Origin of the sequence: Xanthomonas sp. WHRI 10204 (assembly GCF_040202875.1) — a bacterium.
In the GTDB taxonomy this organism is placed as follows: Bacteria; Pseudomonadota; Gammaproteobacteria; order Xanthomonadales; family Xanthomonadaceae; genus Xanthomonas.
On sequence record NZ_JBEGDW010000005.1, the window covers coordinates 288358 to 332808 of the forward strand.

At 65.8% G+C, this 44451-nt stretch carries 35 protein-coding genes, 1 other RNA gene and 1 pseudogene (1 of these 37 only partly in view); 21 read left to right on the forward strand and 16 right to left on the reverse strand.

Annotated features, from left to right (window positions below):
• Positions 1-431 carry the 5' portion of a restriction endonuclease gene (locus ABQZ00_RS23510; protein WP_323539092.1) on the reverse strand. The gene continues 406 nt to the left of window position 1, outside the view, so 431 of the gene's 837 nt are visible here — the first part of the coding sequence; it begins with the start codon at positions 429-431; the stop codon falls past the left edge of the window.
• Between the two features lie 835 nt (positions 432-1266).
• On the opposite strand from ABQZ00_RS23510, the gene ABQZ00_RS23515 reads away from it, so the two are divergent.
• The 3 genes from ABQZ00_RS23515 to ABQZ00_RS23525 all read left to right on the forward strand — a co-directional run bounded on the left by ABQZ00_RS23515 (position 1267) and on the right by ABQZ00_RS23525 (position 3930).
• On the forward strand, positions 1267-2337 hold the full coding sequence (locus tag ABQZ00_RS23515; RefSeq protein WP_323539091.1) for a pectate lyase family protein: 1071 nt from the start codon (positions 1267-1269) through the stop codon (positions 2335-2337).
• A 243-nt stretch (positions 2338-2580) separates the two neighbouring features.
• A complete protein-coding gene (locus tag ABQZ00_RS23520) occupies positions 2581-3477 on the forward strand; it encodes a pseudouridine synthase (RefSeq protein ID WP_323539090.1) in 897 nt (298 codons plus the stop codon).
• Between the two features lie 126 nt (positions 3478-3603).
• Positions 3604-3930 carry a hypothetical protein gene (locus ABQZ00_RS23525; RefSeq protein WP_323539089.1) on the forward strand — a complete coding sequence of 109 codons (327 nt, stop codon included), beginning with the start codon at positions 3604-3606 and terminating at the stop codon, positions 3928-3930.
• Between the two features lie 106 nt (positions 3931-4036).
• Here ABQZ00_RS23525 and ABQZ00_RS23530 read toward each other — a convergent pair whose 3' ends face one another.
• Positions 4037-4468 (reverse strand): hypothetical protein, encoded by a 432-nt coding sequence (locus ABQZ00_RS23530; RefSeq protein ID WP_193552864.1) that lies wholly within the window; start codon positions 4466-4468, stop codon positions 4037-4039.
• 231 nt (positions 4469-4699) lie between these two features.
• Here ABQZ00_RS23530 and ABQZ00_RS23535 point away from each other — a divergent pair, with 231 nt between their 5' ends.
• Complete coding sequence (locus tag ABQZ00_RS23535) at positions 4700-5101, forward strand: antitoxin Xre/MbcA/ParS toxin-binding domain-containing protein (RefSeq protein WP_055852415.1); 402 nt, start codon at positions 4700-4702, stop codon at positions 5099-5101.
• Between the two features lie 389 nt (positions 5102-5490).
• Here ABQZ00_RS23535 and ABQZ00_RS23540 read toward each other — a convergent pair whose 3' ends face one another.
• From ABQZ00_RS23540 to ABQZ00_RS23550, 3 genes are all read right to left on the reverse strand, one after another.
• On the reverse strand, positions 5491-7095 hold the full coding sequence (locus ABQZ00_RS23540) for an alpha/beta hydrolase (protein ID WP_323539088.1): 1605 nt from the start codon (positions 7093-7095) through the stop codon (positions 5491-5493).
• A gap of 333 nt (positions 7096-7428) precedes the next feature.
• Positions 7429-7785, reverse strand: coding sequence for an XVIPCD domain-containing protein (locus ABQZ00_RS23545; RefSeq protein WP_323539087.1), 357 nt, complete (start codon positions 7783-7785; stop codon positions 7429-7431).
• Positions 7786-8377: 592 nt separating this feature from the next.
• Positions 8378-8812 (reverse strand): DUF6393 family protein, encoded by a 435-nt coding sequence (locus ABQZ00_RS23550; protein ID WP_323539086.1) that lies wholly within the window; start codon positions 8810-8812, stop codon positions 8378-8380.
• Positions 8813-9510: 698 nt separating this feature from the next.
• Here ABQZ00_RS23550 and ABQZ00_RS23555 point away from each other — a divergent pair.
• Both ABQZ00_RS23555 and ABQZ00_RS23560 read left to right on the forward strand, forming a co-directional pair.
• Positions 9511-9999, forward strand: a complete 489-nt coding sequence (locus ABQZ00_RS23555; protein ID WP_323539243.1) for a hypothetical protein — start codon at positions 9511-9513, stop codon at positions 9997-9999.
• A gap of 101 nt (positions 10000-10100) precedes the next feature.
• Positions 10101-10176, forward strand: a non-coding RNA gene (locus tag ABQZ00_RS23560) — sX9 sRNA.
• Positions 10177-10305: 129 nt separating this feature from the next.
• On the opposite strand, the gene ABQZ00_RS23565 is transcribed toward ABQZ00_RS23560, so the two are convergent.
• Positions 10306-11418: a type II toxin-antitoxin system RelE/ParE family toxin gene (locus ABQZ00_RS23565; protein ID WP_323526711.1), complete on the reverse strand. Its 1113-nt coding sequence runs from the start codon at positions 11416-11418 to the stop codon at positions 10306-10308.
• Complete coding sequence (locus ABQZ00_RS23570; protein ID WP_055852407.1) at positions 11405-11611, reverse strand: hypothetical protein; 207 nt, start codon at positions 11609-11611, stop codon at positions 11405-11407. Before ABQZ00_RS23570 ends, ABQZ00_RS23565 begins: the two co-directional genes overlap by 14 nt.
• Positions 11612-11860: 249 nt before the next feature.
• Here ABQZ00_RS23570 and ABQZ00_RS23575 point away from each other — a divergent pair, with 249 nt between their 5' ends.
• A complete protein-coding gene (locus ABQZ00_RS23575) occupies positions 11861-12385 on the forward strand; it encodes a CcdC protein domain-containing protein (RefSeq protein ID WP_323539085.1) in 525 nt (174 codons plus the stop codon).
• A gap of 33 nt (positions 12386-12418) precedes the next feature.
• Here the strand turns inward: ABQZ00_RS23575 and ABQZ00_RS23580 are convergent, their stop codons facing one another.
• Positions 12419-13684: a phospholipase D-like domain-containing protein gene (locus ABQZ00_RS23580; protein WP_323539084.1), complete on the reverse strand. Its 1266-nt coding sequence runs from the start codon at positions 13682-13684 to the stop codon at positions 12419-12421.
• 168 nt (positions 13685-13852) lie between these two features.
• Positions 13853-14401: an RNA 2'-phosphotransferase gene (locus tag ABQZ00_RS23585; protein WP_323539083.1), complete on the reverse strand. Its 549-nt coding sequence runs from the start codon at positions 14399-14401 to the stop codon at positions 13853-13855.
• A 333-nt stretch (positions 14402-14734) separates the two neighbouring features.
• Between ABQZ00_RS23585 and ABQZ00_RS23590 the strand changes: the two genes are divergently transcribed.
• The gene (locus tag ABQZ00_RS23590) at positions 14735-15286 is read left to right on the forward strand and encodes a YdeI/OmpD-associated family protein (protein WP_323539082.1); all 552 of its coding nucleotides are present in this window, start codon (positions 14735-14737) and stop codon (positions 15284-15286) included.
• Between the two features lie 113 nt (positions 15287-15399).
• Positions 15400-16761, forward strand: a complete 1362-nt coding sequence (locus ABQZ00_RS23595; RefSeq protein ID WP_055852391.1) for an MFS transporter — start codon at positions 15400-15402, stop codon at positions 16759-16761.
• Between the two features lie 252 nt (positions 16762-17013).
• On the opposite strand, the gene ABQZ00_RS23600 is transcribed toward ABQZ00_RS23595, so the two are convergent.
• The 5 genes from ABQZ00_RS23600 to ABQZ00_RS23620 form a co-directional block, all read right to left on the reverse strand.
• On the reverse strand, positions 17014-19185 hold the full coding sequence (locus ABQZ00_RS23600) for an FUSC family protein (protein WP_323539081.1): 2172 nt from the start codon (positions 19183-19185) through the stop codon (positions 17014-17016).
• On the reverse strand, positions 19182-20642 hold the full coding sequence (locus ABQZ00_RS23605; protein ID WP_115552338.1) for an efflux transporter outer membrane subunit: 1461 nt from the start codon (positions 20640-20642) through the stop codon (positions 19182-19184). The genes ABQZ00_RS23600 and ABQZ00_RS23605 overlap by 4 nt, the downstream gene beginning before the upstream one ends.
• Positions 20639-21562 (reverse strand): efflux RND transporter periplasmic adaptor subunit, encoded by a 924-nt coding sequence (locus tag ABQZ00_RS23610; protein WP_323539080.1) that lies wholly within the window; start codon positions 21560-21562, stop codon positions 20639-20641. Before ABQZ00_RS23610 ends, ABQZ00_RS23605 begins: the two co-directional genes overlap by 4 nt.
• Positions 21559-21777 carry a DUF1656 domain-containing protein gene (locus ABQZ00_RS23615; protein ID WP_074052590.1) on the reverse strand — a complete coding sequence of 73 codons (219 nt, stop codon included), beginning with the start codon at positions 21775-21777 and terminating at the stop codon, positions 21559-21561. Before ABQZ00_RS23615 ends, ABQZ00_RS23610 begins: the two co-directional genes overlap by 4 nt.
• A 101-nt stretch (positions 21778-21878) precedes the next feature.
• Positions 21879-22334: a MarR family winged helix-turn-helix transcriptional regulator gene (locus tag ABQZ00_RS23620; protein WP_055852379.1), complete on the reverse strand. Its 456-nt coding sequence runs from the start codon at positions 22332-22334 to the stop codon at positions 21879-21881.
• Between the two features lie 130 nt (positions 22335-22464).
• On the opposite strand from ABQZ00_RS23620, the gene folE reads away from it, so the two are divergent.
• The 6 genes and pseudogenes from folE to ABQZ00_RS23650 all read left to right on the forward strand — a co-directional run bounded on the left by folE (position 22465) and on the right by ABQZ00_RS23650 (position 33097).
• Positions 22465-23067, forward strand: coding sequence for a GTP cyclohydrolase I FolE (gene folE, locus ABQZ00_RS23625; protein WP_055852376.1), 603 nt, complete (start codon positions 22465-22467; stop codon positions 23065-23067).
• A 19-nt stretch (positions 23068-23086) separates the two neighbouring features.
• The gene (locus tag ABQZ00_RS23630) at positions 23087-24556 is read left to right on the forward strand and encodes a DUF3375 domain-containing protein (RefSeq protein WP_323539079.1); all 1470 of its coding nucleotides are present in this window, start codon (positions 23087-23089) and stop codon (positions 24554-24556) included.
• Positions 24543-25247, forward strand: a complete 705-nt coding sequence (locus tag ABQZ00_RS23635) for a DUF4194 domain-containing protein (protein WP_115559364.1) — start codon at positions 24543-24545, stop codon at positions 25245-25247. Before ABQZ00_RS23630 ends, ABQZ00_RS23635 begins: the two co-directional genes overlap by 14 nt.
• Before the next feature lie 555 nt (positions 25248-25802).
• Complete coding sequence (locus tag ABQZ00_RS23640) at positions 25803-26177, forward strand: hypothetical protein (protein ID WP_323539242.1); 375 nt, start codon at positions 25803-25805, stop codon at positions 26175-26177.
• A gap of 249 nt (positions 26178-26426) precedes the next feature.
• Positions 26427-29888, forward strand: a pseudogene (locus ABQZ00_RS23645) (ATP-binding protein); the annotation flags it as partial.
• Between the two features lie 1148 nt (positions 29889-31036).
• A complete protein-coding gene (locus tag ABQZ00_RS23650) occupies positions 31037-33097 on the forward strand; it encodes a TonB-dependent siderophore receptor (RefSeq protein ID WP_323539077.1) in 2061 nt (686 codons plus the stop codon).
• A gap of 25 nt (positions 33098-33122) precedes the next feature.
• Here ABQZ00_RS23650 and ABQZ00_RS23655 read toward each other — a convergent pair whose 3' ends face one another.
• Complete coding sequence (locus ABQZ00_RS23655) at positions 33123-33896, reverse strand: sulfite exporter TauE/SafE family protein (RefSeq protein ID WP_323539076.1); 774 nt, start codon at positions 33894-33896, stop codon at positions 33123-33125.
• A 254-nt stretch (positions 33897-34150) separates the two neighbouring features.
• Between ABQZ00_RS23655 and ABQZ00_RS23660 the strand changes: the two genes are divergently transcribed.
• From ABQZ00_RS23660 to bphP, 6 genes are all read left to right on the forward strand, one after another.
• The gene (locus ABQZ00_RS23660; protein WP_115560721.1) at positions 34151-34540 is read left to right on the forward strand and encodes a YchJ family protein; all 390 of its coding nucleotides are present in this window, start codon (positions 34151-34153) and stop codon (positions 34538-34540) included.
• Positions 34541-35353: 813 nt separating this feature from the next.
• Positions 35354-35560, forward strand: a complete 207-nt coding sequence (locus tag ABQZ00_RS23665; protein WP_115526474.1) for a hypothetical protein — start codon at positions 35354-35356, stop codon at positions 35558-35560.
• A gap of 335 nt (positions 35561-35895) precedes the next feature.
• The gene (locus tag ABQZ00_RS23670; RefSeq protein WP_323539075.1) at positions 35896-38058 is read left to right on the forward strand and encodes a lytic murein transglycosylase; all 2163 of its coding nucleotides are present in this window, start codon (positions 35896-35898) and stop codon (positions 38056-38058) included.
• Between the two features lie 734 nt (positions 38059-38792).
• Positions 38793-40058, forward strand: coding sequence for a TCR/Tet family MFS transporter (locus ABQZ00_RS23675; RefSeq protein WP_055852348.1), 1266 nt, complete (start codon positions 38793-38795; stop codon positions 40056-40058).
• A gap of 99 nt (positions 40059-40157) precedes the next feature.
• A complete protein-coding gene (locus ABQZ00_RS23680) occupies positions 40158-40751 on the forward strand; it encodes a biliverdin-producing heme oxygenase (protein ID WP_055852343.1) in 594 nt (197 codons plus the stop codon).
• Entirely contained in the window at positions 40748-42652 is a 1905-nt protein-coding gene (gene bphP / locus ABQZ00_RS23685; RefSeq protein ID WP_055852340.1) for a bacteriophytochrome BphP, read from the forward strand. Before ABQZ00_RS23680 ends, bphP begins: the two co-directional genes overlap by 4 nt.
• Before the next feature lie 223 nt (positions 42653-42875).
• Here bphP and ABQZ00_RS23690 read toward each other — a convergent pair whose 3' ends face one another.
• Positions 42876-44051 (reverse strand): benzoate/H(+) symporter BenE family transporter, encoded by a 1176-nt coding sequence (locus tag ABQZ00_RS23690; protein WP_323539074.1) that lies wholly within the window; start codon positions 44049-44051, stop codon positions 42876-42878.
• Positions 44052-44451 lie beyond the last annotated feature (400 nt).

Consider the following 44451-nt stretch of genomic DNA (forward strand, 5'->3'; position numbering starts at 1 on the left):
AATGTGCGGCGGCCGTCCTTGCGCAGGATCAGGTCGATGCCGCCGTCGGGGCCGCCCAGGCCGGTTTCCTCGACGCTATAGCCTTGTCGGCGAAAGGCCTCGCCCACCAGTTGTTCGAACTGGCGCCACCCGCCGGCCGCCAAGCTCTCCAGCGTGGTGCGTGTTTCCAGAAAGCGTCGCCGGCTGCGTGTGCCGAGGTAGGAGAACAACGCGGCGAGCCAGCAGATGCCGAGCAGCATCCACGCCAAGGGCGCGAACATGCCATTCGATTGCTGGGCGATGCCTTGCGACAGCATCCCGCCGTGCTGAGAGAACCACCAGCCGATGCCGTAGCGCACTGCGAGATACGCGGCGATTCCCGCAACGAAGGCGGCTGGCCACGGCAATGCGGCCAACGCTTCAAACCCGCTCTGTTTCTTTCTGCGTCCCATGCAAGAACCCCCGTTCCAAGTTCGACCATAGCTGCTGAGACGTGTTTTGTCAGCAGAGCGCTCCTGCCGATGCGAACAACGTCCCATCAACGATCTGCGCGATGCACGCGGTCGAAGAAACACTAAATTTGTCACTAGAAGCTTGAGCTCGCTTGTGCGTCTGGCCGCGCTCTTGCGCGTGTAGGTATGGGATGCGACCAATCCGGTGCAGTCGATCTTGGTGTGAGCGTTGTCTGCCAACGCATCGTATGGGTATGGCTCGAACCTCTTCCTCCGCGATCGGAGAAAGAGACATCCTGCAGAGAGAATCGGTACGGCAAAGCGCGATCCCATTGCATGAAGCGGCTGTCGACGCCACGGCCAAAGCCAGCGTCGGCAAGTTGTAAGCAGACGGTCTTCGACGTGTCTTTTTTTGACGCCGTACACGTCCAACCAGCGCGCGTTGCGATGCAGGCGCTGTGCGTTTTGCGCAATGTCTTCAACGTTGTCCCAATGGCTCGCGTGACATGCGTCGGCGCATTGTGGATTTGTGTGCATGCCATCACCCGCGATGGGTTCGCTGCGCAGCAAAACGCAACACACGCGCAATTTATAAGTGAATAGTCGTTTGCGGTTGAGTCTGTTTTGCTAGATTTCGCCCGCCATCGCGGCACCCTGCAATAACAGCGGTGTTGCCGATGGCCAGCATGCCTGCCGCCTTCGTCTTGCGACGTGCGTGCGGCAGGCAATCTCTTGCATGCGTCATGGGGACAACATGAAGATCGAATCGAGCAAGACTCTTGCGCGAAGTGGGATGCTGCGCGCCGTTTGTGGTGCGTGCCTGTCTGTGGCGAGCATGGCGGCGTTGGCCGATCCTGCACGTGAGGTGGCCAGCACCGGGTGGGCAACGCAAAATGGTGGGACACGTGGCGGCAGCGCAGCGGCGCTGGCAGATACGTTCGTGGTCGCCGATGCCGATGCGCTCAGGACGGCGTTGCGCGCATCGGTCGGTGCGGGCGGACGCCTGATCTATGTGCAAGGCGTCATCGACGTCAGTGGCGGTGTGGCCTATGCCACCAAGGCCGAAATGAAGCAGCGCGCGCGCCTGGAGATTCCTGCCAAAACTACGCTGATCGGGGTGGGAGCCGATGCCTGGATCATCGAAGGCTATCTGCTGGTCAAGAGCAACGATGTCATCCTGCGCAACCTCAACATCGAAAACCCCTGGGACCCGGAGCCGTTGTGGGACCCGACCGACGGCAAGCTGGGCAACTGGAATTCAGAGTTCGATGGCCTGACCATCGACGGTGCCAGTAATGTATGGATCGACCACATGGTGTTCACCGATGGACGCCGGCTGGATGATCGCAACGAAGTCGCCAATGGCCGTCATGTGCAACATCACGATGGCGCGCTGGACGTCAAGAATGGCGCCAACTACGTGACCATCTCGCACACGTTCTTCGATCACCACGAGAAGAACACGCTGATTGGCTCCACCGACAAGACTGACCGTGGCGATGTGGGCAAGTTGAAGGTCACCATCCACGATTCGCTGTTCAACGCGGTGGCATCACGCGGCCCGCGTGGGCGTTACGGCCAGATCCACCTGTTCAACAATCTCCACCTGGGCGACAAGGCCGATCCGGACTATCCGTTCAACTATGCGCATGGTGTGGCGATCCAGTCGGCGATTCTGTCGGAGAACAACACCTTCCTGGTGGGCGGCGCCAGTGGCTGCAAGGATGTGGTGCAGGACATCGGTGGCGGCAGGTATGTCGATCGTGGTTCGCAGGTCAACGGCGTGCCCATGGTCTGCACACTCAACACGGCGATAGGCTGGAAGCCGCCGTATGCGTACGCGCTGCTGCCGACGTCGGAGGTGCCAGCCGCAGTGCTGGCAGACGTAGGAACCGGGCTGCTGTAGCGGCATGCGGCGCAGGCACGGGTCTGCGCCGCATGCATGGTGTTGATGCATGCGTCGGGATGAGCGCGCGCCACATGCAGGCCAGCAAGCCAGGCGGCAGGGGATGCGTTGTCCACCAACGCGCCGCTTGGAGATCGCTTGGGAATCGCATTCCTCGATCAGCGAGGCAGGTACGTTGCAGTGATAGTCGGTGCGGCAAGGTACGATCCCATTCAATTGTTTGAGTGCGCTGCCGCCGTCGCCATGTCCGCTCCCCGCCCGACCCTCGATGGCATTCCTGCCAGCCAGTTCCAGCTGCCGTCCGGCCCGTGGCACACGGTGTTGGAGGCGCTATGTGCGTGCTTTCCTGGCGTGGCGGCTGAGACGTGGCGCGATCGCTTCGCGCGTGGACGCCTGCTGGATGACCAGCAGCAGGCGTTGGATGTCGCCACGCCGTATCGGCTTGGCGCGGAGATCTATTATTTTCGCGAAGTCGCGGACGAGCCGATCATCACGGCAACGGAAACGGTGGTGCATGCCGACGCACACGTGGTCGTTGCCTGCAAGCCGCATTTCCTGCCCGTGGTGCCGGCCGGTGCGTACGTGCGCCAGACGCTATTGACGCGGTTGGTGCAGCGCCTGGATAACCCTGCGCTGGTGCCGCTGCACCGCATCGACCGCGATACTGCCGGGCTGGTGTTGTTCTCGGCCAACCCGGCGACACGTGGGATCTACCAGGCGTTGTTTCGCGAGCGACGCATTCGCAAGCACTATCTGGCGGTGGCACCGCCGCTGCCGGGACTGACGTTTCCGTATGTGCATCGCAGCCGGCTTGAGCCGGGCGAGCCGTTCTTTCGCATGCGCGAGTGCGTGGGCGAACCGAATAGCGAGACGGTGATCGATGTGGTCGCACGTGGCGCCGCCACGTGGACATACCGGCTGGAGCCGGTCACCGGGCGCAAGCATCAGTTACGCGTGCATATGGCCGCGCTGGGCGCACCGATCCTGCATGACCGCTTCTATCCCGATCTGGAAGACCAGCGGCCAGATGATCCAGAACGGCCGTTGCAGCTGTTCGCGCAGACGCTGGCATTCGATGATCCGATTACGGGGGAGCCGCGGCACTTCACCGCGACAGTCGGGCCAATACATCCCGCTTGAAACGATGGCACTACACCGACACGCGCTGCTAAAACATGCCCGCATTATCTGATTTTCAGATATCCGGGATAACACGCTAGCGTGAGCTCGCGGGCATCCCACCCGCACACGTCGAGCGCGAGTGCCATGACGACATTGAAACACCGCAAGACCGCCAAGCGGCCAGATGCCGTGCGAGCGAATAACCGACCGATGCAGGAGGACTTCACCTTCGGCGTCACCGTCGCGCAAATCGACCAGTTCTACACGCTGCTGCGCACGATCACTGCGCAGAGCGACATGGTAGCGGTGTGCAGCGGTAGGTCATTGGATGCCACCAGTCTGTCGGTGCTGGGCGAGAACATTTTCAATGCCGCACGCGCGGTGCGCGTGGTCGTCGACCAGATCCACGCGCAGCGGCTTAGCGATGATTGCGCAGTGCGGGTATCGCTAGCGCGCGGTAGCAAGCGGTAGTGCAGATACCAGATGCCGGGGCGCGCGCGTGCATGCGGCCCCGGCGGGTGCCGGCATCGCTCGGGATGCCGGCTGAAACGGTTCCGGCGCGTAGCGCCGGATGGCTTCAACGCACCTTGTACAACACCGCCGCACCCGGCCTGGGCTCGAACATCGGCACGGTCTGCTGCTTGAGTGCGGTGCCCTTGGCGTCCCACACCAGCGTTTCGACCGGGTAGTCGTCCTTGCGGGTCATCGTGTCGATCTGCTTGACGATCACGGTCTTGCCGGCGGGTACTTCCGGGTTCCAGGCGAACACGCCCAGGCGCCCGTAGAACACGGCCGGGGCGGTGGCATCCAGGCGACGGTCGGGGCACATCACCAGGCCACGCTCCAGCATCACGCGCAGCGCGCCGACGGGCACGGCCTTGACGGTGGGGCTGGTGCGCTCGGTGCTGTGGCCGGGGCAGACATTGGCCGAGCGGGTGATCATGTCTTCGGCGACTTGCCGGTCGGATTGGGCCAGCGCCGGCACGGCGGTGGCGGACAGGGCAAGCAGGGCAACGGCGGACTTCCAGTTCATCGGCGACTCCTCATGAGATGACACTCCAGAAACGGCGGCCCGGGTCACCCGGCGCCACCAGCAACGCGTCCAGATGCTAGCAAGGCGGTTGTTAAAGACTGCCGATGGCAATGCCGGCTGACTGACGCAGCGGCTGTCGGGAGACTCCTGATTGAGCGCGGTCAGCCGCACCGTTAGCGTGCGCGCTAGACACTGCCGGACTGCACCGTGGAACGCGCCGACCTGATTGACTCACTGCTCATTGGCATGCGCCGGGCCGAAGCCCTGCGCGCGCAGCCGTCCAGCTACAGCACCGCGCATAGCGCGCAGATGGCGGTCGATCACGGCAAGGCCGCCGACGCCGAGCTGGTGCTGTCGCTGTTCAAATTCAGCCCGGAGCATCTCAAGTTGCTGGGCGGTGCCGGGATCGAGGCGCTGGGCGAGATCGTGTGCCACGCCTGGGCACTGCACGGTGGAAATAACGAGGCGCTGATCCGCTGGTTTCGCGAGCCGATGAATGCGCTGGATGGCCAGACCCCCGCCGCATTGGTCCGCTCCGGCAGCCTCAAGGTGTTGCTGCTGGTATTGCGCCAGCAGATGGAGTGGGAGCTGCCCAAGCGCTCGGCGTAAGCAGCTGAGAAACCGACTGTACTCACCGCCTGGCGTGCGTGGCCGGTGCTCGGTGCACGCGTGCACACCGGTGATGGGCGCGTCGTCCAGAGCCACCTGACGACTGCTCGCGACGTGTTTTTAGCTGCTCTCAGTGGCGAGAGCGAAGATGCGCGCGGTGTGGTCAATGCCAGGCATCTTGCGCGTCGTGCGCAGCACGTTGGCGCACTGCATCGCGATGCGCAGCTGCGTTGCTGCATGCAGCAGCCCTGCATGCAGTTGCACGAGCGCGCTGCTGCGCCGTGCGGTATTGCAGCGCAGGCGCAGATATCGCGTTAATTAGCCGCGCGAAACCCCTCACGCACACCGCCGGGACGCCACACGGCGGCGCCGGCGGTGCGGAGGCGCAGTTACTGCTTCGGTCGCGCCACTGCGTACATTTCCGCGGCGATCTTCTTCATCAGGGCGTTGCCGTCGTCGCCTTCCTTGTACAGGTCGAAGTGGCTACGGCCTTCCAGATAGCGGAAGTCGCTCTTGGCGCCCAGGCCGTCCAGCACCGACTGGAATTTATGCGCCGCGCCGTCCAGGTAGAACGTGTCGGCGGTGCCGACAATCAGGTGAATCTTGCCGTCCAGGTCCGGCTTGAGCGTGGGCCACTGCGCGGCCACGCGGGCGGCGATGTCGTAATGCGTGCGCCAGTAGGCCGCTACGGCCGGGTCGACCTTGCCGGTGTCGCGGTCGAACATCGGCACCGGGCGGCCGTCGGCACCGCGCGGGGAGAACACCCACTCGAACGAGGTGAGCTGGCCGCCGTACGGGCCGAGCACGCGTTCGAGCTTGGCGAAGGTTTCCAGCTCGGCCACCACCTTGCCCCCATCGCGGACCAGCGGGAACTGGCTGCCGTCGGGGCGCCGGTAGACGTTGGCATTGGGCGCGTACAGATCCGGGCCGGTGAAGTCGCGGAAGTCGCTGGGATCGGGCGAGGTGGACCAGGTGCCGCCGAACAGTTTGGGGTAGCGCGTCTGCAGCCACAGCGTGGCCCAGCCGCCGGAGGAGTGCCCGGTCAAAAACCGGCCGCTGGCCTTGCCATCCATCTTGTACTGGCGCTCCAGCGCCGGGATCAGCTCTTCGGTCAGCGCGGTGCCCCAGGGGCCGTTGTTGACCGAGTCGGCGAACTCGTGAGTTCCGGTGGGCGTGGCCTGATCCAGGAACACCCAGATCATCGGCGGCATCTGCTTGGCCGCCATCGCGCTCCAGGTGGCGGCGATGCTGCCGGCAAAGCGGTTGTAGTTGCCGCCGAAGCCGTGGGTGACATACACGGTTGGGTAGCGCGTGCGGGCTTTGGCGTCATAGCCGGGTGGGGTGAGCACGCGTGCGCGCAGCGAGACCGGCCGGCCCCAGAACGCACTCAGCGACGGGCTGACCATCGAGGCATCGGTGGTGTGCAGCTTGGCCTCGGGCACGGCATCGCGCACAGCCTGCGGTGCGCGTGGCGAGACCTGCCACGGGTCGTCGGAGACGGGTAGCTGTGTGCTCAGCGTCAATGCGGGCAGCGCGCTTTTGCCCAGGGTGACCGGCGTCACCGCGCTCAGCAGGTCGCCGCCATCGCGGCCGCTGTAGCCATAGCTGTGGTCCGGGTCCAGCACGGCCTGGAACAGATAGGCACCGGCCGGCAGCGCAGAGAACCCGTTCGGGTAGGCGATGTTGTCCAGGTCGATCTGCACGCTGGCCCCCGGTGCAAGCCCGGCAACCTCCTGCGCGGCCACCGTCGTGGCGCTAGGACGGAACGGGTTGGTATCCACCGCCTCCACCTTGCCGTCCTTGGCCTGCGCCTGCGCGTCCTTGGCCAGGGTGGCAAACACCAACAGCCGCCCGGAGACGGGCTGGTCGGTGGCGCCACCCAGGGTGACGCGCAGCAGGCGATGCGCGGCCACCGGCTCGGCGGCGTGCGCGGCGCAGGCGCACAGCAGGCCAACGGCCAGCCCAAGGCGAGGTGCAAGACGATGCAGGGACATGCGGATCCTTTGAGACGCAGATGGATGGAGTGGGCGGGGCGGCCCTGGGCGGACTGTAGCCAGTTTGCAGCGTGGCGCGTGCTGCAATCGCGAGATCTAGTCACCGTATCCGATCTGACTAACGTGAAACTTACTCCGGCGGCGCGAGCGACGGGAGTAATTGCGCCTGAGGAAGTCCAATGCACTGGGGGCATCTAGAGTTGCCGACTCCGGTCGCCAAGCAGCTCAAATGAGCAACGCCGACGCGCCAGGCAGCCTGGAACCGTGGCTGTAAGCGTGCTGCGTCGGTGAGCTAAGGGAGCAGCGCAATACAATCGCATTTCCAGCTGCTGCTCACCGCATTCCAAGCGCACCATGACTTGGTTGTTCCACTGCGCGTGATGTCTCTTGCGTAGATGTCTGCACGGTCTGCTGATTTGCAACTTCGAGTTTCTGCAGATTCTCGGCCAAGGGCTGATTGACGGCTTCGGCTTTGTCCACATGCGTGCGCAACACATCCATGTCGTTCCCAGGATTCTTGTACGTTGCGAAAACATTGCCGTTCGTTTGACTAGGAATGACGTCCTGGATCTCGGGTAGAGGCGGGCGATTGAGCTTGGCCTGGACCGCAAGTGCACCCGCAATGCGTTCCTTGTCTTGCTGATTGGTATAGATGCCGGCATCCGGGCCGAGCTTATCGAGCCCGGCCAAGGCTTGCTTGAACAATGGGTCATCACGCAGCCGTGCTTCTTGCTGCGGATCGAGAGGTGCTCCACCTGCGCTGAAGGTGCGTCCCGAGTTGCCTAGTCCTGGCACCGAGGGCTGGATCGATTCGTCGAGCTGTCGTCCCGATGCAGGCGCCCAATGGCCGAAAACGCCGTCGTTCTTCGGTTCCGGAAGTCGCACATCCCGCAGCACGCTATCGGCCAGTGTGTTGGAGTTTTGCAACTGGGGATCGTAGGGGTAGTTGTCATCCTTGCTCTTGGCATTGGCGACCATGCTTACCCACGTTGCTGACAAGTCCGCACCGTGTGCGATCTCTTCGCGGTATTGCTTTTGTCCAACCGCATTCGGGTTGTCCGGATGATCGGGGTTGGCCCGGTCATAGGGCAGGTTAGCCTCGACGTGCATCCGCCCATACGGCAGTCCAGGGTGCTCATCGCCGGTCCAGCCGCTGATGGTGTGCTGGTTGCCTTCCTTATCGGTGTAGAGAAGGAATTTGTGGTGGTATTCCTTACCCAGCGCAGCCCCGATGTTGCGGTATCCAACTTCGATCTTCTCGTCCATGACGTTCTCCGTTGGCTTACTGATTCTTGATGTGGACGGCGTCGATGTGTGTCACCTTGCCGGCGGTATCCAAAGAAAACGTCATCACGATGGAACGTGCATCTGGATCAAGCATTGCCTGCCCCCTGTTGTCCCTGATGACCACCTTGTCTGCAGTGTCTTCAACAATCTTTGACGTTGGAGCTTTGCCGAATGTCTCCAGCACCACCAACTTCGTCGCCCCCAAAGGGATGTACTTGGCAACGGTGCTGCTTACGTCGACCTGTTCGAATCGGACGGGCTTTTTGGATGCATAAATCTCGTCAAGCATCGGGCTGGCTCCTGATTTCATCGTGTCTTCCTGTGTCGAAGCGGTGCGTGCGGTATCTGTATTGGCGCAGGACGAAAGCGGGAGCGCAAGCCAGATAAGTGCGAGCGTTGCAGCCCAACCGTTTAACATGATGCGTGGCATGGCGACTCCTGATGCAACTAATCACTAGAATAAAATGCCCGAGAGGTCTTGGGCTTTCCCCAGGTAGTCTAGGACATCAACCCTCCTTAAAAACGGATGAGGCTAGCGTACTACACGCTCTTGGCCTTTGACGCATGGGTGAGCTGGGTCGTTAGGGTTAACTTGGAAAGAGCGCAATCTTGGCGCATCCAAATGTGTGGATTGGACATTCCTGTAATCCATATCTCGTCAAATAGGTGGCCAAACTTCGGTAGCACGACTAGAAATGGTAGACCCCTAAATGCTCCATATAGTCGTTCGTCTCGACTGATGCCTGAAGTGAACAGTGTAAGTCGCCGCGTTTGCTTCCTAATTCCCAACTGCATCACGCAACGAAATTGTTGAGACGATTTGCCGGGTTTGCCGCGTGCCGGTCTCCAAAGATTGACATGCCAGGGGCGCAGCCAGCTGGATGCGGTAGATGTGGTGCTTCCCACGCATACGCAAGAGGTCATCGAACGCAATCGATCATCTGCCGCTTGGCGTTATGCACAGGTGCCGTTGCGAATATTCATTCAAGGGGCAAGTGGCGGCAGCGCTAACAGCCTCTGCCGAAGCCTTGCATCACACACCAAGGAGTGATCGAAATGAAAAGTAAATCCAGCTATCGCTGTGCGCTTGCGACAGGTGGCCTCACACTGGCCGTGGCCGCATTGTGCATGGACGCTGCCGTTGCAGCACCAGTCACCGGGACGGACAAGGTCACACTGACCCATGTCTTCGCCACGCTGCAGAGCGGGCAGGAAGACAAGAAGCCGGAAGACATTGCCGCATGTCGCAAGCAGGTTGCGGCGCCGAGTTCCAAGTATCTGGGAATGGTGGTCACCACCACATATTCCATCGATGCGCAGTCCCTGATCATGACCGCCTCGTCGTCGCTTCCCTCGCCCGTCGTGACACAGCCGCTGATGCTGACGGTGCCGCTGTCCCCGTTGGGGTTGTCTGGCGAGTATGCCTTCGGTGCGTTTCGCCCGAGCGCGTTGCCCAATACCTATGTGCTGTTTTCGACCGGGCTGAATTTCAAGAGCGCCAAGTCATCGGTACTCGTCCTCAACAGCGACAAGCCCTATAACTGCCTGGTCACCAGCGATCCGGCGCTGTTCAATGGAAAACTGGGCACCCAGCTGGGCAAAGACCAGGGGCGCTGATCTGTGCGACGTACGAATTGCCGCCGAACGCGCTGACTAAGAGCGGCTAACAAACCGACTGTGCTCACCGCCAGGTGGGCGCGGCTGGTGGTCGGTGCGACATGTACCACGCGTACACTCCGGCTCCTCCGCGCCGTCCACACCCACCTGACGACTGCTCGCTACGTTGTGTTAGCCGCTCTAAATGGTCGGCGCGTTCGGTTGCGGTGTGCTGGCGATGGGCAACGCTGCCGCGGTTTTTGGTGAGCGTTTCTGGAGCACAGCGGAATTGCCTGCCGACGTGTGCGGCAGACACAGATCCACGCATTACCGATACGGCCCCGGCCCGCGCCAGACTGGCTCGCCCTGGCGGTAGACCTCCATCATGTTGATGACCTCGCGGGCGTCGCCGATGTTCTTCAGTTCCGGCGAATCCGGTGGCAGCAGGCGGCATTTGCTGGAGCCGCGTTTGAGCGCGACATCCAGCGGGCAGACCATGCGTTGCTGGGTGCCGGGCAGGATGATGGCGATCTCCTGCATGCCCTGTTCCTTCCACGCGCGCAGCTGGGTTTCGCTGCGCACGTCGTAATAGACCTGGAAGCCGCCGATATCCATGCTGGGCTGGGCGTTGCTGCGGTCGCGGCGGCGGCCTTCGCTGATGGTGGGCGTGTTGGCGCTGCCGTCTTCGGCGGCATCGGCCGGTTCGTCGAGCATGCCCGGTGGGCGGCCGGTCCAGGTTTCGGGGCGGCGCTGCGGCGGCGATGACGGTTCGGCCGGCGGTTGCGGCGGGGTGGGGCGTTGTACCGGTTGTGCACGGCGCTGCTCGGCCAGGCTGCCGCGGCGGGTGTTGCCCTGCGGCGGCACCGGGTTCTTGGCGTTCTGGACCAGCGTGGATTGCAGCGGTGAGGCGGCCGGCGGCGGCTGCACCGGCGCAGGCGTCTGCGAGGGCGGTGTGGGCGTCGGGGAGGGCGTGGGTTGCTGCGGCTGATCGGTGTCGCCGACAAAATCCACCTTGGTGCGGCCACCGCTGGCCGAGCCTTGCGGCGGGGTCATGCTGGGGGTGGAGGCGGACAGCAGGATCAGCAGCATCAGCACATGCAGCAGCGCGCTGATCAGCGCGGCGATCCACGGCTCGATGCGTTCGATCAGCGGTTCGCTGCGGGGCAGCCAGTCGCTGGGGTCCAGATGGACGTGCAGCAGTTGCAGCGCGTCGTCGCGCACGCGGTAAACCAGCACGTAGGGCGTGTGCTTGACCACCCACTCGCGGGTACCGGGCACGCGGCCGGCGTGGCCACGCCCGGGCTGCTCGGCCAGGGTGCGGGTGGCGTCCAGCACATGCCGCGCCATCGCCGCGGCAATGGTCGGGTTGAGCGCGTGGTAATGATCCTGGGCGTGGGCGAGCTGCTTGGCGGCCGGGACGGTCCAGTCACGCCGCAACATCAACGCCCCATCTGGCGAACAGTGCGGTGACCTGGGCCGGTGCGGTGATGGCGCCCTGGTCGGCTGCGGCAATCCCGTCCAGCACCGCGGCCTGGAAGCTGGCTGCCCCCACGACGCGCACCACGTCCTGCCAGTCTGCCGTGTCGGGCAGCGTATCGATCAGCGTCTGGGCGTGGTGCTTGATGGCGGACATGGCACTGCGGTGGGGGAGTACTGCCGGCAAGTCTACCGCCGCGGCCTTGATCCGCGTGTGGCAATGGCTGGCGTGCGCGTGTGCGGCGTTCACCGGAGGCGGTGGCACCGGCGATCGGGAGAGCGACGCACCCAGGAGCCGGCCGCCGTGAGGTATGCCGCCGGCCGCAGAAAGTGACACTTGGCACCTTGTTCGCGGTACCGGCGGGTTTCATCCTGCAGCCGTCACTTCACCCACACAGGATTGGTCATGCCCGCTGCTGCCATCGCACCGTTTACCCCGTACCTGTCGATGGCGGCCATCGCCTTCATTTACTACCGGCGCATCCGCCGCAGCTTCGGTCGCCAGCAGTGGAAGCCGGTGGGCACTGCGGTGCGTGCGGTCGTGCTGGTCATCGCCGCCGCCGCACTGGCGTTTGCGGTCTACGGATTACCGCAGGTGCGGCTGGGCGTTGCGCTGGGAACGGCGGCCGGCATCGGGCTGGGCGCAGTGTCGCTGCGTTACACGCACGCCGAATGGGTGGACGGCCGCGGCTGGTACACGCCCAATCCATGGATCGGCGGCGCGTTGATGCTGGTGCTGTTGGGCCGGTTGGCCTGGCGCTGGGGTTCCGGTGCTTTCAGCGAGGGTGCGGCCGCTGCCGGGTCGCAGGCCAGCCCGCTGACCTTGGGCATTGCCGCCGCACTGGTGCTGTATTCGCTGGTGCATGTGGGTGGGGTGTGGTGGCGCCTGCGCCAGCTGCAGTTGCAGGCCGCGGCTTCCGCAGTGGTGTGAGCGGGTGCGGTGCGCGGCGTCAGTGGCGTCGCATCACACCTGCGAACGGAACGGGAACACCAGTTTTTCGCCCAGCTTCTGCCGCAGCGGCCGCGCCCGCCAGCGTTCCAGCGTGTACTGCTCGGCGCGTTGCAGGTCGCGATCGAAGACCTCGGTCATGCGCGCGGCCAGCGTGGCGTCGTAGACATTCAGGCTGGCCTCGTCGTTGAGGCGGAACGAGCGGATGTCGAAGTTGGTCGAGCCCACCGACACCAGCAAGGTGTCGATGATCAGCAGTTTGGTGTGCAGCATGGTGGGCCGGTACTCGTGGATCTCGATGCCGGCCTGCAGCAGCGGCTCCCAGCTGGCCTTGGACGCCAGCCGCACCGACACCGCATCGATATGTTTGCCCGGCAGCAACACGCGGATCTTGACGCCACGGCTGCGCGCCTCCAGCAGCGAGCGGGTGATCAGCGCATCCGGCACGAAGTACGCCGCGGCCAGATCGATGGACGTGCGTGCTGCGGCAATGGCGATCAGATACATCAGGTGCATGCTCTCGCTGCCGCCGGCCGGCGAGGCCACGAACAGCTGCGCATCGCTGTCGCCGGCTGTCGCCAGCTGCGGGTAGTACTCGGCGCCGTTGAGCACGCGGCCGGTGGTCTTGATCCAGTTGTCGTTGAAGGCGGCCTGCACCTGCGCCACCACCGGGCCTTCGATGCGGTAATGCGAGTCGCGCCAATGCTCCGGGTCCTGCGCATCGCCCATCCATTGATCGGCCACGCCCACACCGCCGGTAAAGCCGATGCGGCCATCGATCACCAGTAATTTGCGATGGGTGCGGTTGTTGACGCGGTGCAGGTTGTACCAGGTGAGGGGACGGTAACGGTGCACTTCCACGCCGGCATCGGTCATCTCTTCGACCAACGACGGGTCCATCTTCAGACTGCCGCCCCAATCGATGGTCACGCGCACCTTGACGCCGGCCCGCGCGCGCTCGGACAGCGCCTCGCTGAACTCGCGGCCGATCTCGCCCGACCAGTAGATATAGGTTTCGAAGGTGATGGTGTGCTGCGCTGCGCGGATGGCGGCCAGCATCGCCGGAAAGATCTCGTGCCCGTTCTGTAGCACCTCGATCTTGTTGCCGGGCAGGATCGCCGGCCCCAGCAACACCGACATCTCACGTTTGAACTGCGGGTCCGAAACGTCGTAGCAATGGCTCGGAATATGCTCGAGCTTCTTCTCAGGTGTGGCGAAGTTGAGCAGCAGCAGCCCCACCAGCAAGGTGATGACGACGGTGGCCACGATGATCCATGTCATGCATCCAACTCCGATTCCCCTGCCACTGCGGCCACAAGCGGCCGGCATTCTGCCAAGGCGCGCGGCATGGGGGTTGTGAAGGCAGGCGCGTGCGCTGCGGTGCGAGGCACTGCCGTGGTGCCGTGCCACATGCCGCTGCGCGTGGCGGCAGTTGCCGGCCTGCGCGGGTCAGGTGGCCTGGGTCAGAAACGCCACCGGTACCGCGTCGATGAGCCACACGCCATTGTCGGCTTCAAAAAACCGCAGGCCCTGGTCATGCATCTGCCCGGCCTGGACGATCAGCAAGACCGGCGTGCCATAGCGGGCGCCCACGTGCATGGCGGTCTGCGGATCGGCGGACAGATGCACATGGTGGCGTTGGCCCGGGCGCAGGCCTTCGCGCAGGATCGCGTCGAGAAACCGCGTTGCTGTGCCGTGGTATAGCAGCGTCGGCGGTGTCTTTGCCACGTGCGCAAGCGCCACGCTCGCCGTCGAATGACCCTGCACTGCACGGATGCGCAGGCCGTCGGCAGACAGCGCAAAGCGCTGCTTGTCGCTGCTGGAGACCACCGCGCCGATCAGCTCCGCATCCAGCGCTTTGCCGTGGACATTGGCTGCCGCGATCAACGCGTCGATGTCTGCCCAGCCGTCGCGATCCAGCGCCAGCCCGATGGATTCCGGTGCATGCCGCAAGACGTAGCTGAGGAATTTACTGGTCTCAGTGTGATGCTTGCTCATGGTGATTGCGCTGGACGATCCGTGTGCCCTGGACGCTTGAGTTTACAGGTGGGGATAGAGGCGGCTGCCTGAGCGCCGGGCAGGTGCGTCTGGTGCGGCGGTTATGCAGTGCGTCCGTTTCTCGTGCGGCGTCCGCGCGTCTTCTGGCCAGTCGCTGCGTGTCATGAAGTGCTCGCCGCTTTGCGACGAAGCTGCAGACGCATCGATCGCGAGCTACAGCTTGCACCGCCATCTATCTGCGTCGCAGTGTGGGCGATCGGCCTCTACAGGCGCCCGCAACGCGCGCACTGCGCGGCAGCGAACGCGATCCCATGCAGTGCTATCGTCCGCGCCATGGTCAAGCCAGCCGCCACCATCCGCTTCAAGGCGGCGCTGCTGCAACCGGCAGCGCCGGCCGATGCCACATGGCTGTTTCTGCAGCTGCCCGCGACGGCAAGCAACAAGCTGCCGTCGCGCAGCATGGTGACCATTGCGGGCACGTTTGCCGGGCATCCAGTGCAGGCGACGTTGCAGCCGGACGGGCAGGGTGGGCATTGGCTCAAGGTGGATCGCGCGCTGCAGCGCGCTGCCGGGGTTGCCGCTGGCGAGACGGTGGCGCTGGACATCGCGCCGGTTGCCGAAGAACCCGAGCCGGTGCTGCCGGACGATCTGCATACCGCGTTGGCCGCGCAGCCAAACGCGCGGGCCACCTGGGACGCCATCACGGCAGTGGCGCGGCGCGACTGGATCTTCTGGGTCACTTCGGGCAAGAAGGCCGACACGCGGATCAAGCGCATTGCTACTGCCTGCGACATGCTCGCCTCCGGCAAGCGGCGTGCGTGCTGTTTCGACCGGTCGGGGATGTACGGCAAATCGCTTGCGGCGCCAACGCCCAAAGCGGGCTGAAGCGGGCGCGCGGCAGCCGGGTCTGCGGGTGTATATGCGCCGAAATGCTTACATGCGTCACACAAGTGCGCACCTATACTCCCAGGCTGCCCCACCGAAGAGGTTCTGACCGCATGAGCGCACCCCCCTCGTCTCCGATCGCCGCCGGTTCTGGCGCAGCACCCGGTAGCCTTCGCCGCTCGGTGTCCAATACGCTCAAGGGATCGGCCGGCAACCTGGTCGAGTGGTACGACGTCTACGTCTACTCGGTATTTGCCACCTATTTCGAATCGCAGTTCTTTTCCAAGGAAGACAAGAACGCCACGATGTTTGTGTGGGCGATCTTTGCGATGACCTTTTTGATGCGGCCGATCGGTGCGTGGTACTTCGGTCGCTTTGCCGACCGCTACGGCCGGCGGTTGGCGTTGACGATCTCGGTGTCGATGATGGCGCTGTGCTCGTTCGTGATCGCGGTGACGCCAACGGTGGCCACCATCGGTATTGCCGCGCCGATCATCCTGCTGCTGGCGCGCCTGGTGCAGGGCTTTGCGACCGGTGGCGAATACGGCACCAGCGCGACCTACATGTCCGAGGCGGCGATTCCAGGCCGACGCGGGTTCTTGTCGTCGTTCCATTACGTCACCCTGGTGGGCGGGCACGTGCTGGCGCAGACCACCTTGCTGGTGATGCTGCACTTCTTCGATGCTTCGCAAGTGTCCGAATGGGGCTGGCGTGTGGCGTTCGGCCTGGGCGGTATCGGTGCGCTGGTGGTGTTCTGGCTGCGTCAGACCATGGACGAATCGCTGAGCTCTGAATCCATCGCCGATTCGCGCACCGGCAAGGCCAAGGCGTCCGGCTCGATGCGCGAGCTGTTCGTCAATCAGTGGCGTCCGCTGTTGCTGTGCTTCTTGATCACTGCAGGCGGCACCATCGCGTTCTACACCTATTCGGTGACCGGCCCGAAGATGATCCAGACCGCGTTCGCCGGTGGCGACGTGATGGCCGGCACCATCATCAACCTGGTTGCGTTGACGGTGCTGATGCTGATGCAGCCGGTGGGCGGTTGGCTGTCGGATATCGTGGGGCGCAAGACCTTGCTGGTGTTCTTCGGCATCGGCGGCGTGCTGTACACCTGGTTCCTCGTGACCGAGCTACCCAAGCAGACCGACTGGTTGACCGCGTTTGCGATCCTCACCGTGGGCTTTGTGATCCTGACCGGCTACACCTCGATCAATGCGGTGGTGAAGGCGGAATTGTTCCCCACCCATGTGCGCGCGCTGGGCGTTGGCCTGGGCTATGCACTGGCGAACTCCGCGTTTGGTGGCACCGCGCCGTTGCTGTATCAAGCCTCGTTGAAGACCGGTCACGTGAGCGAGTTTGTGATCTACGCAACCGCGGTGATTGCGGTGTCGTTGGTGGTGTACATGTTCTTCCTGACCAACAAGGGCAGCAACTGGCTGGATGACGAAGCGGCGATGCGTCAGCGCAAACGCTGAGGTGTTGATGCAACCGCAAGCTTGATAGCTAGCTCCCTTCTCCCTTCGGGAGAAGGTGCCCGAAGGGCGGATGAGGGGCGCCTCAGGCGACTAGCATGCCAGCCATGGTGAACGCGTCGCCACGCGTCGCCAAGGTGAAGCATCGATATTGCGGTCGTGCATTGGGACACCCCAACCCCAACCCGCGCTCCGGCACGCGCCAGCTGCGCGGGCGCTCCAAGGCACGCGCGCCAGTGGCGCACAGGCAGTGCCTTATCGCCCCGCAGGGAGAGGGGCTAAATCAGGCTTCTGGTGTCTGGCATTTGCGTCCTTCTGTGCCATCTCGGCAAACACGCTGTAACGCAGCCCGATCAACCCCAGCAACGCGTCATCGCGATGCGTTCCCGCCGGCACCTTGCCCACGCGCGCCAGCGAGGCATCCAGCCGCGCACGTAGGGCATCCGGTGCAGGCAACGGACGCTTGTGCGCGATCTGTTGCCGGTAGTGCGCGGCGACGTCGGCCAGGATGGTGTCCACCGCGTCCACGCTCGATGGCGGCAAGCCGTGCCGTGCGCTGCGCAGCTGCAGGATGTTCAAGCCCACGCGGACTTCGCTGAGCATATCCATCGATGCCAGGTCGCTGCCTTCCGGCGCCAACGCCAACCTGGGCGCGAGCAAGCCGAGCAGATCCAGCATACGCGCGGCGAACTGGTGGCGGTCCTGCGCGCCATGGCCATCGGCGGCATCGGCCAGCGTGCGCCACGCCTGGCGGACCAGGCGACGCGCGCTCCATTCGGCGCCGACCGAGCGGAACACCTTTGTGAGCACCACCGCGAATCCGATCCCCAGCACCATCGCCACGGCGGCGTTGACGAAGCTCTGGATGTTGGCGTTGTAGGTGTTCTGCAGGCTGAGCAGGGCGGTGAGATTCACCACCAGCGGAAGCGCGATCAACATGCTCTTGGGCCGATGCAGCAAGGCGCCGATGGGCAGAAACACCGCCGCCAACAGCAGCACCAACATCGGGAAGTCGTGGATCGCAGGGAAGATGCCGAACAGGTAAATGCCTGCGACCACACTGGCAACCACCGCCCAGGTCAGAAACGACACCATGCTGGGTGCGGGGTCGTCCTGCGCGGCAAAGAACGCGGCTGTGACCGCAGCCATCATCGCGCCGTTGCCACCGCCCTCCCAACCGATGCCGATCCACAACACGCAGTACGCCAGCAGCGCAAAGCCAGCGCTGAGCGCGGAAAACGCCGCCATGCCGAAGTCGATGTGGCGCGCGCTGCTGGCAGGGACGCCTGCATCGGCGGTCTGGGGCCGCGATATGCCGAGGCGTTGCAGCAGCGAGGGTCGCAGGCGCGAACGCACACCGGCATCGCCTTGCGCAGCGTCCATCGATTCGGCTGTTGCAGGCTGTCTTGCCGCCGGCAGCGCGGTGCCCCGCAGCAACGTCTGTTCCAGCGCGCGGCAGTCTTGCCAAAGGTTGAGCAATTCTTCCAGACGCAGCAGCAAGCTGGCCAGCAGCAGATGCTCGATGTCCTGATCGACTACCGGGCGCAGCGCGGCGATGCGTGCGCGCAACGCGTCGACATTGGCATCGCTGCCTGCGTCCTCGCGCTGATCCACCCAACCGGCGACGTCGTCCAGCAGCGCCTTGAGTGCGGGCGGCTGTGCAGACCCATCGCGCCGCAATGCATCCAGCCGATCGGCGATCGACGACAGCACCGGCAGCAGCATCAGCATGCGCGCGCGCAATTGCTCCATCGCCGGCGCCGCACTGGCATGCCGCGGGTCGTCGTGACGGACGAAGGCGATCAAGGCCTCGAACTGCACCAGGTCTGCCGCCAGCCGGTTGCGCGGCGTGTGCGAGGGGCCACGCTGCAGCACCTGCCGGCACCATTGCGCAGCGTCCTGCATCCAGCCGCCGATGCGTGCGGTGACCATCGGCCGCACCGAAGCGGGGAACACCAGCGAGGCAAAAAGCACCGCCATCACCGTGCCCAATACGATCTCTTCGCTGCGCGCCACCACGGTGTCGAAGATGCCTTCCGGCGCAGTCACCGCAGGAAAGCCGATAAACGCGGTGGTGTAGCCGGCCAGCAAAAACGCATAGCCGCGCGGGCCGCGATTGAGCAGCGCCAGAAACAGGCAGGCCGACAACCACAACGCCATCGCCGCGCTTAGCAGCAGCGGCGTTTCGACCAGATTCGGCAGCATCACCAAGGTGGCCGCGCCGGCCAGCACGGTACCGAGCACGCGGTACACGCCCTTGGCGCGGGTGGGGCCGAGCAGCGGTTGCGAGACGATATAGACGGTGGCCATCGCCCAGTACGGCCGTGACAGATTGCCGGCCAGCGCCACGTACAGCGCGGCGATCGAGGCGGCAAAGGTCTTGACCGAAAACAGCCAGGCTTGGCGATCGCGCAGCAGTGCATTCATGGCGCGGCAGTGGCAGCGGTGGCGTCGCTACGGGCGTCGGTATTCCAACCGCCGCCCAGCGCCAGAAACAGCTGGAGTTGATCCTGCGACACCTGCGCCTGCGCAGTGGCCAGGGTCATGTCGGCAGTTGCCAGGGTGCGCTCGGCATCCAGGCTGGACAGATACGGGGTGCGCCCGCCCTGATACAGCCGGCGGTTTTGCGCCGACGCCAGTTCGGCCTGTTGCTGCGCCTGTTCCAACAGATGCAGGCGGTCCAGATCCTGCGCGTAGCGCGAGAGTGTGGTCTGCACCTCGCGCAGCGCCTGCAACACGGTGTTGTCGAACTGCGCCAGCGCGGCATCGGCGCCGGCTTCGGTGGCGCGCACGCGGGCACGCGCACCGCTGGACGGCAGCGTCCAGGAAATCAGCGGGCCGAACGACCAGGCATGCGTGGCCGGCTCACCGAAGTCCGCCAGCAGGCCGGTGGCGCCGATCGAACCGCCCAGGCGGATATCCGGATACAGCTCGGCGGTGGCCACGCCGATACGCGCGGTGGCCGCGGCCAGCCGCCGCTCGGCCTGGCGCACGTCCGGGCGACGGGCGAGCAGGCTGCGGCCATCGCCAATCGGGATGGGTTGCTGCAAGGCCGGCGCATGCGCGCAGCGGTCGACACCGGCAGGCACTTCGCCGGGCGTTTTGCCGAGTAAAGCGGCCAGTTGATAGCCGGCTGCCTGGCGGCGCGCGCGCAGCGGCGGCAGGGCGGCTTGCAGCATCGCCACCTGCGCGGTGGCGCGGGCCAGATCCGGTGGCGTGCCGCGTCCGGCGGCGATCAAACGTTGGGTGATCTCGCGGCTGCGCTGCTGCAATTGCAGCGAATGCTCGGCCACATGCAGTTCGTGGTTGGCGTGGCAGATCTCCACATAACTGCCGGCGACCTGCGCGGCCACGTTGACACGGGCCAGATCGATCGCGGCCTGCGCCACCTGCGTATCGGCGTGCGCAGCCTCGGCGCCGCGTTGCAGCTTGCCGAACAGGTCGAACTGGTACGACACGCCAAACTTGCCATCGGCAAGGTTGAACACCGGCAGTTTTTCTTCCTGCAAGAAGGCTTCGGCCGACACCTGCGCGCGGCTGACGCCGGCTTCCACCTCGTAATCGAAGCCGCCGGCATCCATGGCCTGTTCGTAGACCGCTGCGGCACGGCGCAGGTTGGCGCTGGCGACCTTCAACGCGACGTTGTCGTGCAGCGCCTGTTCGACCAGGCCATCGAGCATCGGGTCCTGATATAGCGCCCACCAGCGTGCCGGCAGCGGCGCGCCGGGCTGCACCTGGTCGTTGCCGGTGTCCAGAAACGCCGCGTTGGCGGCCGGCCGCTGGTAGGCGGACTGGTCGGGCAGCGCGTAATTGGGGCCGACCGTGCTGCACGCGGCCAGCACGGTGACGGCTGCGCTCAGAGCGAGCAGACGCAGGCGCTTCATGGCGCGGCCTTTGCCTGCACATGAGCAGGCGAGCCAGCAGACGGCGCCGGTGCGGCATCGGGCAGGATCGTCACCGTGGCGGTGCGCCCGGCAATCAGCTGCACGTGCGTGGGCACCTGATCCAGCGCAATGCGCACCGGGATGCGCTGCGCCAGCCGCACCCAGTCGAACGCCGGGGTGACATTGGGCAGCGCGCCGGCGCTACCGCTGCGGTAGCGGTCTTCGATGCCGGCAGCGATGCTCTGCACATGCCCGTGCAGGGTCACCGGCTCGCCCATCAGGCGCACGTCCACGCGCTGGCCGGCATGCACGCCATGCAGGCGGGTTTCTTCGAAATAGCCATCGACGCGGAACGAGCCGGTATCCAGCACCGCCACCACCGGACGCCCGGCGCTGACGTAATCGCCCACGCGCACGGTGCGGTCGCTGACATGGCCATCGGCCGGGCTGCGCACTTGCGTGCGGTCCAGATTGAGCTGGGCCAGATCCACCGCCAACTGCGCGGTGGCCATCGCAGCCTGCGCCTTTTGCACGTTCGAGCGGCGCACCTCGGCATCTTCGGCCGCCACCAGGTCTTGCAGGCTGCGGTCGCGCGCAATCTCGCGGCGCAACTGGGTCAGCGTGGCCTGCCGCTCGGCCAGCGCGGCTTGCGCCTGTTCCAGCGCAATCGCATAGCGCGCGCGGTCCACCACAAACAGCAGCTGGCCGCGCTTGACCGCCTGGTTGTCGTCCACCGCCACCGATTCCACCAGCCCGGACACATCCGGCGCCACCTGCACCACATCGGCGCCCACGTGCGCATCGCGCGTCCACGGCGCGTCCATGTAGTACCGCCACAACTGCTGCAGCACCAGCGCGGCCACCACCACCATTGCCAGGGTCAGCAGCGCCGGCCCCGCGGTCTTGATCAACTTTTTCACGATTGCATCCAACGGGTAAGGAAAAACAGGCCGCCCAACAGCGCGATGTACAGCGCCAGGTTGAACAGCGCCGGATGCCAGACATGGCGATACGCACCGGCGCGGGTCAGCAGCGCGCCGATGGCGCTGTTGAGCAGGTAGGCCAGCGTCATCAACGCCAGCAAGGTGGGAACGAACACACCGTAGAGACTGAATTCGCCGTACATCGGGCACATCCTGGGAAAGGGAAACAACCACGCCCGGCGCAGCGCAGCACGCGCGCCAGGGCCTTCGGAACGTCACAACCGGCGTCGCAGGACGACGCCTGATAGCTGACTCAGTCGGGCTGACTCAGCCGCGCATGCGCCTGCGCGATCTGCTCCCACAGCGTCAGCACGGTCTGCACCTGCGCTTCGCTGAGCGCGCCGAAGACCTCGGCGCGCAGCGCATCCAGGCGGATCTCGATGCGCCCGACCAGCGCATGGCCAGCGTCGGTGAGCCACAGCTGGTTGGCGCGGCGGTCGCTGCTGTCTGCCTCGCGGCGCACCAGCGCCTGTGTGCAGAGCTTGTCGAGCAGGCGCACCAGCGAGGGGCCTTCCATGCCCAGCTGCTGTGCCAGCGCCACCTGCCGGATACCGCCGCCGGAGCGTCCGATCATCAGCAGCGGGCCGGTGCAGGCGCTGGACAGGCCGAATTCGGCAAAGGCCTGGTCGGCCAGCCGCTGCCACTGGCGGGCGGCGACCAACAGGCCGGAGCTGAGCTGGGCGCGGGGAGAGAGAGTGCTAAGCGTCATAATAGTTAGGATGCTATCAATTCAACAATGAATCAATAGTCACTGAACCCGGCCCAGCGGCCACAACCGCCACTGGGGCCGCCGGCCCGTCCTCGGGTACCATGCTCGCCCCCTTTGGGTGCACCTGCGCATGAGCCAGTCCGACCAGCCCGATTCCTCCGTTACCCAGGCCCAGGCCGAAGATGCCGTGCGCACCCTGCTGCGCTGGGCCGGCGAAGATCCGGCCCGCGAAGGCCTGTTGGATACCCCGCGCCGTGTCGCCGAAGCCTATGGCGACTGGTTCAGCGGCTACCGCGAAGAACCGCGCGAATACCTGGAACGCACCTTCGAGGAAGTCGCCGGCTACGACGAACTGATCGTGCTGCGCGATATTTCCTACGAAAGCCATTGCGAGCACCACATGGCGCCGATCATCGGCAAGGTGCACGTCGGCTACCTGCCCAGCGGCAAGGTGGTGGGCATCAGCAAGCTGGCCCGCGTGGTGGAAAGCTACGCGCGCCGCTTCCAGGTGCAGGAAAAGATGACCGCGCAGATCGCCCAGTGCATCCAGGACGTGCTGCAACCGCGCGGCGTCGGCGTGGTGGTCGAAGGCTCACACGAGTGCATGACCACCCGCGGCATCCACAAGCGCGGCGTCAGCATGGTCACTTCCAAGATGCTGGGCAGCTTCCGCGAAGACGCGCGCACCCGCGCCGAATTCCTGCAGTTCCTCGAAGTAGGCGGCAAGCGTTGAGGCAGCCCCTGCAGTCGCCATGAAGCACCAGGCACGGATTGCCGGCTACCGCCAGTTGCGCGACCAGCCGGCGTGGAAATTGCTCGCCGCCGATCACGCCCCGGAGCTGATCGGCCTGCTGCAGACCCTGTTGCTGGACGGCGAGCGCCGGCTGCCGTCGGCGGTGCTGCATGCGCGCCTGCAGCGCCAGCTGGATGCATTGCGCGGCGATGAACTCTCGCGCGAGTTGCCACGCACCGCGCAGGCGTATCTGGCGCATTGGCTCTCGCAGGGTTGGCTGGAACGGCGCCTGCCCGAAGGCGCGGCCGAAGAGGACTACGAACTCTCGCGTGCGGCCACCCAGGTCATCCGCTTCATCGCCGGCCTGCACGAGAGCGGCAGCAGCGCCACCGAAAGCCGGTTGTCGCTGGTGATCGAGCAACTGGTGCAGCTGGCCGGCCAGACCGAGGCTGACCCGGCGACGCGCCTGGCCGCGCTGCGCGAAGAACGCGACCGTATCGATGCCGAGATCGAGCGCGTAGCGGCCGGCCGGGTTGCGGCACTGGACGGTAAGCGCGCGCTGGAGCGCACCCGCGACCTGATCCATCTGGCCGACGAACTGGCCGAAGACTTCCACCGCGTGCGCGACGACTTCGAGCAGCTCAACCGCCAGTTCCGCGAGCGCATCATCGATGACGAAGGCACGCGCGGCGATGTGCTGGAGCAGTTGTTCAGCGGCGTGGACGTGATTGCCGACAGCGAGGCCGGGCGCACCTTCGAGGCGTTCTGGAGCCTGCTCAACGACACCCAGCAGAGCAGCCAGCTGGACAACGCGCTGGACGCGCTGCTCGCACGCGGCTTCGCACGCAAGCTAGACCGCCGCGAACGCGCCTTCCTGCGTGGGCTCACCGGCACGCTGCTGGAGCGCGGCGGCGAGGTGCACACGGTGATGCAGCACTTCGCGCGTAGCCTGCGCGGGTTTGTGCAGAGCCGCGGCTATCTGGAACAGCGCCGCCTCAATCAGTTGCTCAAGCAGGCGCAGGGCGAAGCCCTGCAGCTGCGCGACAGCCTGCACGCCACCGCCGCCACCGGCTACACGCAGGCGCTGAGCGCCAGCCGCCTGCGCTCGCTGTCGCAGTGGCGGCTGCACGATCCACGGCTCACCCAGGTCGATGGCCGCGTGTATGCCGCAGACGCGGCAGAGATCTCGCTGGACAGCGTAGGCGACCTGGTCGCGCAATCGGAGATCGATCTGCGCACCCTGCGCAACGATCTGTACGTGCTGCTTGGGCAACAGCCGCGGCTCACCATCGGCGATGCCTTGCAGCAACGCCCGGCCGCGCAGGGGCTTGGCAGCGTGATTGGCTATCTGTCGCTGGGCACGCGCCATGGCGTGGTGATCGAAGGCCACATGGAAATGGTGCAATGGGAAGGCGGCGACGGCATCTTGCGGCGCGCGCGCATTCCCTTGGTGTGGTTTACCCGGGAGAAACGCAATGAACTGGTCTGAGCAGGCCCCGCTGGATGCGGACGACGACAACGACGACGCCCGCGATGCCGCATTGACGCTGCCAGCGAGCGATGCCGCCAACGCCGCGCCCGGTGGCGCACTGTTCCTGGGCGACACCGGCACGCTGCCGTTCGATGCACGCCGTGCGCTGTGTCAGCTGTTGGCCGGTCCCAGCATCGACGCGCAACGGCACGGCAGCTTGTGGCCGGCGCTGCTGCGCAACGAAGCGGCAGTGCGCCAGGTGTTGTGCGAGCTCTTTCTGCAGCTGGTGCTGGACCGCGAAGGCGGGGTGGCGTTCACCCGTCAGGCCGACACCGCCGAACTGGAATCGCCCAGCTTGCTGCGCAGCGCGCCGCTGACCTTCATCGAGTCGGTGCTGCTGCTGTTCCTGCGCCAGCAACTGGCCGAGGCCGATACGCGCGGCGAACGCGCGGTGGTGGACGAGACGCAGCTGGTGGAGGCGTTGTCGGTGTACGAAAAGAACGTGTCCACCGACAAGGCCGGGTTCACGCGGCGGGTGATGACGGCGATCGGCAAGATGCGCGACAACCAGTTGCTGTCGCGGTTGCGCGGCAGCGAGGAGCGTTACGAGGTGTCGCCGGTGTTGAAGCTGTTGTTCTCGGCGGAGGATGTGCAGGCGTTGGTGGTGGCGTATCGGGAGTTGCGAGAGGGGGAGGTTGCGTTGGAGTGATGCCGTTTGCGCCTGGGACGCCATCTTCCTTCTCCCTCCGGGAGAAGGTTCCCGAAGGGCGGATGAGGGTGCGGTGTCAGGCGGTGTGTGGTGTTGTGCGGGTTGTTTCTGCACCTGGGATGGCATCTCCCTTCTCCCATCGGGAGAAGGTGCCCGAAGGGCGGATGAGGTGAGGTGCCAGGCGGTGTGTGGTGCTGTGCGGGTTGTTTCTGCACCTGTGACGGCATCTCCCTTCTCCCATCGGGAGAAGGTGCCCGAAGGGCGGATGAGGGTGCGGTGCCAGGTGGTGTGTGGTGTTGTGCGGGTTGACTGATGTTTGGCTGTGAGCGGGTAGGGCAAGAGCTTTCACGCCCTTGCGGGCGCGAGTCACTTTTCTTTGCTTGTGCAAAGAAAAGTAACCAAAAGAAAGCACACCCCGTCCTCGCGCCCTCCGCGCCAAGGCGCTGCGGGTGCGCAAGTCCGGCAGAAATTTTTGTAAGGGACATCCGTGTCCCTTACAAAAACGTCGCGCATCCCTGCGCGCCGCCCTGCGGGTTGTATCTGCCAGCCTTGCCGCTGCGGTATGGGGCCCCGACTGCAAACTGCGCAAGCAACGGCAACGGCAACGGCAACGGCAACGGCAACAGCAACAGCAACAGCAACAACAACAACAGCAACAGCAACAGCAACAGCAACAACAACAACAGCAACAGCAACAGCAACAACAGCAACAGCAACAGCAACAAGAGCAACAAGAGCAACAGCAACAACAACAACAGCAACAAGCGGGGCCTGTATCTGCAACACACTGCTGAAAGCAGCAAAGCAGCAAAGCAGCAAAGCAGCAAAGCAGCAAAGCAGCAAAGCAGCAAAGCAGCAAAGCAGCAAAGCAGTCACGAAGAAATGAAGAAACGAAGAAGGAGCGATGGGCGCGCGATCGGGCGATGTTGAAAAGGTGAGTGGTACAGGTGTTCGACAATCCGCAGCGGTTGTCGCGCTCGTCCGGCTTTCACCGCAATTGGTTCAAGCACCACGCTGTTGTAGGAGCGACCTTGGTCGCGAAGCCGTCCCCTTGCCCCATCCGTATTCCTGCCTAACTCCTACCTACCCGCATCCCGCACCACCGCCCCACAAAAATGCGTCACCGTTCGTAATGGTCTGTCCTTGGTGTCCCTGTCGTTCTGTTTTGGTGAGTGAGCAATGAATTCCCAGTCCAACCTGTCGCCGGCGTCGCCGGGTGCTTCCTTGTTTGCCGAGACGCTGGCCGAGCAGCGTGCGCAGCAGTTCCGCATGCGGCGCTTGCAGGTGCACAACTGGGGCACGTTCAACGGGTTGACCGAGGTGCCGATCGCCGAGAAGGGTTTTCTGTTCGTCGGGCGCTCGGGTTCGGGCAAGTCCACCTTGCTGGATGCGATGTCGGCATTGCTGACGCCACCGAGCATCGTGGATTTCAACGCGGCCGCGCGTGAGGCCGAGCGCAGTGGGCGCGATCGCAGCCTGGTGTCGTACGTGCGCGGTGCGTGGGCCGATCAGCAGGACAGCGCCTCCGGCGAGATCGCCACCCAGTACCTGCGCAAGGGCGCGACCTGGACGGCGCTGGTGCTGGAATACCGCAACGCGCAGGGCGAGGCGGTGAGCCTGATTCGGCTGTTCTGGATCGCCGGTAGCGGCAATGCCGCGGCCGATGTGCGCCGCCACTACATGGTGGCCCCGCGCAGCTTCGATGTGGCCAGCGAACTGGATGGCTTCGACCTGGACCTGCGCAAGCTTAAGGCGCGTCTGGGCGAGGACGTGGCACATTTCGACGGCTTTGCCGGCTATGCCGAACGCTTCCGGCATGCGCTGGGCATCAGTAACGAGATGGCGCTGCGTCTGCTGCACAAGACCCAGTCGGCCAAGAATCTGGGCGATCTCAATGCCTTCCTGCGCGGGTTCATGCTGGATGAGCCGCGCACCTTCGAAGCCGCCGACCGGCTGGTGGAGGACTTCGCCGAGCTCGATGGCGCGCACCACGCCGTGGTCACCGCGCGGCGCCAGGTGGAAACGCTCAGCCCGGCACGCGCGCACCATGCCGCGCTGATGGACCTGCGCCGCAGCGTCGGTGAGCTGCGCGAGCTGCAGCTGGGCGTGGACAGTTACCGCGAGCAGCAACGCGTCGCCTTGCTGCAGGCGCGCCTGCTGGAGCTAGACAGCCAGGACCGCGGCCTGGCCGGCGAAGAAGGCCAGCGCCGCGAATCGCTGGACAACCACGAGCAGAAACTGGCCGGGCTGGAACGCGAGCAACGCGCCGCCGGTGGCGAGCAGATCGAAGAACTCGAACGCGAGCGTGTGCGGGTGGAGCGCGAGCGCGACGAGCGCCTGCGCCGCCGCGCACAGATCGAACAGGCCTGCCGCCAGCTCGGCACTGCGCTGGCAGCCGGCGCCAGTGGCTTTGCCGCGCAGGTGGCGCATGCCCAGAGCGTGCTCGATGGCGGCAAACAGCACGCCAGCGCGCTGGACGAGGCCATTGCCGAGCGCATGGGCGAGCGCCGCGACGACGAGCGCCGCTTTGCGGACATCCGTAGCGAACTCGATGCGCTGAAGAAGGCGCCGTCCAGCCTGCCCGCACCGATGCAGGCACTGCGCGCGCGCTTATGCGAAGACACCGGCATCGCCGAATCCGCGCTGCCCTTCGTCGGCGAGCTGCTGCAGGTGCGCGCCGACCAGGTGGCCTGGCGCGGCGCGATCGAACGCGTGCTGCACGGCTTTGCGCAGTCGTTGCTGGTGGACGAGCGGCATTACGCGCAGGTCAGCGAATGGGTCAACCGCACCCACATCGGCACGCGCCTGGTGTACTTCCGCGTGCGTCGCAACGACGAACTGCATTCGCGGAGGGTCGATCCCGATGCGCTACCTGGCAAGCTGCAACTGCGCGAGCACGCCTTCACCGACTGGCTGCGCAACGAGCTGACTCGCCGCTTCGATTACGCCTGCGTGGACAACGCCGCCGCGCTGCGCAATGCCGACCGCGCCATCACCCGCGAAGGGCAGGTCAAGCATCCCGGCGATCGCTATGAAAAGGACGACCGCCATGCCGTCAACGACCGCAAGCGCTGGCTGCTGGGGCACGACAACCGCGACAAGCTCAAGGTGTTCGAACGCGAAGCGCAGGCGCTCGCGCAGCGCATCGCCAGCTGCGAAGCCGACGTGGCCGCGCTGCGCAAGCAACGCGAGCAGGACCAGGAAAAACAGCTGGCCGCGCACACGCTGGTGGAGCGCGACTGGGACGAGATCGACGTCGGCCCCAAGCTGCAGCGCCTGACCGATATCGACGAACAGCTGCAGCAGCTGCGCGAAGGCGACAGCGGCCTGCGTGCCTTGGGCCAGGCCATCGAGACTGCGCGCACGCTGCGCGATCAGGCCAAGCGCACCTTCGAGGACGTGCGCCTGGAACGCGCACAGCTGGCGCGCGAGCGCGTCCGCCTGGAGCAGCAACAGGCCGGCGGCGCAGGCCGTGCCGGCACCGCCGCGCTCACTCCCACTCAGTTGCAGGGCCTGCACGAACGCCTGGCCGCGCTGGCACCGCTGTCGCTGGACAATCTGGAAGCGCACTTCCGCGTGGTCGAACGCGGCCTGGCCGAGCAGCTGGCCGAAAGCCAGGGCCGCGACAGCCGGCTCAGCGCGCAGTTGCTCGAATGCTTCCGCCGCTACTGCCAGCAGTGGCCCGAAGACAGCGGCGACTTCACCGTGAGCCTGTCCAGCGCCGACGATTTCCTCGCGCGCCTGGACCGGTTGGAAAGCGACGGCCTGCCGCGTCACGAGCACCGCTTCTTCGATTTGCTGCAAACCCAGAGCAAGAACAACCTGCTCGCCCTGCAGCGCCACACCGCCGAAGCCCACAAGGGCATCAAGCAGCGCATGGACGAAGTCAACGCCAGCCTAGAGCAGGTGCCGTTCAACCGCGACACCATCCTGACCATCGAGGTCAGCGACCGCCGACTGGCCGAGGTGCAGGAATTTCAGCAGCAGCTGCGCGCCGTGCTGTCGCATCAGCAGACCGAAGACCGTGCGCTGGCCGAGGCGCAGTTCGCCACCTTGCGCACCTTGGTGGCGCGTCTGGGCGCGCAGGAGCCGGAGGCGCGACGCTGGCGCGAACAGGTGCTGGATGTGCGCCTGCATGTGGAATTCATCGGCGTGGAGCTGGACGCGCAGAGCCGTGCGCAGGTGGAGATCTACCGCAGCGGCGCCGGCAAGTCCGGCGGTCAGCGGCAGAAACTGGCGACTACCTGCCTGGCGGCAGCGCTGCGCTACCAACTCGGCGGCGAAGATGGCGAACTGCCGCGCTATTGCGCGGTGGTGCTGGACGAAGCCTTCGACAAGGCCGACAACGAATTCACCGCGCTGGCGATGAACATCTTCGAAAACTTCGGCTTCCAGATGGTGGTGGCCACGCCGCTTAAATCGGTGATGACGCTGGAGCCGTTCATCGGTGGCGCATGCTTTGTGGAAATCAGTGGCCGCCACAACTCCGGCGTATTGCTGATCGAGTACGACGAACAGGCGCAGCGGCTGAAATTGCCCGAGCGCTCGCGTGGCGAGGAACCCGCGGCCTCGCAGGCCGAGCCGCCAGCCACGGCGGCGCAGCAACGCCACGCAGCGGCGGTGGGCGATGCACCCTCAGACCGCGAGGCAGACGAGCAGGCGGCAGCGGGCGCGGCGATCGCTGCACCAACTGAAGCGATCTCCGCGTCACCGACGCGTCGGGGCAAGGGCAAGCCGGCCACTGCAGCGACTTCTTCCGCGCCCGTGCCTGCACCCAGCAGCCAGCGTGCGTCACGCCCAACGCGCACTGCAGCCAAGGCAGACAGCGCTGCATCAGCCAAGCGCACACCGCCGGTGTCGGGTGCACGCCGCACCCAGGCTGCAACGCCGGGCAAGTCGCCCAAGGCCGCTGCAAAACCCGCTGCCAAGCCGGCGCTCAAGCGCCCAGCTGCCGCTGCCAAGCCTGCCGCCAAATCGACATCTGCAGCAGCAGCTACAGCTCGCACCGTCAAACCGACGTCCAGCCCCACGCGTGCGGCCAAGGCGCCAGCAAGCGTAGCCAAGGTCGCCTCGTCGGGACGCACGTCAGGCAAGCAGGCCGCAACGCCAGCGTCAGCGGCATCCACCAAGCCGCGGCCCGCACCGGCGCGTGGTGCGGCATCGAAGGCACGCGGCAAACGCTGAGTGCCTGGCGCGGCTGTGCCGTGGGAGCCGCCGTCCGACGCGGCGTCACGGCTCGCTACCTCCGACGCAGGCATGCGGACACGGCGCTGGCGGCGACGAGCGACACGCTGCGCGGCGTAGGGCTGCTCAGGTGTTGCCTTCGTCGGTAGACGGCAGCCGACATGTCGACTGCGTCGTTCTCTCAAGCGATGACGTCGCCCGAGCGCTGCGACACATGCGCAGGGCTCCGCCTGCACACACGTCATTGAAAAAGAGGCACCGTTGCGAACGTAGATGTCGGCGCTTTTGTCCGGCGTGCAAACACCGAAGGTGCACCTCGCTCAAATGACGGTAACCGGCAAGGCAAACCGCACAGCGCGCTGTACCTGCCGCCAGCTGGACCAAAAAATCCGTGTCTGCCCAGGCCAACGCGCAGCCTTCTGCGTCGCAACGCCCGAGTGCGCGGCCCAGCTGCGCGCCAGCATGCAGCCGTTTGCATGGTCAAACGAGCGGCGGACAACCGACCACCTAGCGCAGCCATACTCCACATTTGCAGATAAGAATCGTTATCATCTCGGATCCTGGTGTGTTCGCAACCGCGCACATCGCTCCCGCTGAAGATGTCGATGACCCCACGCCCCCTGCCGTGCCCGTTGTTGTTGGTGTCCCTGTTTGCCGCTATGCCGGCCGCCGCGCAGGAGGCCAGCCTGCTCGATGCCATCGTGGTGAGCGAGCGGCGCGCTTTGTACCGCCCGGAAAAAGCCGCCGGCGCCACCCGCACGCAGACGCCGGTGGAGCGCATCCCGCAGGCGATCCAGGTGGTGCCGCGTTCGGTGATCGACGAGCAGCAACTCACCCGGTTGGTCGATGTGGTGGCCAATGTATCCAACGTGCAGCCCGGCGGTACCCAGGGCAATCGCTCGGAAACCTTCGTCATTCGCGGCTTCGAAGCGTCGTCGTATGCGGTCGACGGCATCCTGCTCAACCCGGCGCAGAACTTCACCGAAACCGTGCGCGACCTGGCCAATGTCGCCCAGGTGGAAGTGCTCAAAGGGCCTGCGGCGGTGTTGTACGGGCGCGGTGAGCCCGGCGGGGTGATCAATCTGGTCACGTTGCGGCCGGACGACACGTTCGGCGGCAACGCGTCGCTGCAGGTGGCCGAACATGGCTTGCGCCGCGTGCAGTCCAGCATCACCGGCCCGCTGAGTCCCACGCTGTCTGCCCGCGTCAGCGCCGCCGCGCAGGAGACTGGCAGCTTCCGCGCTGCGCAGGCCGATGGCGATCGCGTCTTCGTCTCGCCCTCGCTGGCATGGCGGCCCACTGCGCAGCTGCGTGCCGATCTGGATCTGGACTACACCCGCCAGACCAGCCCGGGCGATCGCGGTCTGGTCGTCATCGATGGGGTGGTGCGTGGCCCGGCAGAGCGCAGTTTCGGTGAGCCGTGGTCGCGCAATCGCGGCACCTCGCGCACTGCGCGCGGCCGTATCGAATATGACGCGAATGAGTGGCTGACGCTGCGTCAGATCCTCAATCACCAGGACGGCGACAGCGGTCGCGACGTGGCCGACTTCACCGGCTTCAACGCCGACCGTGCGTTTCTGCAACGTCGCGCCGTGCGTCAGGACCAGCAGGTGCGCGCCACCACCTCGCAGACCGAAGCGCTGGCCCGTTTCGACACCGGCCCGCTGCGCCATCAGGTGCTGGCCGGCGCCGAATACGTCGATGCGCATCGCCAGACAGATGAAGCCCGCGCGCCGTTGGCCCGCATCAGCGTGAGCAATCCGGTGCAGGGCGCAGTGCCGGGCCGCTATGTGCCGGCGCGGCAGATCGAGGTCGATGCGCGCTACGCCGCTTTGTACGTGCAGGATCAGATCAGCATCGGGCAGCGCTGGGACGTGCTGGCCGGCGTGCGTTGGGACGACGTGCAGCAGGCCACCGTGGACAACGGCGCGCGTACCCGCGAAGACGGCCGACGCGCCTCGCCGCGTGTGGGTGTGGTGTGGAAGGCCACGCCGCAGCTGTCGCTGTATGCGAATACGTCGACGTCGTTTCGTCCGCGCAGCGCCACGCTGTTTGCCGGCGGCAGCGCACCGCCGGAGACCGGCCGCCAGTACGAGATCGGCCTGAAAAGCGCGCTGCTGGACAACCGCGTGCTCGCCACTGCTGCGGCATTCCAGATCACCAAGGACAACGTCGCCACCAGCGACCCGGACAACAGCGGCTTTGTGCTGGTCACCGGCCAGCAGCGCGTGCGCGGCGTCGAGCTGGACATCACCGGCGAGCTTACCCAACACTGGCGGATGATTCTCGGCGCCGGCTATCTGGATGCGCAGGTCACCCGCGACAACGTGATTCCGGTCGGTAATCGCCTGCGCGGTGTGCCGCGTGTCAGCGCCAGCCTGTGGAGCACTTACCACGTGGCCACCGGTCCGTTGTACGGCCTGACCTTGGGCGCCGGTGCGGTGCATGTGGGCGAGCGCGAGGGCGACTTGAACAACAGCTACCGCATTGCCGGCTACACGCGGTTCGATGCCTCGGCGGCGTACCGTTTCGGCGGCCGTTATCAACTGGCGTTGATGCTGCGCAATGTCGCCAATCGTTTTTACATCGAGCAACCGGTGACGCAGACAACCAACTATCCGGGTGCACCGCGCACGCTGTCGGCGACGTTGAGCATGGAGTTTTAGAAAGGCGAGGACATCTGCAGCGTGATCAGTGCAGCAGATCCCAGCCCATCTTGCCGATCAGCACCACCACCAGCACCAGGAACAACTTGCGGATCAACGGCGTGCCACCGCGCAATGCCATCCGCGTGCCGGCCACCGCGCCGGCCACGTTCGCCACCGCCATCGGAATGCCCAGCGCCAGCATCACCTGGCCGCTGGGCAGAAAGAACGACAGCGCTGCCAGGTTGGTGGCCAGGTTCACTACCTTGGCCGCCGCCGAAGCGCGGAGAAAATCCAGCCCGAAGAAGCGAATGAACAGGAAGATCAAAAAGCTCCCCGTGCCCGGACCGAAGAACCCATCGTAAAACCCGATCGCCGCGCCCATCGCCAAGGCGGTGATCAACTCGCGTCGACCGATCTCGCGCGGCCGATGCAGCGCGCCGAAATCCTTCTTGATCAGCGTGTAGATCAACATCGCGATCAGCAACAGCAAAATCAGCGGCCGCACCGCCTGCTTGGGCAACAGGCTGACCGCCGTCGCGCCCAGAAACGAAAACGTAAACGCCGCCGCAGTGGCATACAGCACCGGCTGCCACGGGAAGCGCACCGTGCGCGCATACCGCCACGCCGACGCCCCGGTGCCGAACATCGCGCTGAACTTGTTGGTGCCCAGGATCAGCGACGGCGCCTGCTGCGGCAAGGTCGCAAACAATCCCGGCAACTGGATCAACCCGCCGCCACCCACCGCGGCATCCACCAACCCGGCAACGAATGCAATGCACAGCAGCCACGGCAACTCGGTGGGAATCAGTTCCAGCACAACGGCGCTCCGCACGACGGGGGCGACAGCATAGCGAGTGCACTGACGGCATGCGCCGCAGTAACAGCTAACGGAACGGCGGCTGGCGTAGCAGCGTCTGGAGTAGCAGGATCAGGCGTAGTAGCAATAGCAATAGCAGCAGGATCAGGAGCTAGGAGTATTTAACCCCGCAGACCGCTCATGACATATGGACGCTGCCGCCTGCCGATCACCGATCACCAAATCCCGAATCCCGAATCAAGCACAATCCCCCCATGGCGAACTCTGCATCCACCGATCCCTGTCCCTGCGGCCGCCCCGCCGACTACGCGCGCTGCTGCGGGCTCTACCACGCCGGTGCCGCTGCGCCGGATGCCGAAACCTTGATGCGCTCGCGCTATAGCGCCTATGTGCGCCGCGATGTCGACTACCTGTTGGCCAGCTGGCACCCGTCCACGCGCCCGGCCGAGCTGTCGCTGGACGAAGGCGGCCGCACCACCTGGCTCGGCCTGACCATCCAGCGCACCAGCGTCACCGGCGAGGACACCGCCGAGGTGGTGTTCTTGGCCCGCTACCGCATCGGCGGCGGCAGCGCGGTGCGCATGACCGAACACAGCCGCTTCGTCCGCGAAGACGGCCGCTGGTATTACCTCGACGCCCGCTGAGTGCCGCCAGCGGCGCTGCAGTCCGCGCAACGTGCTGGCCGTTTCCGTTGCCAGTAGTGGCTGATCGTCCAACTGTGCCGAACACCGCGCGTACATCCGTGTTCCGACGTCTGCCCTCGCCAAGTGCAGCCAGCGGCGCTGCACTTAACGCAACGTGCTGCCCGGTTCGTCGGGCAACTGTGGTTGATCAACCCACCGTACGAACGACCACTCACGCATCCGTGCTTCGACACTTGTCGCAATGACAGAGCAAAGGGCGACGTAAAAAACGTGCAGCCGCTTCAATCGACCACCGCAAGCGCAACCGCGCGCGACCATATCTCAGACAGAGACAATTCAAACCCTTCTCCCATCGGGAGAAGGTGCCCAACGGGCGGATGAGGGTACGTCCTCTGGCGCACGCGCTCCTCGACCCAGGCCAATCCTCCAAATCCCTCATAGGGGGAGGACCACCCTCAACGCCCCCTGCCGCCCGTCGTGTTTGATGTCTTCCAACCCGCCCGTCCTAGCCTCCAACCAGCACCATCGGGAATGCAGCGCGGTAGATAACCCGCACCGAGCCATCGTTCCCTAAGGGACCGCGCGCTCAGAACCGAAGCGGACGCCTGATCCAGGCTAGTACCGAGCACCATCCGCGCCCGCCTGGTAGCTGCGCAGCCGTGATTGGTATGCGCCATGCCATGCAGCATCTCCACCATCGCCGCCTCACCCGACCAACGGCGCCCATCGCGCCACTTTGTCGACACAGCGTTCGCAGCCGATCCGGGAAGCTTGCCGCGCGGCGGAGCTCGCCGCGGGGGGCGGACAGCGATCATGGCAACCTTCAACTTCTGGCAATGGGCGCTGACGGCCTTGGTGGTCTTTGCAATCGTGTTGCCGGCGTTGCTGGCCACGTGCATGGTCCGTTTTGGGCCTCGCCACGATGCGCCGCGACGCGCACGCCTCCGCCGCGTTGTCGAGACCGGCGCCTCCACGCCAGCGCTGTCGCTGCTGAGCGGCATCACCGGCGACGGCAGCTGACGCGTCAACGCTGACGCCCGCGTTACCCCAGCTGCAATCGCAAGCCGGCCAGCGCCTGCACACTCCTGATTCAAGCGGTTGACTGGTGAACAACTCTCGATGCCGAGTGTGTGCCGTTCAAGGACGGCAGCAGACACCGGGCGCCAGCCCGCAGCCGCTGAGCCAACGCACCGCCCACACATCCATCGCGCCCGCACCGCCGCGCGCGGCAACCACCGCGTCACGCCGCCGCCGCTTGCACGCCTCGACCCAGCCAGGTTGGCTATCCTTCCGGACCGATTCGCGACTGGAGCGCTTTACCGCATGACGTCCGTCCACCCGCCGGCCACCGCGCCATGACGCCGACCCGGCGCGCCTTGCCGCTGTTGATGGCTTTGCTGCCGCTGGTCGCCTGCGCCGACCCGGCCTTCGACCGTTGCCTGGCCGGGTTGCAGACCCAGGCCGCCGCCAAGGGCGTGGACGCCGCCAGCTTCCAGCGTTTTACCGCCGGGTTGGCGCCCGATCCCAGCGTGTTGCCGCTGTTGGACGCGCAGCCGGAGTTCACCACGCCCATCTGGGACTACCTCGCCAGCCTGGTCGACAGCCAGCGCGTCACCGACGGCCAGGCCATGCTGGTCACCCACCACGACTTGCTCACCCGCCTGTCCGAGCAGACCGGCGTCGACCCGGCCACCATCGTGGCGGTCTGGGGCGTGGAGAGCGACTACGGCCGCGTCACCGGCAAGCGCCCGCTGTTGGTTTCGCTGGCCACGCTGTCGTGCGCAGGCCGCCGCCAGCCGTTCTTTCGCGGCGAATTCCTCGCGTTGCTCAGCCTGTTGCAGCAGGGCGATCTGTCGCCGGATGGCTTGACCGGCTCGTGGGCCGGCGCGTTCGGGCAGACCCAGTTCATGCCCTCGACCTATGCGCGGATTGCGGTGGACGGCGACGGCGATGGCCGCCGCAATCTGGTCGCCAGCATTCCCGATGCGCTGGCCTCCACCGCCAACTATCTGGTCAAGGCTGGCTGGGAACGCGCCCGCCCCTGGGGGATGGAAGTCACCCTGCCGCGCGGTTTCGATGTCAGCAAGGCCGGCCGCACCCGCCGCCAACCCTTGCAGACCTGGCAGGCCGCCGGCCTGCTCGGCACCGACGGCAAGCCGCTGGCCCCGACCGGCCTACCCGGCGAGACGCCGGCCGCCTTGCTGCTACCGGCTGGTGCCACCGGTCCGGCCTTCCTGGTGTTCCGCAACTACGACGCGATCTACGCCTATAACGCTGCCGAAAGCTACGCGCTGTCGATCGCGCTGCTGGCCGATCGCCTGCGCGGCGGCCCCGGCCTGGTTGCCGCCTGGCCTACCGACGACCCCGGCCTGGGCCGTCCGGAACGCCGCGACCTGCAACAGTTGCTGCTCGCCCGCGGCTACCAGATCGGCGAAGCCGACGGCATGGTCGGCAGCGCCACCCGCCGCGCCATCCAGGTCGAGCAGACCCGGCTGGGCCTGCAGCCCGCCGACGGCCGCCCCGGCCAGCGCATCCTCACCGCTTTGCGTGCCGCGCCGCCGCTCACCGGCATGGCCGCCGTGCGCGGCACCGCTTTCAAACTGCCGGCCGCGTACCCCGCATTCGCCCAATCTCCCATCGTCCACAAGGCATCCCCCATGTCCGACACCACCGGCCTCACCACAGGCGACTTCAACGGCTTCCCCTCGCTGCTGATCGACACCCCGTTCTCCACTGCCGCCATCAGCCTGTTCGGCGGCCAGTTGCTGTCGTTCGTGCCCAAGGGCGGCCAGGACGTGATGTGGCTGTCGCCGCTCGCCAAGCAGCCGCCCACCCCGATCCGCGGCGGCGCGCCGGTGTGCTGGCCGTACTTCGGCCGCCAGGACCAGACCGGCGACGTGCCCGCGCACGGGTTCGTGCGCACCGTGCCGTGGCAACTCACCGAGAGCCACCGCGAAGACGACGGCACCGTGGTGCTCACGCTCACCCCGCCGGCCTTCGACGATCTGGCGCTGCGCCTGCGCATGACCCTGCGCATCGGCCGCACTCTCGAACAACGCCTGATCACCGAAAACACCGGCGGCGCCCCGGTGCGCTTCACCCAGGCGCTGCACAACTACTTCCGCGTCGGCGACGCGCTCAAGGTCAGCGTGCAGGGCCTGGACGGCCTGGACTATCTCGATAAATACGAGAACTACGCCACTGCGCATCGCCAGCAAGGCGACTGGAGCTTGCGCGACCCGCGCGATCCCGGCCGCAGCGACCGCATCTACACCAACGCCGGCGGCCGCTACACCCTCACCGACCCGGTGCTCGGCCGCCGCATCGTCATCGCCACCCAGGGCAGCCGCTCGCTGGTGGCCTGGAACCCGGGCGAGGAGGCCGGCAAGAAAATGGCCGACGTGGGCGAAGGTTGGCGCGACTACGTCTGCCTGGAAGCGGCCAACGCCGGCCCGGACGTGATCGAACTGGCCCCCGGCGCCAGCCACACCCTGACCCAGACCATCAGCGTCGAATAACCTGGTGGCCTGCGCCGCAGCCGGTGTGGTGCGGGCCCACCACCCAGCCGGCCGCACACATCGTCTGTGGGTGGCCGTGGGCGAGGGCTGGCGCGACTGCGCGTCAACGGATGTTGAGCGTTGATGTGGCCTCCATTCGATCCGGCTGAGCGTTGCGACGGCGCGCGCGCTGTCTGATCGCCGTGCAGTTCCTTTGATTGGAGCCTGCATGAAGGATGCAGCGGCCGAAGGGCAGTAGAGCCAGAGAGCCAGAGAGCAAGGTGGAACGGGTTGGAGACGCACTGCAGCCGCACCACACGCAGCCGCCGCACCCTCACCCCAACCCCTCTCCCGGCGGGAGAGGGGCTTGAGCATGGCGCCATGCGTCCGAGAGACATCCAAGCCGCATCGCACGACCCGCTCCCTTCTCCCACCGCGAGAAGGTGCCCGCAGGGCGGATGAGGGTACGGTGTCAGCAAGAACTCCCAGCCGAACGCACCCGCACGTCCGGCGCTGCTCGCAGCTAAAAAGATCAGCTGACATCGCTCTTCAGGCACCAAGTCGCTCAGCCCGCTCGCACAAGCCCCACCAAACCCAAGCGATCTCCACAGAGCGACTGCACCAATCTCCTGCGGCCGAGCCCAATCCAGCCGCTCGCACCGCTTAAGCCTCGTGCCCACGCCTGGTCACGCACCCAGAGCCGATCCGAGCCAATCCGCAGCTACACTTCCCGCCTCGCCATCCTGGGCCGCGCGATGTCTCTCTCCGCCGATTCCGCTCCAGCCCCGGGGCGCCGCCGCGCCGCGTTGATCTTCATCTTCATCACCGTGCTGATCGACGTGCTGTCCTTCGGCGTGATCATTCCGGTGCTGCCGGATCTGGTGCGGCATTTTACCGGTGGCGATTACGTGGTGGCCGCCGGCTGGATCGGCTGGTTCGGCTTCCTGTTCGCCTCCATCCAGTTCGTCTGCTCGCCGCTGCAAGGCGCCCTGTCCGACCGCTTCGGCCGTCGCCCGGTCATCCTGCTGTCGTGCCTGGGCCTGGGGCTGGATTTCATCCTGATGGCCATCGCCCACAGCTTGCCGATGCTGCTGCTGGCGCGGGTGATCTCGGGCATCTGCTCGGCCAGTTTTTCCACGGCCAACGCCTACATCGCCGACGTCACACCCGCCGACAAACGTGCCGGCGCGTTCGGCATGCTCGGCGCCGCGTTCGGCATTGGCTTTGTCGCCGGCCCGTTGATCGGCGGTTGGCTGGGTGGCATCGGCTTGCGCTGGCCGTTCTGGTTTGCCGCAGGCCTGGCGCTGTTGAACGTGTTGTACGGCTGGTTCGTGCTGCCCGAATCGCTGCCGCCCGAGCGCCGCACCGCGCGCCTGGAGTGGTCGCATGCCAACCCGCTGGGCGCACTCAAGTTGCTACGCCGCTACCCGCAGGTGTTCGGCCTGGCCTCGGTGGTGTTTCTGGCTAACCTGGCGCATTACGTCTATCCCAGCATCTTCGTGCTGTTCGCCGGTTACCAGTACCACTGGGGTCCGCGCGAAGTGAGCTGGGTGCTGGCCGGGGTCGGGGTGTGCAGCATCATCGTCAACGCGCTGCTGGTCGGCCGGATCGTGCGCTGGCTGGGCGAACGTCGCGCCTTGTTGTTGGGCCTGGGCTGCGGAGTGGTGGGTTTCGTCATCTACGGGCTGGCCGACAGTGGTGCGGCGTTCCTGATCGGCGTGCCGATCAGCGCCTTCTGGGCGATCGCCGCACCGGCCGCGCAAGCCTTGATCACCCGCGAAGTCGGCGCCGATGCGCAGGGTCGCGTCCAGGGCGCACTGACCGGATTGATCAGCCTGGCCGGTATCGCCGGGCCGTTGTTGTTCGCCAACGTGTTTGCCTGGTTCATCGGCAGTGGCGCGCCACTGCATCTGCCCGGCGCGCCGTGGTTGCTGGCCGGTGTGCTACTCGCCGCCGGGTGGGTGATGGCATGGAAGCGCGCGGGGCGGGGCGGTGGCATCGCTCCGGCAGCGCAGGGCTGATGCCAACGTATTCATCCAGCACTTGCGTCCGCTTTATCTGATTTGCGCAGGCGCTGCTAGGCTGGTGCACTCCGTGCCGCGGCACCGCCTCGATTGCTTATGTGTCCTGACACCCTGGCTGTTCCGCCATCGGCCGCGCACGTGCTGCGGCACGCCACCCAGGACACCCATCGCCTGGTCGAAGCGGTGCCGTTGATGCAGGCCCTGGGGCAGGGACAAGTCGATCGCGCCAGCTATGCGCAGATCCTGCGTCGCCACCACGCCTTGCTGGCCGGCTTCGAAACGCATCTGGGCGATTGGCTCAGCACCCTGGTCGGCAACGGCTGGCACTATCGCCGCCGCGTGCCGGCCTTGCGTGCCGACCTGCGGGCGCTCGATCAACCACTGGATCTGCCGATCGCACTGCCCGCTGCGCGCACCGACGCCACGCGCTGGGGCATGTTGTATGTGGTCGAAGGCTCGCAGCTTGGCGGCCGCGTCATCGCGCGCGGTCTACGCAAGCACCAGCCCGGCCTGGCCGATGCGCTGCAGTATTTCGAACTGGCCGACGAAGACCCCGCCGGTTGGCGCCGCTTCCAGGCGGTCCTCGATCAGCGCCTGGATTCCCCCCACACGCAGGCTGCCGCCATCGCTGGTGCGCAGGCCATGTTTGCCCACTTCCACACTTGCCTCGCAGCGGAGCCGTGCCCGTGAATCAGCCCACCGAACCCCTGGATATGGATGTTTGCGCGCGCGAGCCGATCCACATCCCCGGCTTGATCCAGCCTTATGGCGTGTTGCTGGTGATCGAACCGGCCGACGGCCGCATCGTGCAGGCCAGCACCACCGCAGCCGACCTGCTCGGCGTGCCGATGGACGCCTTGCTCGGCATGCCTTACGCCCAGGTGCTGGAGCTGCCCGACGCGCAGCCCTTCGCAGTGGACGATCAACCGCAACACCTGTTGCATGCCGAGGTGCGCTTCCCTAGGCGCGCTGCGCCCACTGATCACCCCTGGGTGGCCGCCTGGCATCTGTATCCCGAGCAGTGGCTGATCGAAATCGAGCCGCGCGACGCGCGCCTGATCGACGTCACCCTGCGCGAAGCGCTGCCGCTGTTGCGCAGCATCGAGCGCGATCCCGGCATCGCCGAAGCCGCGGTGCGGGCGGCCAAAGGCCTGCGCAGCATGATCGGCTTCGACCGGGTGATGATTTACCGCTTCGACGAAGAGTGGAACGGCGACGTGATCGCCGAGGCACGCCAACCCGACCTGGAGGCCTACCTCGGCCTGCATTACCCGGCCACCGATATCCCGGCCCAAGCGCGCGCGCTGTACCTGCGCAACCGTGTCCGCCAGATCGCCGATGTCGGCTACCGGCCATCGCCGATCGAGCCCACCCTGCATCCGCGCCTGGGCACCCCGGTGGATCTGAGCGACGTCAGCCTGCGCAGCGTCTCGCCGGTGCATCTGGAATATCTGGCCAACATGGGCGTGACCGCCACCCTGGTCTCCTCGATCGTGGTCAACGACGTGCTGTGGGGGCTGATCGCCTGCCATCACTACAGCCCGCACTTCACCAGTCACGCCATGCGCGATGCCACCGATGCGGTCACCCGCGCGCTAGCCGGACGCATCGGCGCCTTGCAGGCGGTGTCGCGCGCGCATCTGGAATCGGTACTGCTCACCGTGCGCGAAAAGTTGATCACCGACTTCAACGCCGCCGACCACATGACCGTGGAGCTGCTCGCCGACATGGCGCCGGATCTGATGGACGTGGTGGATGCCGACGGAGTGGCGATCTTCCATGGCAACGAGATCAGCCGCCACGGCAGTACGCCCGATGCCGCCGCGCTCCGGCGTATCCGCAACCACATCGAATCCGAGCACCACGAGGCGCTGCGCGAGGACGCCGTCGGCGCCCTGCATGTGGATGCCATCGGCGAGGTGTTCCCGGAGCTGGCCGATCTCGCGCCACTGGCGGCCGGTTTCATCTTCGTGCCGCTGATGCCGCAATCGCGCAGCGCGCTGCTATGGACACGCCGCGAACAGGTGCAGCAGGTCAAATGGGCCGGCAACCCGCAGTTGGCCAAGTTGCCGGATATCCCCAACTCACGGCTGTCGCCCCGCAAGAGCTTCGATCTCTGGCAGGAAACCGTGAGCGGCCGCGCGCGCCGCTGGTCGCCTCTGCACCTGGAGTCGGCACGCAGCCTGCGCGTGTTGATCGAACTGATGGAGCGCAAGCGCTTCCAGCAGGATTTCACTTTGCTGGAAGCCTCGCTGTCGCGTCTGCGCGACGGCGTGGCCATTATCGAGCGGGGCGCCGCCGCCGCCGCGCACCGGCTGATCTTCGCCAACCCCGCATTCGCCGACCTCAGCCAGGCCGAGGTTGCCGAGCTGATCGGTTGCGACATTCTGACCCTGGTGGCCGACGATGCCGCCAGGTCCAAGGTCGAACTGCTCGAGGACGCCCTGCGCCTGGGCCGCGCCGCCTACGTCACCCTGCCGCTGCGCGCCCACGATGGCTCGCCCATCTATCGCCAATTCCATCTCGAACCGCTGCCCAGCCCCAGCGGCGTCATCGCCCACTGGCTGTTGCAGCTGCGCGATCCGGAATAAGCGCCGCCCGACGCATCGACGTCGAGTGGCGGTTGCAGGCGGCCGCTGCTGCCGCATCCATCGCGTCGGGCAGCCTCACCAGCGACCCGGCCAGCGATGCGCCCCTTCGGTGTCTTGAGTCACTGCGTATCGATCAGTGGTGGTACCGCTCAAAGCCTGAGGGAACACACCAAAGGACATCGGGCCCCGGCAGCGCTGCCAGCGCTGAGCTGCAATCGCCGCGTCAAACGCGCGGCCGCAACAGCAACAGGGTGACGGTCCCGGCCACCAGCCCCCAGAACGACGCACCGATCCCGCCCAAGGTCAGCCCGGAGGCCGTCACCAGGAAGGTGACCAATGCCGCCTCGCGTTCGCTATCTTCGCGCAAGGCTGCCGCCAGGCTATTGCCGATGGTGCCCAGCAGCGCGATCCCGGCAATCGCCATCACCAGCTCGCGCGGGAACGCCGCAAAGACCGCCGCCACGGTCGCCCCGAACAAGCCGATCACCACATACAACACGCCCGCGCTCACTGCGGCGGCATAGCGCCGGGCAGGGTCCTCATGCGCCTCGCGGCCCATGCAGATCGCCGCGGTGATCGCGGCCAGGTTCAAGGCGTAGCCGCCGAAAGGCGCCAGCAACGTATTGACCACACCGATCCAGCCGATCGTCGGCGAGATCGGCACCGTGTAGCCGGACGCGCGGATCACCGCCACGCCGGGCACGTTCTGCGAGGCCATCGTCACGACGAACAATGGAATCGCCAGCCCGACCACCGCCGCCCACGACAGCGAAGGCACCACCAGTACCGGATAGGCCAGCTCCAGCTGCACGCTATTCCAGTGCATCAGCCCACCGCCCGCCGCAATCGCAATGCCCACCAGTAAGGTCGCAATCACCGCATAGCGCGCAAACCAGCGCCGGCCAACCAGATAGGTCGCCAGCATCGCCATTGCCAGGACCCGCTGGCTCTGCATCGCCACGAACAGATCCAGTCCAAAGCGCAGCAGCACCCCGGCCAACATGCCGGACGCCAGGGACACCGGCATGCGCTTGATCGCCCGCTCGAACAACCCGGAGAACCCGGCCACCAGCCCAAGCACCGCCGCAACCACGAACGCACCGACCGCCTCACGCAAGGGAACCCCTGCGGCGCTGCCGATCAGCATCGCCGCACCCGGCGTCGACCAGGCCGTCACCACCGGCACGCGGTAGCGCAGCGACAACCCGATGCACGTCACGCCCATGCCGATGCCAAGCGCCCACATCCACGATGCAATCTGCGCCTGGTCCGCGCCCAGATGTCGCGCCGCCTCGAAGACGATCACCGCAGAACTGGCAAATCCCACCAGCACGGTGACAAAGCCTGCGGCAATCGCTGACAGGGATAGATCGCGGAACAGGTTGCGGGCTGGCGGCATCGTATGGCTCCTCCGGGCCCTGCATTCTTACCGAGCCAACCAGTCAGCGGTACCGAAGCGTGGAGCGCACCACTCTATATAGAGGTGACCATGGAGCGTGCTGGTGTCCTTGCCGTGTTGGAGCCTGCCTAAGAAATTCGGCGCTTTGTCATGCCCGTGTCAAAAAGTGCTTGCACTTCTGCACAGGCTCGATAAACTGCGCGACCTCGCTCAGGACGGCGGCGCTTCTTCAAGCACCGCAACAACGAACGGGGCGAATCGGAAACACCGAAAGGTGTTGACGAAACGGAAAAGCCGGCTATGATGGGCGGCTCGCTACACGGAAAGACGCTACGGCGGGTTGAAGTGCAGCGGCGACAACTTCCTCTTCACGAGGGGTTGACGGAGATGAAAAGCCTGC

What these genes read in the sequence shown, in the direction of transcription:
- ABQZ00_RS23515 (WP_323539091.1), top strand. Translation starts at nt 1,267, where the DNA reads ATGGCGGCGTTGGCCGATCCTGCACGTGAGGTGGCCAGCACCGGGTGG.
- ABQZ00_RS23520 (WP_323539090.1), top strand. Translation starts at nt 2,581, where the DNA reads ATGTCCGCTCCCCGCCCGACCCTCGATGGCATTCCTGCCAGCCAGTTC.
- ABQZ00_RS23525 (WP_323539089.1), top strand. Translation starts at nt 3,604, where the DNA reads ATGACGACATTGAAACACCGCAAGACCGCCAAGCGGCCAGATGCCGTG.
- ABQZ00_RS23540 (WP_323539088.1), bottom strand. Translation starts at nt 7,095, where the DNA reads ATGTCCCTGCATCGTCTTGCACCTCGCCTTGGGCTGGCCGTTGGCCTG.
- ABQZ00_RS23550 (WP_323539086.1), bottom strand. Translation starts at nt 8,812, where the DNA reads ATGCCACGCATCATGTTAAACGGTTGGGCTGCAACGCTCGCACTTATC.
- ABQZ00_RS23555 (WP_323539243.1), top strand. Translation starts at nt 9,511, where the DNA reads ATGGACGCTGCCGTTGCAGCACCAGTCACCGGGACGGACAAGGTCACA.
- ABQZ00_RS23565 (WP_323526711.1), bottom strand. Translation starts at nt 11,418, where the DNA reads ATGTTGCGGCGTGACTGGACCGTCCCGGCCGCCAAGCAGCTCGCCCAC.
- ABQZ00_RS23570 (WP_055852407.1), bottom strand. Translation starts at nt 11,611, where the DNA reads ATGTCCGCCATCAAGCACCACGCCCAGACGCTGATCGATACGCTGCCC.
- ABQZ00_RS23575 (WP_323539085.1), top strand. Translation starts at nt 11,861, where the DNA reads ATGCCCGCTGCTGCCATCGCACCGTTTACCCCGTACCTGTCGATGGCG.
- ABQZ00_RS23580 (WP_323539084.1), bottom strand. Translation starts at nt 13,684, where the DNA reads ATGACATGGATCATCGTGGCCACCGTCGTCATCACCTTGCTGGTGGGG.
- ABQZ00_RS23585 (WP_323539083.1), bottom strand. Translation starts at nt 14,401, where the DNA reads ATGAGCAAGCATCACACTGAGACCAGTAAATTCCTCAGCTACGTCTTG.
- ABQZ00_RS23590 (WP_323539082.1), top strand. Translation starts at nt 14,735, where the DNA reads ATGGTCAAGCCAGCCGCCACCATCCGCTTCAAGGCGGCGCTGCTGCAA.
- ABQZ00_RS23595 (WP_055852391.1), top strand. Translation starts at nt 15,400, where the DNA reads ATGAGCGCACCCCCCTCGTCTCCGATCGCCGCCGGTTCTGGCGCAGCA.
- ABQZ00_RS23600 (WP_323539081.1), bottom strand. Translation starts at nt 19,185, where the DNA reads ATGAATGCACTGCTGCGCGATCGCCAAGCCTGGCTGTTTTCGGTCAAG.
- ABQZ00_RS23605 (WP_115552338.1), bottom strand. Translation starts at nt 20,642, where the DNA reads ATGAAGCGCCTGCGTCTGCTCGCTCTGAGCGCAGCCGTCACCGTGCTG.
- ABQZ00_RS23615 (WP_074052590.1), bottom strand. Translation starts at nt 21,777, where the DNA reads ATGTGCCCGATGTACGGCGAATTCAGTCTCTACGGTGTGTTCGTTCCC.
- ABQZ00_RS23620 (WP_055852379.1), bottom strand. Translation starts at nt 22,334, where the DNA reads ATGACGCTTAGCACTCTCTCTCCCCGCGCCCAGCTCAGCTCCGGCCTG.
- folE (WP_055852376.1), top strand. Translation starts at nt 22,465, where the DNA reads ATGAGCCAGTCCGACCAGCCCGATTCCTCCGTTACCCAGGCCCAGGCC.
- ABQZ00_RS23630 (WP_323539079.1), top strand. Translation starts at nt 23,087, where the DNA reads ATGAAGCACCAGGCACGGATTGCCGGCTACCGCCAGTTGCGCGACCAG.
- ABQZ00_RS23635 (WP_115559364.1), top strand. Translation starts at nt 24,543, where the DNA reads ATGAACTGGTCTGAGCAGGCCCCGCTGGATGCGGACGACGACAACGAC.
- ABQZ00_RS23650 (WP_323539077.1), top strand. Translation starts at nt 31,037, where the DNA reads ATGACCCCACGCCCCCTGCCGTGCCCGTTGTTGTTGGTGTCCCTGTTT.
- ABQZ00_RS23660 (WP_115560721.1), top strand. Translation starts at nt 34,151, where the DNA reads ATGGCGAACTCTGCATCCACCGATCCCTGTCCCTGCGGCCGCCCCGCC.
- ABQZ00_RS23665 (WP_115526474.1), top strand. Translation starts at nt 35,354, where the DNA reads ATGGCAACCTTCAACTTCTGGCAATGGGCGCTGACGGCCTTGGTGGTC.
- ABQZ00_RS23670 (WP_323539075.1), top strand. Translation starts at nt 35,896, where the DNA reads ATGACGCCGACCCGGCGCGCCTTGCCGCTGTTGATGGCTTTGCTGCCG.
- ABQZ00_RS23675 (WP_055852348.1), top strand. Translation starts at nt 38,793, where the DNA reads ATGTCTCTCTCCGCCGATTCCGCTCCAGCCCCGGGGCGCCGCCGCGCC.
- ABQZ00_RS23680 (WP_055852343.1), top strand. Translation starts at nt 40,158, where the DNA reads ATGTGTCCTGACACCCTGGCTGTTCCGCCATCGGCCGCGCACGTGCTG.
- ABQZ00_RS23690 (WP_323539074.1), bottom strand. Translation starts at nt 44,051, where the DNA reads ATGCCGCCAGCCCGCAACCTGTTCCGCGATCTATCCCTGTCAGCGATT.